This is a genomic window from Nitrosospira briensis C-128 (assembly GCF_000619905.2).
Lineage (GTDB): Bacteria > Pseudomonadota > Gammaproteobacteria > Burkholderiales > Nitrosomonadaceae > Nitrosospira > Nitrosospira briensis.
The window spans coordinates 1,440,334-1,498,004 of record NZ_CP012371.1 but is presented as its reverse complement, the minus strand read 5'-3'; the positions used below and the strand labels follow the sequence as shown (position 1 = coordinate 1,498,004).

General features: G+C 53.6%; 55 protein-coding genes and 1 riboswitch (2 of these 56 only partly in view). Of the genes, 25 read left to right on the top strand and 30 right to left on the bottom strand.

From position 1 onward, the window contains the following. A protein-coding gene (gene dksA, locus F822_RS06765) for an RNA polymerase-binding protein DksA (RefSeq protein ID WP_025041331.1) crosses the window boundary here: on the bottom strand, window positions 1-110 show its 5' portion. Its footprint begins 313 nt before the window's first position; only the first 110 of its 423 coding nucleotides appear in the window; it begins with the start codon at window positions 108-110; its stop codon lies beyond the left edge, outside the window. Between the two features lie 760 nt (window positions 111-870). Between dksA and F822_RS06760 the strand changes: the two genes are divergently transcribed. The 6 genes from F822_RS06760 (at window position 871) to F822_RS06735 (ending at window position 5,560) form a co-directional block, all read left to right on the top strand. Further along, the gene (locus tag F822_RS06760; RefSeq protein WP_231623589.1) at window positions 871-1,254 is read left to right on the top strand and encodes a hypothetical protein; all 384 of its coding nucleotides are present in this window, start codon (window positions 871-873) and stop codon (window positions 1,252-1,254) included. A 181-nt stretch (window positions 1,255-1,435) separates the two neighbouring features. Then, on the top strand, window positions 1,436-1,825 hold the full coding sequence (locus F822_RS06755) for an EF-hand domain-containing protein (protein ID WP_025041329.1): 390 nt from the start codon (window positions 1,436-1,438) through the stop codon (window positions 1,823-1,825). A gap of 11 nt (window positions 1,826-1,836) precedes the next feature. Beyond that, on the top strand, window positions 1,837-2,688 hold the full coding sequence (locus tag F822_RS06750) for an HvfB family MNIO-type RiPP peptide maturase (protein ID WP_025041328.1): 852 nt from the start codon (window positions 1,837-1,839) through the stop codon (window positions 2,686-2,688). Beyond that, window positions 2,669-3,424 carry an HvfC family RiPP maturation protein gene (locus F822_RS06745; RefSeq protein WP_025041327.1) on the top strand — a complete coding sequence of 252 codons (756 nt, stop codon included), beginning with the start codon at window positions 2,669-2,671 and terminating at the stop codon, window positions 3,422-3,424. Before F822_RS06750 ends, F822_RS06745 begins: the two co-directional genes overlap by 20 nt. A gap of 276 nt (window positions 3,425-3,700) precedes the next feature. Continuing rightward, window positions 3,701-4,339 (top strand): class I SAM-dependent methyltransferase, encoded by a 639-nt coding sequence (locus F822_RS06740; protein WP_025041326.1) that lies wholly within the window; start codon window positions 3,701-3,703, stop codon window positions 4,337-4,339. A gap of 27 nt (window positions 4,340-4,366) precedes the next feature. Next, a complete protein-coding gene (locus tag F822_RS06735) occupies window positions 4,367-5,560 on the top strand; it encodes a BaiN/RdsA family NAD(P)/FAD-dependent oxidoreductase (RefSeq protein ID WP_025041325.1) in 1,194 nt (397 codons plus the stop codon). Between the two features lie 157 nt (window positions 5,561-5,717). Here F822_RS06735 and F822_RS06730 read toward each other — a convergent pair whose 3' ends face one another. From F822_RS06730 to dapF, 6 genes are all read right to left on the bottom strand, one after another. Beyond that, entirely contained in the window at window positions 5,718-7,049 is a 1,332-nt protein-coding gene (locus F822_RS06730) for a DEAD/DEAH box helicase (RefSeq protein WP_025041324.1), read from the bottom strand. A 307-nt stretch (window positions 7,050-7,356) separates the two neighbouring features. Continuing rightward, the gene (gene hslU, locus F822_RS06725) at window positions 7,357-8,688 is read right to left on the bottom strand and encodes an ATP-dependent protease ATPase subunit HslU (protein ID WP_025041323.1); all 1,332 of its coding nucleotides are present in this window, start codon (window positions 8,686-8,688) and stop codon (window positions 7,357-7,359) included. Window positions 8,689-8,867: 179 nt separating this feature from the next. Further along, the gene (hslV, locus tag F822_RS06720; protein WP_025041322.1) at window positions 8,868-9,404 is read right to left on the bottom strand and encodes an ATP-dependent protease subunit HslV; all 537 of its coding nucleotides are present in this window, start codon (window positions 9,402-9,404) and stop codon (window positions 8,868-8,870) included. An 80-nt stretch (window positions 9,405-9,484) separates the two neighbouring features. Further along, window positions 9,485-10,393 (bottom strand): tyrosine recombinase XerC, encoded by a 909-nt coding sequence (xerC, locus tag F822_RS06715; protein WP_025041321.1) that lies wholly within the window; start codon window positions 10,391-10,393, stop codon window positions 9,485-9,487. Between the two features lie 19 nt (window positions 10,394-10,412). Further along, complete coding sequence (locus F822_RS06710) at window positions 10,413-11,078, bottom strand: DUF484 family protein (RefSeq protein ID WP_025041320.1); 666 nt, start codon at window positions 11,076-11,078, stop codon at window positions 10,413-10,415. 19 nt (window positions 11,079-11,097) lie between these two features. After that, window positions 11,098-11,925, bottom strand: a complete 828-nt coding sequence (gene dapF / locus F822_RS06705; RefSeq protein ID WP_025041319.1) for a diaminopimelate epimerase — start codon at window positions 11,923-11,925, stop codon at window positions 11,098-11,100. A 368-nt stretch (window positions 11,926-12,293) separates the two neighbouring features. Between dapF and metK the strand changes: the two genes are divergently transcribed. From metK to metF, 3 genes are all read left to right on the top strand, one after another. After that, window positions 12,294-13,475 carry a methionine adenosyltransferase gene (gene metK, locus F822_RS06700; protein WP_025041318.1) on the top strand — a complete coding sequence of 394 codons (1,182 nt, stop codon included), beginning with the start codon at window positions 12,294-12,296 and terminating at the stop codon, window positions 13,473-13,475. A gap of 51 nt (window positions 13,476-13,526) precedes the next feature. Beyond that, window positions 13,527-13,605, top strand: a riboswitch (S-adenosyl-L-homocysteine riboswitch). A 17-nt stretch (window positions 13,606-13,622) separates the two neighbouring features. Next, entirely contained in the window at window positions 13,623-15,089 is a 1,467-nt protein-coding gene (gene ahcY / locus F822_RS06695; protein ID WP_025041317.1) for an adenosylhomocysteinase, read from the top strand. Window positions 15,090-15,381: 292 nt separating this feature from the next. Further along, entirely contained in the window at window positions 15,382-16,227 is an 846-nt protein-coding gene (gene metF / locus F822_RS06690) for a methylenetetrahydrofolate reductase [NAD(P)H] (RefSeq protein WP_025041316.1), read from the top strand. A 219-nt stretch (window positions 16,228-16,446) separates the two neighbouring features. Here the strand turns inward: metF and F822_RS06685 are convergent, their stop codons facing one another. The 9 genes from F822_RS06685 to F822_RS06645 all read right to left on the bottom strand — a co-directional run bounded on the left by F822_RS06685 (window position 16,447) and on the right by F822_RS06645 (window position 26,135). Further along, entirely contained in the window at window positions 16,447-17,685 is a 1,239-nt protein-coding gene (locus tag F822_RS06685) for a pyridoxal-phosphate-dependent aminotransferase family protein (protein ID WP_025041315.1), read from the bottom strand. Between the two features lie 317 nt (window positions 17,686-18,002). Further along, window positions 18,003-18,641, bottom strand: coding sequence for a GIY-YIG domain-containing protein (locus tag F822_RS06680; RefSeq protein WP_025041314.1), 639 nt, complete (start codon window positions 18,639-18,641; stop codon window positions 18,003-18,005). Beyond that, window positions 18,634-19,050, bottom strand: coding sequence for a DUF6884 domain-containing protein (locus F822_RS06675; RefSeq protein ID WP_025041313.1), 417 nt, complete (start codon window positions 19,048-19,050; stop codon window positions 18,634-18,636). The genes F822_RS06680 and F822_RS06675 overlap by 8 nt, the downstream gene beginning before the upstream one ends. 427 nt (window positions 19,051-19,477) lie before the next feature. Further along, window positions 19,478-20,593, bottom strand: coding sequence for a septal ring lytic transglycosylase RlpA family protein (locus tag F822_RS06670; RefSeq protein WP_025041312.1), 1,116 nt, complete (start codon window positions 20,591-20,593; stop codon window positions 19,478-19,480). Next, window positions 20,590-21,690 carry a rod shape-determining protein RodA gene (gene rodA, locus F822_RS06665; protein WP_025041311.1) on the bottom strand — a complete coding sequence of 367 codons (1,101 nt, stop codon included), beginning with the start codon at window positions 21,688-21,690 and terminating at the stop codon, window positions 20,590-20,592. The genes F822_RS06670 and rodA overlap by 4 nt, the downstream gene beginning before the upstream one ends. Next, a complete protein-coding gene (gene mrdA / locus F822_RS06660) occupies window positions 21,683-23,593 on the bottom strand; it encodes a penicillin-binding protein 2 (protein WP_025041310.1) in 1,911 nt (636 codons plus the stop codon). Before mrdA ends, rodA begins: the two co-directional genes overlap by 8 nt. Then, on the bottom strand, window positions 23,590-24,111 hold the full coding sequence (gene mreD, locus F822_RS06655; RefSeq protein WP_025041309.1) for a rod shape-determining protein MreD: 522 nt from the start codon (window positions 24,109-24,111) through the stop codon (window positions 23,590-23,592). Before mreD ends, mrdA begins: the two co-directional genes overlap by 4 nt. After that, window positions 24,098-25,003 carry a rod shape-determining protein MreC gene (gene mreC, locus F822_RS06650; RefSeq protein WP_025041308.1) on the bottom strand — a complete coding sequence of 302 codons (906 nt, stop codon included), beginning with the start codon at window positions 25,001-25,003 and terminating at the stop codon, window positions 24,098-24,100. The genes mreD and mreC overlap by 14 nt, the downstream gene beginning before the upstream one ends. Before the next feature lie 73 nt (window positions 25,004-25,076). Next, window positions 25,077-26,135, bottom strand: a complete 1,059-nt coding sequence (locus F822_RS06645; protein WP_025041307.1) for a rod shape-determining protein — start codon at window positions 26,133-26,135, stop codon at window positions 25,077-25,079. A 111-nt stretch (window positions 26,136-26,246) separates the two neighbouring features. On the opposite strand from F822_RS06645, the gene gatC reads away from it, so the two are divergent. The 3 genes from gatC (at window position 26,247) to gatB (ending at window position 29,789) form a co-directional block, all read left to right on the top strand. After that, complete coding sequence (gene gatC, locus F822_RS06640) at window positions 26,247-26,534, top strand: Asp-tRNA(Asn)/Glu-tRNA(Gln) amidotransferase subunit GatC (RefSeq protein WP_025041306.1); 288 nt, start codon at window positions 26,247-26,249, stop codon at window positions 26,532-26,534. 73 nt (window positions 26,535-26,607) lie between these two features. After that, on the top strand, window positions 26,608-28,068 hold the full coding sequence (gatA, locus tag F822_RS06635; protein WP_025041305.1) for an Asp-tRNA(Asn)/Glu-tRNA(Gln) amidotransferase subunit GatA: 1,461 nt from the start codon (window positions 26,608-26,610) through the stop codon (window positions 28,066-28,068). Between the two features lie 230 nt (window positions 28,069-28,298). Continuing rightward, window positions 28,299-29,789 carry an Asp-tRNA(Asn)/Glu-tRNA(Gln) amidotransferase subunit GatB gene (gatB, locus tag F822_RS06630; RefSeq protein ID WP_025041304.1) on the top strand — a complete coding sequence of 497 codons (1,491 nt, stop codon included), beginning with the start codon at window positions 28,299-28,301 and terminating at the stop codon, window positions 29,787-29,789. Window positions 29,790-29,887: 98 nt separating this feature from the next. On the opposite strand, the gene F822_RS06625 is transcribed toward gatB, so the two are convergent. Beyond that, on the bottom strand, window positions 29,888-30,628 hold the full coding sequence (locus tag F822_RS06625) for a pteridine reductase (RefSeq protein WP_025041303.1): 741 nt from the start codon (window positions 30,626-30,628) through the stop codon (window positions 29,888-29,890). A 155-nt stretch (window positions 30,629-30,783) separates the two neighbouring features. On the opposite strand from F822_RS06625, the gene F822_RS06620 reads away from it, so the two are divergent. Together F822_RS06620 and F822_RS06615 are read left to right on the top strand one after the other, a co-directional pair. After that, entirely contained in the window at window positions 30,784-31,998 is a 1,215-nt protein-coding gene (locus F822_RS06620; protein WP_025041302.1) for a class I SAM-dependent methyltransferase, read from the top strand. A gap of 578 nt (window positions 31,999-32,576) precedes the next feature. Then, the gene (locus tag F822_RS06615; protein WP_331458284.1) at window positions 32,577-33,011 is read left to right on the top strand and encodes a CBS domain-containing protein; all 435 of its coding nucleotides are present in this window, start codon (window positions 32,577-32,579) and stop codon (window positions 33,009-33,011) included. A gap of 15 nt (window positions 33,012-33,026) precedes the next feature. Here the strand turns inward: F822_RS06615 and F822_RS06610 are convergent, their stop codons facing one another. Beyond that, complete coding sequence (locus F822_RS06610) at window positions 33,027-33,593, bottom strand: TMEM165/GDT1 family protein (RefSeq protein ID WP_025041300.1); 567 nt, start codon at window positions 33,591-33,593, stop codon at window positions 33,027-33,029. A gap of 443 nt (window positions 33,594-34,036) precedes the next feature. On the opposite strand from F822_RS06610, the gene F822_RS06605 reads away from it, so the two are divergent. Together F822_RS06605 and coq7 are read left to right on the top strand one after the other, a co-directional pair. Further along, complete coding sequence (locus F822_RS06605) at window positions 34,037-35,422, top strand: (Fe-S)-binding protein (RefSeq protein ID WP_025041299.1); 1,386 nt, start codon at window positions 34,037-34,039, stop codon at window positions 35,420-35,422. 26 nt (window positions 35,423-35,448) lie between these two features. Further along, window positions 35,449-36,075: a 2-polyprenyl-3-methyl-6-methoxy-1,4-benzoquinone monooxygenase gene (gene coq7 / locus F822_RS06600; RefSeq protein WP_025041298.1), complete on the top strand. Its 627-nt coding sequence runs from the start codon at window positions 35,449-35,451 to the stop codon at window positions 36,073-36,075. Window positions 36,076-36,253: 178 nt separating this feature from the next. Here the strand turns inward: coq7 and F822_RS06595 are convergent, their stop codons facing one another. From F822_RS06595 to ilvD, 5 genes are all read right to left on the bottom strand, one after another. Further along, window positions 36,254-36,670, bottom strand: a complete 417-nt coding sequence (locus F822_RS06595; RefSeq protein WP_025041297.1) for an OsmC family protein — start codon at window positions 36,668-36,670, stop codon at window positions 36,254-36,256. A 162-nt stretch (window positions 36,671-36,832) separates the two neighbouring features. After that, window positions 36,833-37,588: a YdcF family protein gene (locus tag F822_RS06590; RefSeq protein ID WP_025041296.1), complete on the bottom strand. Its 756-nt coding sequence runs from the start codon at window positions 37,586-37,588 to the stop codon at window positions 36,833-36,835. A gap of 149 nt (window positions 37,589-37,737) precedes the next feature. Beyond that, window positions 37,738-38,049 carry a c-type cytochrome gene (locus F822_RS06585; protein ID WP_025041295.1) on the bottom strand — a complete coding sequence of 104 codons (312 nt, stop codon included), beginning with the start codon at window positions 38,047-38,049 and terminating at the stop codon, window positions 37,738-37,740. Between the two features lie 48 nt (window positions 38,050-38,097). After that, window positions 38,098-40,149: a thioredoxin domain-containing protein gene (locus tag F822_RS06580; protein ID WP_025041294.1), complete on the bottom strand. Its 2,052-nt coding sequence runs from the start codon at window positions 40,147-40,149 to the stop codon at window positions 38,098-38,100. Window positions 40,150-40,176: 27 nt separating this feature from the next. Next, window positions 40,177-41,850, bottom strand: a complete 1,674-nt coding sequence (ilvD, locus tag F822_RS06575; RefSeq protein ID WP_025041293.1) for a dihydroxy-acid dehydratase — start codon at window positions 41,848-41,850, stop codon at window positions 40,177-40,179. Window positions 41,851-42,345: 495 nt separating this feature from the next. Here ilvD and lgt point away from each other — a divergent pair, with 495 nt between their 5' ends. The 7 genes from lgt (at window position 42,346) to F822_RS06540 (ending at window position 47,484) form a co-directional block, all read left to right on the top strand. Beyond that, a complete protein-coding gene (gene lgt / locus F822_RS06570) occupies window positions 42,346-43,212 on the top strand; it encodes a prolipoprotein diacylglyceryl transferase (protein ID WP_025041292.1) in 867 nt (288 codons plus the stop codon). 12 nt (window positions 43,213-43,224) lie between these two features. Further along, on the top strand, window positions 43,225-43,845 hold the full coding sequence (locus tag F822_RS06565) for a class I SAM-dependent methyltransferase (protein ID WP_025041291.1): 621 nt from the start codon (window positions 43,225-43,227) through the stop codon (window positions 43,843-43,845). A 53-nt stretch (window positions 43,846-43,898) separates the two neighbouring features. Beyond that, window positions 43,899-44,543, top strand: coding sequence for an SRPBCC family protein (locus F822_RS06560; protein ID WP_025041290.1), 645 nt, complete (start codon window positions 43,899-43,901; stop codon window positions 44,541-44,543). Window positions 44,544-44,676: 133 nt separating this feature from the next. Then, window positions 44,677-45,009: a YnfA family protein gene (locus tag F822_RS06555; protein WP_025041289.1), complete on the top strand. Its 333-nt coding sequence runs from the start codon at window positions 44,677-44,679 to the stop codon at window positions 45,007-45,009. A gap of 245 nt (window positions 45,010-45,254) precedes the next feature. Then, on the top strand, window positions 45,255-45,596 hold the full coding sequence (locus tag F822_RS06550; RefSeq protein ID WP_036576093.1) for a DUF4156 domain-containing protein: 342 nt from the start codon (window positions 45,255-45,257) through the stop codon (window positions 45,594-45,596). A 66-nt stretch (window positions 45,597-45,662) separates the two neighbouring features. Next, on the top strand, window positions 45,663-46,031 hold the full coding sequence (locus tag F822_RS06545; protein WP_025041287.1) for a thiol-disulfide oxidoreductase DCC family protein: 369 nt from the start codon (window positions 45,663-45,665) through the stop codon (window positions 46,029-46,031). Between the two features lie 172 nt (window positions 46,032-46,203). Then, window positions 46,204-47,484, top strand: coding sequence for an NRAMP family divalent metal transporter (locus F822_RS06540; protein ID WP_025041286.1), 1,281 nt, complete (start codon window positions 46,204-46,206; stop codon window positions 47,482-47,484). Window positions 47,485-47,659: 175 nt separating this feature from the next. Here the strand turns inward: F822_RS06540 and F822_RS06535 are convergent, their stop codons facing one another. Then, window positions 47,660-49,549, bottom strand: a complete 1,890-nt coding sequence (locus F822_RS06535) for a potassium transporter Kup (RefSeq protein WP_331458283.1) — start codon at window positions 49,547-49,549, stop codon at window positions 47,660-47,662. Between the two features lie 997 nt (window positions 49,550-50,546). On the opposite strand from F822_RS06535, the gene F822_RS06530 reads away from it, so the two are divergent. Beyond that, window positions 50,547-50,963 carry a response regulator gene (locus tag F822_RS06530; protein ID WP_025041284.1) on the top strand — a complete coding sequence of 139 codons (417 nt, stop codon included), beginning with the start codon at window positions 50,547-50,549 and terminating at the stop codon, window positions 50,961-50,963. 133 nt (window positions 50,964-51,096) lie between these two features. Further along, window positions 51,097-51,177: a DUF4372 domain-containing protein gene (locus tag F822_RS16010; RefSeq protein WP_156304466.1), complete on the top strand. Its 81-nt coding sequence runs from the start codon at window positions 51,097-51,099 to the stop codon at window positions 51,175-51,177. Window positions 51,178-51,322: 145 nt separating this feature from the next. On the opposite strand, the gene F822_RS06525 is transcribed toward F822_RS16010, so the two are convergent. The 6 genes from F822_RS06525 to F822_RS06500 form a co-directional block, all read right to left on the bottom strand. Further along, window positions 51,323-52,360: a methyltransferase gene (locus F822_RS06525; RefSeq protein WP_025041283.1), complete on the bottom strand. Its 1,038-nt coding sequence runs from the start codon at window positions 52,358-52,360 to the stop codon at window positions 51,323-51,325. Between the two features lie 127 nt (window positions 52,361-52,487). Continuing rightward, window positions 52,488-52,997, bottom strand: coding sequence for an SRPBCC family protein (locus tag F822_RS06520; RefSeq protein WP_036576090.1), 510 nt, complete (start codon window positions 52,995-52,997; stop codon window positions 52,488-52,490). 234 nt (window positions 52,998-53,231) lie between these two features. After that, on the bottom strand, window positions 53,232-53,726 hold the full coding sequence (locus F822_RS06515; protein WP_025041281.1) for a conjugal transfer lipoprotein TrbH: 495 nt from the start codon (window positions 53,724-53,726) through the stop codon (window positions 53,232-53,234). 471 nt (window positions 53,727-54,197) lie between these two features. Continuing rightward, complete coding sequence (gene recQ / locus F822_RS06510) at window positions 54,198-56,006, bottom strand: DNA helicase RecQ (protein ID WP_025041280.1); 1,809 nt, start codon at window positions 56,004-56,006, stop codon at window positions 54,198-54,200. 144 nt (window positions 56,007-56,150) lie between these two features. After that, window positions 56,151-57,185, bottom strand: coding sequence for a dihydroorotase (pyrC, locus tag F822_RS06505; protein WP_025041279.1), 1,035 nt, complete (start codon window positions 57,183-57,185; stop codon window positions 56,151-56,153). A 263-nt stretch (window positions 57,186-57,448) separates the two neighbouring features. Then, a protein-coding gene (locus tag F822_RS06500; protein WP_025041278.1) for an NAD(P)/FAD-dependent oxidoreductase crosses the window boundary here: on the bottom strand, window positions 57,449-57,671 show its 3' end. Its footprint extends 956 nt past the window's final position; 223 of the gene's 1,179 nt are visible here — the last part of the coding sequence; its start codon lies beyond the right edge, outside the window; its stop codon occupies window positions 57,449-57,451.

Here is a 57,671-nt window from a genome sequence, read left to right as displayed (position 1 = left end):
TTGATGCCTTCCAGTATATTGCGGAAATGCATCAGCTGCCCGGAACTCATGTAGGTTTCTCCCTTCTTCGGTTTATAGGGACCAGCCTGTTTATGCAGTTCTTGCGGCATATTAATATTCCTTTTCCATTTCTGGTGATCTGTGGTAACACTTACAGAAAAAAACATTATACAGCAAGTAGCTTGACGGTTCGTCTGATGTGGTTTCCGAGAACTTGACCGAGCGTCAGCGTGATCGGTTAACGAGGTAAGTTGAGGCCGTATAATCTTCGCTCTTGAGCTTCAGACGGCTTCCGGCCAATCCGTTTGCATGAAGCCTACCTCACATCGGCAGCGGGAATTCTTGCAGAATTCCCATCGCTTGAATACCCCCAAAAGGAAATAAATAACCCATTAATTTAATGGTCGAGAAACGTTTGTTCTAACCCGGATGTTTCATAAATTGACGCGCGCCCTTGCTGGTCTTTTGTTTCGTATGAAAATTTCGTTCAGTCGGGCGTATGAATAACTACGCCACTCTTTCACAAAATCTCCTTACAAAACAAAATCCTGCGCAGTCATCACGCGAATTCATGAAACATCCGGGCTAGTATGGCAGGTCTTTGTCTTATTTCTCCGTGAAGCGTTGCCATGATCGGACAGGTGCGGCAATTTGTCGCACCTGTCCCAAAATTTGTGCTATGTTTCTTATGGTCATTCTTGTCTTCCGGCGATATTCGCATTATTCAAGAATGGCGGAGGTTGGTTTATATCGGGTATCTGCGTCCGCGTCGAAACCGGTCGCAAAAAAGGAACTGGTCGATAAAAGTCGACGCGACAATCTGTCTTTCGCTGAGTCGCGTTGTAACATCCCTAACATATATAGGAGAACATGATGTCCAACAAAAAATCCCTTATTTCTATCGCCATAGGCTCCGCTTTTGTCGCTACGCTCGGTACTGTACCGGGTGTTTCTGCCGCTGATAATCCATTCACTATACAGCCCCTCGATAAAGGTTACATGGTGGCCGATTCCCATAAATATGGCGAAAAGAAAAGTGGAGAAGGTAAGTGTGGTGGTGAAGGTGCATGCGGCGAAGGCAGGTGCGGCGCGGCTATGGCGGACGCAAACGGTGACGGGAAGATCACCAAGGAAGAATGGACCAAGCATCACGATGCCATGTTTGCACATATGGATACCGACAAGGATGGCGTTATCAGCAAAGATGAGATGAAGGGCAAAATGAAAGACGGCAAGTGCGGTAGCGGTAAATAACTAAAGATACTTTCTGAACTGTTCAGAGTTACTGTCGAATCCGTATCTTCTTTGTTTTGAATGGCCTGGCCCGCTTTCCTGTGCACCATCGCGCGCAGGAAAGCGGGGTTCCAGCTAAGCCAACCCCCAATTCATTCGAATTGTGACATAATATTCCATCCAAAATTCAGGAGAAAATACTGTGCGCAACAAGAAAACCATGATTTCCCTAGCCGTTGGTTCCGCTCTTGCCGCTACGCTTGGCGCCGTACCGCTTGTCTCCGCAGCAGATAGCCCCTTCACCGCTCAATCCCTGGATAAGGGCTATATGCTGGCGTATGCCGATAAGGTAGACCCCAACAAATATGGCGGTGCAGCAAAATCCGGCGAAGGTCGATGCGGCATGTCGATGGTGGATGCCAATAAGGATGGCAAGGTCACCAAGCAAGAATTTCTCAAGCATCATGAAAACATTTTCGACAGGATCGATGCCAACAAAGATGGGGCGGTGGATCAGCCTGAGGCCGATAGCTATGGGGGAACCAAGCCGAGTGCGCCGAATACAGCTCCGCATGCCGGAATGAAGAAGTAATTTTTCCCGTCGTGGAATTCCTGCCACCCGCCAGCGTTGGCCTCGGTTTTCGGCGGGAATTGATCCCGGCATTAAAAACCGGTGTTCCCGATGCCATCGACTTCTTCGAGATTGCTCCAGAAAACTGGATCGATCTTGGCGGCATCCTGGGGCGCGATCTGCACATTTTCACTGAACGCTATCCCTTCGTCTGCCATGGCCTTTCGCTCTCGATCGGCAGTCCGGCGCCGCTGGACGAGGTATTGTTGCAAAAGATCCGTCAGTTTCTGGATCGACACCAAATCCGACTCTACACCGAACATCTTTCCTATTGTTCCGACGATGGCCATCTATACGATCTGCTTCCAATACCCTTTACTGAAGAAGCGGTAAAGTATGTTGCGGCACGGGTTCGCCGCACCCAGAATATTCTGGAGCGACGCATCGCACTGGAAAATGCTTCGTTTTATGTGCAGGCACCCATCGCCGAGATGAGTGAAGCGGACTTTATTCGCGCTGTATTGGTCGAGGCGGATTGCAATCTGCATCTCGACGTCAATAATGTATACGTCAATAGCATCAATCACGCCTACGACCCGATTGAATTTATTCGTGCGATGCCTACCGAGCGCATCGTTTATATGCACATGGCCGGTCACTATAATGAAGCGGAGAATTTGATCATCGATACGCATGGCGCGGACGTGATCGATCCGGTATGGTCATTGCTCGAACAAACTTACCATATTCACGGCGTGGCGCCCACCCTGCTGGAGCGCGATTTCAATATCCCGCCCCTCCACGAACTGGTGCGCGAAGTCGAGCGCATCGGCTTGATCCAGACCCAGCATTACGGGCCGGGCCATGAGTATGCCGCTTCCTGAATTTCAGCGTTTCCAGTACGCTTTCACTGCGCATATACGCAACCCCAGGATAAACCCCTGCCCGCTCGGTATTGACAGGCGGCGCATGGAAATATACAGGAAGCTGGTTTACAACAATCTGGAGAGCTTTCTCCTTACCTGTTTTCCCGTGCTCAATAAAGTGCTGGGAAAACGGCGGTGGACTCGACTCATGCGCAGTTTTCTTGCCACGCATCGCAGCCGTTCGCCTTTTTTTCGCCAGATACCCGATGAGTTCATCCACTTCCTGCAGAGCGAAGAGGCGATACCGGCAAATTACCCGGAATTCGTGCTGGAGCTCGCGCACTACGAATGGGTAGAACTGGCGCTTTCCATTTCAACCCTGGCCCCGGCGTGGGCAGCAATCGACCGGGAAGGTAGCTTGCTGGAACAGCGTCCGGTTTTGAATCCCGTTTTCGCTAACCTTCGTTATAACTGGCCGGTACACCGTATTTGTCCCCGCACACAAGTCACGCCAATAGAAACCTATCTGCTCGTATTTCGCAATGCCGATGATCAGATTCAATTCACCGAGATAAACGCATTTACGTCACGCCTGATAAATCTCCTGGCTTCTGCCGAGCATACAGGCAAAGCGGCGCTTCAAATCGTGGCCATGGAAAGTCGACATCCCTCGCCCGAGGTTGTGATTCGGGGCGGGCTTGAAATCATGCGTGATTTGATGGCGCGTGGCGCGATACTGGGTGTTTCCAAATAATATAATGTCATTGTTTTCCGTACACTACTCAATTGGGTGAGCCATAGCCGCTTGTCCACGGAATAAATCGCGATAATATTTTTATCCCGGATGTTTCATAAATTCGCGTGATGATTGCGCAGGATTTTGTTTTGCAGGGAAATTTTGTGAAAGAGTGGCGTAGTTATTCATACGCCCGACTGAACGAAATTTTCATGCGAAACAAAAGACCAGCAAGGGCGCGCGTCAATTTATGAAACGTCCGGGTTATATCACATTCGATGAGAGTCGCCCGATATGAAGCCAAATTTGCTGGATCTCGGGGAAATCACCGACCTTACGCTGGCTCGCTACAACGAACGTGCCGAGGCTTTCTGGACGGGAACGAAAGACCATGACGTCGGGCAAAATATCGCCGCGCTGCTTCAATATATCAAGGCCGTTCCGCCCTTCAACATATTGGATTTCGGGTGTGGGCCAGGCCGTGACCTGAAGGTTTTTGCAGAACTAGGTCATATCGCAACAGGACTGGAGGGGGCGATGACTTTTGTCGAGATGGCCCGCAGTCATAGCGGTTGCGAGGTATGGCATCAGGATTTTCTCAGGCTCGATTTGCCGGATGGATACTTCGACGGCATATTTGCCAATGCTTCACTGTTTCATGTTCCCACTTCCGAGCTATCGCGTATATTGAAGGAACTTTGGGCAACGCTGAAACCGGACGGGGTGTTATTCAGCTCGAACCCCCGGGGAAATAACGAGGAGGGCTGGAACCAGGGGCGCTACGGCGTATATCACCATATCGAAAGCTGGCGGCACTACCTCACCAATGCCGGGTTCGTCGAAATTACCCATTACTATCGCCCTGCGGGCCTTCCTTTCGAACAGCAATCATGGCTCGCCAGCGTATGGCGTAAAGTGGCAGCATTACGCTGAACACTGAGCATGGCTGCGATACGCCACATGAAATCAAAAAAAGACGTAGTGGTGATAGGTGCCGGGGCGGCCGGCATGATGTGCGCAATCGAGGCGGGAAAGCGCGGGCGGTCCGTTCTGGTATTGGAACATGCAAGCAAGCTGGCGGAGAAAATCCGAATCTCCGGTGGCGGACGTTGTAATTTCACCAATCTCCACACCGGCCCGGAAGCTTTTCTCTCACAAAATCCGCATTTCTGCCGATCGGCATTGTCCCGCTTTACGCCCCAACACTTTATCGCACTGATGGAAAAGCATCGGATTCGCTATCACGAAAAGAAGCTGGGGCAATTATTCTGCGACGACCGTTCCCAGCAAATCATCGACCTCCTGCGGCACGAATGCGATAGTGCCGGCGTCGAGTGGGAAATGCCGTGCCAGGTGAGTAATGTAGGCCTACTCGGCGTCAACGGTTCCAGGTTCGTGCTGGAAACCGACCGTGGCACATTGGCAACGGATGCAGTGGTAATTGCTACCGGCGGCCTCTCCATTCCACAAATTGGCGCAAGTCCCTTCGGATATCGCATCGCGGAGCAATTCGATATCGCGGTTACCCCTCTGCGACCAGGATTGGTTCCGTTGATTTTCGCACCCCAGCAACTGGCCGGTTTTTCAGGAATTCCTGGCGTTGCGCTTGATGCAGTAGTGAGTTGCAATGGCGCCCGATTCCGCGAGAATCTGTTGATCACGCACCGCGGCTTGAGCGGTCCTGCGATATTGCAGATTTCTTCATACTGGCGGCCGGGATTACCGCTGCATGTCGACCTGCTGCCGGATCTCGACGCGGCGGGGTGGCTGCTCGATCATAAACATAGCACCACGCTGCTATCCAATCTGTTAGCGCAGCATCTGCCCCGGCGTTTTGCACGGGTCTGGTGCGAAACGGTCATGCATGGGCAACCAACCGCGCCGGTAAACCAGTACAGTGACAAGCGCCTGAAACAGATCGCCGCACAGTTGCACGACTGGCAGGTTATTCCGGATGGGACTGCGGGCTACAGAAAGGCGGAAGTCACGCTCGGCGGCGTGGATACCCGGGAATTATCGTCCAAAAGCATGGAAGCGAAAAAAGTGCCCGGGCTTTATTTTATAGGCGAAGTGGTGGACGTAACGGGACACCTGGGTGGGTTCAATTTCCAGTGGGCCTGGGCATCCGGGTATGCTGCCGGCCAGTTCGCATAGTTCCGCCTCCATTCGTCACTCCTTCACGAAGCGCATTCTCCGCCGTATCGATACCGATATTTCCCCGCCGTCCCAACGGTTGAAAATGGTACTGCGTCGCAAGTTTCCCCGGATCATCGAGCAACGCTTGGCATACCCCGGAATGGAATAAACCATATCAACGGCCACGCCCGCCCGAACGCTGCAGTGCGGGCATGCGACCGGCAGCGGGTCCCGTAGATAATCTGGCGGATGGCAGCTTGTTACCAGGCTGGCCTCCTCTTCGTTGACTACGTCCGGGGAGTCCAGGCGGCGAGCGGCGCTGTCCCCCGCCACCATTTACGATCGGCTCGGCCTTGATTCGCGGGTCTGGCTCGAAGCCAGCGATAATTTCGCTGGCTAAATCCCGTTTGATCAGCCTTTCGATATCCGTCAACAGCTTGAGCTCGTCCACGCATACCAGCGACACCGCATCTCCTTCCGCCCCCGCCCGCCCGGTGCGTCCGATACGGTGAACATAATCCTCCGCCACGTTGGGCAATTCAAAGTTGACTACATGCGGTAATTCGCTGATATCGATTCCGCGTGCGGCAATATCGGTGGCTACCAGTACCTGCAGGCTGCCGGTCTTGAATTCCGCCAGTGCCCGCGTGCGCGCGGACTGGCTTTTATTGCCGTGTATGGCAAGCGATGGAATGCCGCTCGCGACCAGATGCTCAGCCAGTTTGTTGGCGCCGTGCTTGGTACGGGTGAATACCAGCACCTGCGACCAGCGGTGCTGCTTGATAAGATGGGCAAGCAGGTCACGTTTTCGCTCACGATCCACCGGATGCACGATATGCGTCACATTGGCAGCGGTTGCGTTGCGTGCCGCAACATCGATCATGGCCGGTTGGTTGAGCAAGCCTGCTGCCAACGCACGAATGCCGTCGGAAAAAGTGGCGGAGAACAGCAGATTCTGCCGCTGTGCGGGCAGCAGCATGAGTATTTTTTTAATGTCGCGAATGAAGCCCATGTCGAGCATGCGGTCAGCCTCGTCCAGCACCAGGATTTCAACGTGCGACAGATCAAGCGTTTTTTGCTGCACGTGATCCAGCAGGCGGCCGGGGGTGGCAACCAGAATATCGACGCGGCTCTTCAGGCGGGTGATCTGCGGATTGATATTGACCCCGCCAATCATTATCATCGAACTCAGCTTCAGGTATTTGCCATAGATACGTATGCTTTCCTCCACCTGTGCTGCCAGTTCGCGCGTAGGGACGAGAACTAGCGCGCGTATCGGCGGTCTGCCGCTGGATGGTCCCTTGACGCTCCTGTCCGACAAGCGATGCAGGATGGGCAAGGTAAATGCAGCGGTTTTGCCAGTGCCGGTCTGAGCCCCGGCCATTAGATCGCCGCCCGCCAGCACTGCGGGGATGGCTTGCAGCTGAATGGGCGTTGGATCGGTATAGCCACGTTCAATCACGGCACGAAGGATTTCATCGGACAGGCCGAAGGTAGAGAAAGACATAAAACTCCAAGGTAACATCGGCCTGTCGCCTCGATTGCGAGACGCCAGTCTTAGGCAGACGGATAAGTTCGAAAAACAGAATGGACGGCGTGAAGACGTGGAGCGAACGCCGCAGATTGGGATTGTAACAGATCAGGTCTCGTTGCACCGTCTGGCAAGATGGTTTTCTTCTACATGAAGACGGAATGAAAACTGCTCGAGGACATCAGGATTTGCCAGCTAGCGGCCTGTCGGACCTGAAGAATTGCAGCGAAATATGAACCAGCCAGACGCTTTTGCAGCCGATTTACTTAAGTCCGACAAGCTGCTAGAGCACGTAGCGTGCCAAGTCTTCACTTTGCGATAAAGTGTTGAGCCGCGCATCCACATACGCCGCATCGACGACAACTTTAGTATCACGATGTTTTTCGGCATCGAAGGATACCTCTTCCAGAAGCTTTTCCATCGCGGTATAGAGACGTCTCGCGCCGATGTTCTCGGTTTTCTCGTTAACCGCAAACGCAATCTCCGCCAAGCGCTTCACCGCGTCGGGCGTGAATTCCAGCTTGATGCCTTCGGTTTCCAGCAGCGCCTCATATTGACGCGTCAGACAGGCGTCCGTATTGGTGAGGATCTGCACAAAATCGTCAGCGCTAAGGCTCGCGAGTTCGACACGAATCGGAAAGCGCCCCTGCAATTCAGGGATCAGGTCGGAAGGCTTGGCCAGATGAAATGCGCCGCTCGCAATGAACAGGATATGATCTGTTTTGATCATGCCGTACTTGGTTGAAACGGTGGTGCCCTCCACCAGCGGCAACAGGTCGCGCTGAACGCCCTGGCGCGAGACATCCGCGCCGGAACTTTCGGACCGGCTTGTGATTTTATCGATTTCGTCAAGGAATACGATACCGTTCTGCTCAACATTCTGCACCGCGTGAAGCTTCAATTCTTCATCATTGACCAGCTTGGACGCTTCCTCATCGATAATGATTTTCAATGCTTCCCGAATTCTCAGCTTGCGGGTTTTCTTCCGCTCTCCGCCGAGGTTCTGGAACATTCCTTGAATTTGGGTCGTCAATTCCTCCATTCCGGGGGGAGCGAAGATTTCCATATGGGTGTGCGCGGACGACACCTCTATCTCGATTTCCTTATCGTCGAGCTCACCTTCACGCAATCTTTTGCGGAATTTCTGCCGGGTGGTATTTTCCATCTCCCCCACCTCCGTCTGCACACCCATCTCTCTCGCGGCAGGCAGCAGAACATCAAGGATGCGCTCTTCCGCATGATCTTCCGCACGCGCGCGCATTTTATGCGTTTCCTGCTCACGGGATTGCTTGACGGCGGCTTCCACCAAATCGCGGATGATCGAATCGACATCCCGCCCGACATACCCCACCTCAGTGAATTTGGTCGCTTCCACCTTGATGAAGGGCGCCCCGGCCAGTTTAGCCAGACGTCGCGCAATTTCGGTCTTGCCAACACCGGTCGGGCCGATCATTAAGATATTTTTTGGCGTAATCTCCTGCCGAAGGGGATCCATTACCTGTTGCCTGCGCCAGCGATTTCTCAGGGCAATGGCCACGGAGCGTTTGGCGCTGTCCTGGCCGATGATGTGTTTATCCAGTTCGTGGACGATTTCCTGCGGGGTCAGTTGTGACATGATTTCAGGCCGGTGATAAATGCGAGAGGTACGAAGCTAAGGTGAACCAAGGTGGAGGCATGCGATATGCGCGACTATGCTGCCCCGCGCTCATTCGCCGAGAGGCATATATTTTTACCCCTGTCATTCAGGTCATCTTCCACGGTTATATTCCTCGATTACCGTACAAGTTTTTCAGTTTACTCGAGTACCTCGATAACATGGTTCTGATTGGTATAAATGCACAGATCGCCGGCGATGACCAGCGCCTTCTTGACGATTTCCACCGGCGTCATACTGGTGTTATCCAACAGGGCACGTGCAGCGGAGTGAGCGTAAGCGCCGCCACTACCAATCGCAGCAATACCGAACTCGGGCTCGATCACGTCGCCCGATCCCGTTATGATGAGCGTAGTAGTCAGGTCGGCGACGACGAGCATCGCCTCCAGTCGACGTAAAATTCGATCGGTGCGCCAGTCCTTCGCCAGCTCAACCGCCGAGCGCATCAGGTGCCCCTGATGCCTTTCAAGCTTACCTTCAAACCGCTCAAACAAGGTAAAAGCATCAGCGGTTCCGCCGGCAAACCCCGCAAGTATCTTTTCATGGTAAAGCCTGCGTACCTTGCGCGCGCTCGCCTTGGCGACAATGGCGCCTAAAGTTACCTGGCCATCTCCCCCAAGCGCGACTTGGGCGCCTCGTCGAGCGGAAAGTATGGTTGTACCGCGATGTTCTAGCATGGAAGTTGTCGCGTGATGATTGAGCGAAGATTATAACGCTGATCCGCAGAGAAAACGCAAGCTGTATGGTCCCTGAAGATCTAACTTTTTTCCTTCTTCCTGGCACGTGGGTGGGCCGCATCGTAGATCTTCGACAAATGCTGGAAATCCAGATGGGTATAAACCTGGGTAGTGCTGATGCTGGCGTGCCCTAGCATCTCCTGCACAGCCCGTAAATCGCCGCTGGATTGTAACAGGTGCGAGGCAAACGAATGCCGTAGCACGTGAGGGTGAATATTGGCGCTGATTCCTTGACGCATCGCCTGGATTTTCAGCCGCTGATCGATCGATCGGCGGCTGATATTCTTGCCATATCGTGACATGAATAGTGCAGTTTCGCCGGGTTTGGCCAGCGCCTGGCGTTGTTTCATCCATTCGCGCAAGGCTTGCGCCGCCTTGCTGCCGACGGGCACGATGCGCGTTTTTCCACCTTTGCCGATAACTCGTGCTGTGCCGTCGTCCAGACTCAGATCCTCGGGTTTCAGGCCAGCGAGCTCTCCCAGCCGTAGCCCGGATGAATAGCACAGCTCGAACATGGCTTTGTCGCGCAATGCCATCAAATCGTCGGAGGCTGGAAACTCCAGCAGCTTCGCGGCCTCGTCGGGAGAGAGGGTGTGCGGCAGGGTTTTTGGCGATTTAGGCGCGCGTATCCCGTCGCAGGGGTTGGACGCATAGCCGTGATCCCGCGTCAGGTACCTGTAAAAGCCCCGCCACGCCGACAACATCCTGGCTAAACTCCTGCCGGAAAGTCCTTCTCCATGTAGCTGAGCGGCAAACCGGCGGACGTGATGAATTTGCAATCGGTCGAGAGGTGTTTCTTGCGCAAGGTTCAACAAAGCACGAATATCGCGAGCGTAACTTTCACAGGTAAGCGGTGACAAACGTCGTTCTTTAGTAAGATGGAAGAGATAGGCCGAGGCAAGTTCGGCCTGATGATTACCCGATGTCATGTTTGGCAATACGCTTTTCTTATCCTTCAGCCTGTGTGAAACGTTTCAATGCGGCGCTTACCAGTTCGCCCAGTTGCGCCAGGTAAATCGTTCCCATCTCCGGGTAAAATCGCTGCGGATCCTCGCTGGCCATCACCAGCAGACCGATAGTTTGCTCTGCCGACAGGGACACCATCGCAAATGAGCGCAGGCGAACAGCATCTTCTCCGAACCAGTCTCTGATCTCGTCCAACACGTGAGAACCGCAGTAAGGGCGTGAAAGGTTTTCAGCCAGAGCATGGATATCGGTGCTGGTTGGCGCGAACTCGGGTAGCGCGGGGCCTTCGGCAGTCATGTTCCACAACCTCAAGGCCATATGAGGGATGGAAAAATCCTCGCGCAAATGAAAGTTCAACCCATGTAGAAAATCAGCCAGGTGAGCGAATGTGAGGAGCGCTACTGCCAGACGGTGCATTTTTTCCGTAATACCGCCGTTTTCCTCACCAAATCTGATCAACTCGCCCAATTTATCCTGCAAGATGCGATTCTTGTCCCGAAGCGCGACGATCTGGCGTTCGCTAATGGGAATGGCTCTGCCGCCATGAGGATGCGGAATCTGAATCTCCGCCAGCACATCGGCATATTCTTCAAAAAATTCAGGATGTGTGCGCAGGTATTGAGCGACTTCTTCCGGACTTGATTCCATGTTTCTCCCTGTCTGAATTCTATAAGTCGATCTCTCCATCGAACACGGTGACTGCGGGACCTGTCATCCAGACCGGTTGATTTTCGCCTTCCCATCGGATAAATAAATCGCCGCCGCGAAAACTGACCTCCACTGGTGACTCAAGCACGCCCCGTTGAATTCCCGCTACCACTGCGGCACAAGCGCCAGTGCCACAAGCTAGCGTTTCGCCAGCGCCGCGTTCATATACGCGCAGCCGGATATGATGTCGGTCGATAACCTGCATATAACCGGCATTCACCCGCTGAGGAAAACGTGGATGACCCTCGATCATCACACCTTCGGTCAATACTGGCGCATCATCTATATCCGGCACCAATTGCACGGCGTGGGGATTACCCATCGACACAACGCTGATTTCCAGTTGTTTGCTGTCGATATCGAGTAGATAAGTCGGTGCGCGTTTTTCGGCGACGAAGGGGATTTCCCGAGGTTCGAATTTGGGCGCGCCCATATTGACAGTGACTTCTCCATCGGCCTCCAGCCTTGGAATTATCACGCCTCCCAGCGTCTCCACGCGGATTTCGCGCTTGCTTGTCATTCCGCGATCATGCACATAGCGAACGAAACAGCGCGCGCCGTTGCCGCACTGCTCCACTTCGCCCCCATCCGCATTGAATATTCGATAGCGATAATCAGCATCGCCTTCCGCGGTTTCTACGAGAAGAACCTGATCACAGCCGACGCCAAAATGGCGGTCGGCAAGCCGCTGTAATTGTTCCGTACTGAGGGAAACCGACTGACTGACGCCATCAATCACAACGAAATCATTGCCGAGGCCATGCATTTTGGAAAACTTGATTCTCATCTGTGACGTGCCGAACTGAATGTGACGTCCGTGTATATGGAAAGTTGCACACGGTCAGGCGTAAAGCGTAGCAGTGTCGGGGAGAGCGTCAATAAGCGAAGCGTACTGCGCCGCATGAGAAAGCCCTCGGTACCATTACCATTCCCGATTCCCTCGCCATCCCTGGCGAACCACTCGCATCCGTGCCTGACGTGCCTGACGTGCCTGGCGTACCTTTGCGGTATCCAATCCCAAAACGCCATCGTTATGCAAGTGCGGATGTTCAAGGATTCCGCAGGAATAAACATGGTTTCACTATCATTGATCTTCTTAATACCCGAGTAATTTGGTATTCTACAGACCTTTTACCACTATGGCGGCTGGACAACATGAGTGAATATCTTTTTACTTCCGAATCCGTATCCGAAGGTCATCCAGACAAGGTAGCTGATCAGATTTCCGATTCAATCCTGGATGCTATCCTCACCCAGGATCCCAGTGCACGGGTAGCCTGCGAGACGCTGTGCAGTACAGGCCTGATCGTGATGTCGGGTGAAATTACCACCACAGCCAACGTCGACTATATGCAAGTTGCGCGTGCGGCGGTCAAGCGTATTGGTTACGACAGTTCCGATATCGGTTTCGATTATCGTACCTGTGCTGTGCTTACCGCGTTCAACAAACAGTCTCCTGACATTGCGCAAGGAGTCAACCGCACTAAAGAAGAGGAAATGGATCAGGGCGCGGGCGACCAGGGACTCATGTTCGGCTATGCCTGCGACGAGACGCCGCAATTGATGCCGATGCCGATTTACTATGCCCATCGCTTGATGGAGCGGCAAGCGGAACTGAGAAAAGATGGGCGCCTGCCGTGGTTGCGTCCCGATGCGAAGTCGCAAGTATCGGTGCGCTATGTGAACGGCATACCGCAGCGGATCGAAACCGTGGTGATATCTACCCAGCATCATCCGGATATTCCTCACGCGCAACTGAGTGAAGCGATAATCGAAGAAGTCATCAAGCCGGTGCTTCCGAAAAAAATGCTGAATGGCGAGAGTCGCTACCTCATCAATCCCACCGGACGTTTCGTGGTAGGGGGCCCGATGGGCGATTGCGGCTTGACGGGCCGCAAGATCATAGTGGACACCTATGGCGGTACGGCGCATCACGGTGGTGGCGCATTCTCGGGTAAGGATCCTTCCAAGGTCGACCGTTCTGCAGCCTATGCAGGGCGTTACGTGGCCAAGAACATCGTTGCCGCCGGTATCGCCAGCAGATGTGAAGTTCAGATAGCCTACGCCATTGGCGTCGCGCGTCCTGTCTCACTGATGGTGGAAACTTTCGGAACAGGAAAAATTCCCGACGCGAAAATCATCAAGCTGATCGAGCGTCATTTTGATTTGCGACCCCGTGCTATTATTCATACGCTTGACCTGCTGCGTCCGATATACGAGAAAACCGCCGCCTATGGCCATTTTGGTCGTGACGAGCCGGAATTCACCTGGGAAGCCATAGATAAAGCCGCATTGCTGCGCGACGAAGCAGGAATCAAAACCGCGGTAGAAGCTTAAGCAATGACGCGTGCTCAGGCTTGAATTTTCAGATTAGCTTCATCCCTTCGCCATGCCGAGGAGCGCTGCAACGGGCACAGTCCCGCGAGGCTCGGCAGGGAAGGATCGTAACAAACGGCGCTCGTTCATCTTTCAGGAGATAATTTCATGAACGCTGTGCTCAGTCCTGCATCCGCATCTGCCTCCACAAGCAAGGGCAGTGAATTTACGGATTATAAAGTTGCCGATATGTCCCTCGCGGAATGGGGGCGCAAGGAAATTGCCATCGCCGAAACCGAGATGCCGGGTCTGATGGCGCTACGCGAAGAATACGCTGATGCCAGGCCTCTGGAAGGTGCGCGTATTGCCGGGTCCCTGCACATGACCATCCAGACGGCGGTATTGATCGAAACGCTGATCAAGCTGGGTGCGCAGGTGCGCTGGGCGTCATGCAATATTTTTTCCACGCAGGACCATGCAGCCGCGGCCATCGCGGCGGAACGCATACCCGTATTCGCCTACAAGGGCGAGTCGCTGGACGATTACTGGGAATATACCCACCGCATTTTCGAGTGGTCCGGTGATCAGGCATCGGATGCGAGCAGCGCCCCCAATATGATTCTGGATGATGGAGGCGACGCGACGTTGCTCGTTATCCTCGGCAGCCGCGCGGAAAAAGACCCTTCAGTCATAGCCAACCCGACCAACGAGGAAGAACGTGCGTTGTTCGCAGCGATCCGGAAACGGTTGAGCGTCAGCCCCGGTTGGTACTCCAGCAAGCGCGACGTTATTCGCGGCGTGACCGAGGAAACCACCACCGGTGTCCATCGCTTGTACGAGATGCAAAAAAAAGGCGAGCTGCCGTTTCCCGCATTCAACGTCAACGATTCGGTGACCAAGTCCAAGTTCGATAATCTTTACGGTTGCCGCGAGTCGCTGGTTGACGGTATCAAACGCGCCACCGACGTCATGATTGCCGGCAAAATTGCGCTGGTATGTGGATATGGCGACGTAGGCAAGGGATGCGCCCAATCCTTGCGAGGCCTGGGCGCCACGGTCTGGATAACGGAGATAGATCCGATATGCGCGCTGCAAGCGGCAATGGAGGGCTATCGGGTCGTATCCATGGACGAAGTTTGCGATCAGGCCGACATTTTCGTCACCGCCACGGGCAATCTGCGCGTTATTACCCATGACCATATGCTGAGGATGAAAGACCAGGCTATCGTGTGCAATATCGGCCATTTCGATTCCGAAATCGATATTGCATCGGTCGAGAAATACCAATGGGAAAATATAAAACCACAGGTGGATCACGTCATTTTCCCCACAGGTCGCCGCATCATCGTGCTGGCGCAGGGGCGGTTGGTGAACCTCGGCTGTGCCACCGGCCATCCCTCGTTTGTCATGTCCAGTTCGTTTACCAATCAGGTGCTGGCGCAAATGGAGTTATGGCAAAATGGCGCCAGCTATGAGAAAAACGTCTATGTGCTGCCGAAGTACCTGGATGAAAAAGTGGCACGATTGCACATCAAGAAACTGGGCGTCAAGCTCACCGAATTGACCGAGGAGCAGGCAAGCTACCTGAACCTGGACAAGAACGGGCCGTACAAACCTGCAATGTACCGGTATTGATTTTCGGCTTTCAAGCGGGAGGAGGAGATAAAGGGAATAGCTATACCTTTATCTTCTTCGCCAGTCTGGCCAAATACGCCAAACAAAAATGTCATAAGCCGGTATGAGCATCATATCGGCCAAGGGCACCGGGATCCTGTTTCTATCCTCAGCGTGCTTGTATGCCACAGGCTATCCCGGATCCGTTTGCGCCCCGCTTCCTGAAAACACTATCCGATAGTCGACGATGTGCCGATAGGCTTGTAACCACCTTGCGTCACACTACCCCTGTGAATCATCCCGGCGAGTAAAAATGGAATCGCAAAAGAAATTTGCCCCCACCTTCAGTTTCGAGTTTTTCCCGCCGCAAACGCTGGAGGGAATCGAGAAGTTGCGTGCGACGCGCAAGCAACTGGCACAACTCAACCCGAAATTCTTTTCCGTAACCTTCGGTGCAGGGGGATCCACCCGCGACCGAACCCTTGAGACGGTTCTGGAAATTCAGGCAGAGGGTTATGTAGCGGCACCCCATCTTTCCTGTATTGGTGCGACCAGCGAAAACATCCGCGGCATGTTGCAAAAATACCGCGACGGCGGTATTCGCCATGTGGTTGCGCTACGAGGGGACCTTCCTTCGGGCATGGCACAAGGGGGAGAGTTTCGTTATGCAAATGAACTGGTGGCGTTTATACGTGAGGAATTTGATGACGCGTTCCACATTGATGTCGCGTCTTATCCGGAATACCATCCGCAGTCCAACTCGGCTCAGGAGGATTTGCTGAACTTCAAACGCAAGGTTGAAGCGGGGGCGGATTCCGTTATCACCCAGTACTTCTATAATGCGGATGCCTACTTCAGTTTCATTGATGCGTGCGAAGCAATGGATATCCGCATCCCTATCGTGCCCGGCATCATGCCGATCAATAAATTTTCACAACTGGCAAGGTTTTCGGATGCTTGCGGCGCTGAAATACCTCGCTGGATCAGAAAAAAACTGGAAGGCTACGGTGACGACAGCGCATCGATACGCGCGTTCGGACTCGATATCGTGACCGATTTATGCGATCGATTGTTGAATGCCGGCGCGCCGGGATTGCACTTTTATACGTTGAACTCGGCGGGGCCGACGACTACCATCTGGCAGCGGCTGGGGTTGTAATTCAGTTTTTACCTGTTTCAGATAGGCTCGGCGCGTTCAACGAGTGAAGCGCATTGCGCTGCAAGAAAATCCCCTTTTATGGATGTCGCTATCTGATAGAGTAGCTCTTGCAGGATGATTGAAGGCTGCTAAACCGCAACCCATCATAAAAAACAGATGGGTTGCGCTATGCTCCACCTATCCTGCCGCGGAGGATAGGATTCAGGTTCGAACGTTGAATCAAGCCGCCTGGGCAGCGTTTTTACTTTCCAGAGGTAATGGGTTAGCCGCATAAGCATAGTGTGCGGCGGATTCCGCCGCGCCATGTTCAATTTTCTTGCCCATATCGGATAACACCGTTTCCAGGGCACCCAGGCTCAGCATGACATTTTCCATTCTGCTGGAATAACCCATCAGGCCGAAGCGCCAGATCTTGCCGGCGAAGTCGCCAAGGCCGGCACCAATTTCGAGACTGTAGTCGGCGAGCAGCCTGCGGCGCACTTCTTTCTCATCAATACCCTCCGGCACCCGCACAGAATTCAGCTGTGGCAGGCGCGATTTCTCCTCCACAAGATATTCCATAGCCAGCGTTTCAAACCCTGCCTTGAGTGCGTTGTGGTTGCGTTGATGGCGCGCCCAGGAATGTTCCAGCCCTTCCTCGTGCAGCATTACCAGTGATTCGTGCAGCGCATAGAGCGCGTTTGTGGGGGCGGTATGGTGGTAAGTACGGGAACTCCCCCAATATCCGAGAAGCAAATTCAAATCCATAAACCAGCTTTGTACTTTTCCCTTGCGATTCTTGACCAGTTCCACCACGCGTTCGGAAAAACTGACAGGCGATAAGCCCGGCGGGCATGAAAGACATTTCTGGCTGCCGGAATAAATTGCGTCGATCTTCCATTCGTCAACTTTGAGCGGCGAGCCCCCTAGGGAGGTAACGGTGTCAACGATGGTCAAGCAGTTGTGGCGATGAGCGATTTCGCAAAGGGTTTTTGCATCTGACAGCGCACCGGTGGACGTTTCGGCGTGAACAAAGGCGACGATCTTCGCGTCGGGGTTCTGCTTCAATGCGTCTTCCAGTTTTTGTGGATCAACCGGCGCTCCCCATTTGTCTTCAACCACCACTGCCGTACCACCGCAGCGTTGCACGTTCTCGATCATGCGCCCGCCAAATACGCCGTTGCGGCATACAATCACCTTATCGCCGGGGCTGACCATGTTGACAAAGCACATCTCCATCCCGACCGAACCCGGACCCGAAACCGGAAAAGTCAACAGATTTGCGGTTTGAAAGGCATAGCGCAGCAGGCTTTTCAGCTCTTCCATCATGTCCGTGAACACTGGATCAAGATGCCCCAGAGTCGGGCGGGCCATGGCGGACAAGACGCGCGGGTGGGTATCGGATGGCCCCGGTCCCATCAAAGTGCGTTGCGGTGGATAAAATGTACCGATTTTTTTGGCTGGGCCGAAGTGTGTCATAGCTGATCCTGAGTTGGGGTGGGCGGAATGATTGAGGAGGAAGACCGATTTTATCAAGTAGGCGGAGAATTTGCTATCTGGATGCCAGAACCAGCCTGTTTTTCTTCCCAGGACATTGTTGTGATTCACTACAGACCCCATGTCGGCCAAGCCCCTCCGGGTCAATGATGAAGTAGGAATAATTCACACCACAATAGCAAAGTGATAGATTTTGCAATCGTGCATCTGCCCCATGCCCAGGAAAAAACGCTTTTGCTACCTGCTGTCACAGTCTCCGCCAACCGGGGGAGCTGCCAGCCCAGGGAATTGTTTGGGATTCATTTGGAGCAGGTATCCATCATCTTTGACTCTTCATAACCTTCCGACAGGGGCTCTCCATAAAGTTCGTTGACTTGCCAGAGACCACTCTTCAGAATTTTCGGCTTGGGGGAGCGAAGTCCAAGCCAATCGTTCGACGCTCCGCAGTCCTGGCACCAGGAAACCGTCGAGATGATCCTGGCCTCCAGCTCGAGCCGTAGCGATTTTTCATCCACCGGGAAAACTACGAAAGAGAAGTTTCGTTTAAGATAATCCGTAACTTGCCGCTCTATCTCTCGCTGCTTCCCTGGATTCACAGAATCCTGGTACTTCCGTTTGGCTTCGCGAGTGGTCAGATTGAGTTCCCATTGGTCCAGGTAGGGATCTTCGGCACGGTGCAGAAAGGCGCGGCCAATGTTCTTGCGGAAGATGCTGCGGTCTTTGTTCTCGTTAACGAAATGCTGCCTCAGCCTGGAACGTAGCTGGTTATTGCCCGTGTGCGTACCAATCCGCACGATCCGATCTGTTCCATGGGCGACCTCACCCGCCTCGAACAGGACATAGATTCCATTCCGAGGAATCTTGGTTTCATCGTAGGGAAAACTGTAGTGAGGCAGGAAATGGAATAAGCGATGCAAACTATCACACATCTTACTCATGGATTTGTCTGCCCAGATATTGTAGCTGTCTGCCGATGCCAAGCCCTTCCATGGGTGTTTCATGGGAAGCAAGGTGTGGTATCAGGAATTTACGGTATTTCTGGCCTGCCAGCAGCACAAAATGATCTTTGCCCGGGTCAGCCCGCTCATCGATCTGCACCAGTACCCGCTGCGCCCAGGCTTGCACCTCCAGAGAACGCATACCGTTTAGCGTGCGGTCGTAGGGCTCGATCTCGGTATCCAGGTCGAGCAAGCCGTGCTCGGCGGAGAGGATGTAAATACTGTCCGGCTTTAGTTTCCTGGCGTACTTTAAATTCAGGCGGAACAGTGGACTGATGTAGAGGTCTTGCACCTTGGCCCGATGGTGCAATTTCTTGCTCACGCACGAAATCAGAACGATTTTTTTCACTTTTCTCCTCACCTGTTGATAGGCTCGCAGATCAGGCCGGTCCGTACCCTAATTACTCTGCTAATCGAGACAGAAGCCCAACACTTGAATAATTGACAACCTCGCTTCAATTCGCCGCGTCATCTGCATATTTCTTCATGGATTAATCGACTTCAGGAGATATGACCACTTGAAAGAAGATACATATAAATAGATACGGCAGAGAATGAGGAAACTGAATAGGTAAATTAAAACCTTTCCAGCTGGTGAGATTCGGCAGAAGCCCAACAGGAATACTCAGTGAATCAAGAACTCAAAGGATGGGCAACCAATGACATGGAATTGAAATGCGAGACGCCAACTCAATAGTAAGGATTTTGCAAGCAGAAGGAATCGGGCTCAAACGACCGAGCTTTACCGAGCTATGTTATACGGATAGATCGGGAATCTATCGCACCAGCAACATTGGCCTGATGGAAAGGCTGCGGGCGATCTTGTCGGCTGCCTGCCTGGCCACCACCTGATCCGGATAAGGGCCCGCATGGACCTTGAACAAGCCATCTTGCGGGACGATACCGAGCGCATCGATTGAAGGAAGCTCGCTGCGCATGCGTGCAAGGAAATTATCGGCATTATCATAGGCACTGAACGCGCCCAGTTGCAGATAGATTCCCCTTGCATCCGCAGTGGCGGGAGCAGCAGTACTGCCGGGTACGGATGCGCCTGACTCCATGGGTGAGTATGCAACTTCGAACAAGCCCGGTGGTGCGGCCGCTCCCTCCTGTTGCCCTGCACCAGCAGGCGTATCTGTCTTTTCGCCGGCGACGGCGGATACCGGAACAGGTGCAGGGGGACTTGCGGCAAAGGTGCGGACCGTGTTCGGGGCAACGGCAGACGCCGACGCAACCCGCATGGCAGGATCGGAACCCGGCAGGACAGTTTCCACTTCGACCCAGGCGCTGCCGCCACCCAGTACATCGAGCTTATAGGCGGCGGTATAGGAAAGATCGATGAGGCGGTCGGAAAGGAAGGGTCCGCGATCGTTGACCCTTACTACTACGGATTTTCCGTTCCTGATGTTGGTGACGCGAACATAGCTGGGCAATGGCAAGGTGGTGTGCGCTGCCGTCATGCCATACATATCGTAGACTTCACCAGAGGCGGTTTTTTGCCCATGGTACCGCCGGCCGTACCACGAAGCGATTCCACGTTCCCTGTAGGATTCCAGGACAGTCATCGGCGCATAGGATTTCCCCAGCGCGACATAAGGGCGCATGTTTGCCTGACGCAAGGGTTCATCGCGGGGAACGGCATCTGGAATGGACGCGAGATCGGCGGGTGGATTATCGCCGGGGCCATCGTCCAGGTAATAACCACCTCCCTTTTTCAGGCCGATGCCGAATAGCGTCGATGTGCCGGTTTTGCCTCTCTTGTCCTGTTTCAGGATGGTGCCGCAGCCGCCAACGAAAGTAAGAATAAAGACCGCGATAATCCAGGCTGCCCATTGCCGAGGAGGGGGCAATGGATTCGACACGGATTCTGATCTCGAATCAATATTCCTCATGTCTTCACCAACTTGGGATGCGTCTGTATGCTCATCAAAATACCAAATCCCAGCAGCATTGTCACCATCGATGTGCCGCCGTAGCTGATCAGAGGCAGCGGTACTCCCACTACGGGCAGAATGCCGATGACCATGCCTATGTTGACAAAAATATAAGTGAAAAATGTCAGTGTGATCGAGCCGGCGATAAGGCGCGTAAACTGGGTTGAGGCATTGGCAGCGATAATCATGCCGCGGCCGATAACCACCAGGTACAGCAGCAACAGCAGCGAGTTGCCGATAAGCCCGAATTCTTCGGAAAATACCGCAAAGATGAAATCGGTGCTTCTCTCGGGGAGGAAATCGAGATGGGTCTGGGTACCATGCTGCCAGCCCTTGCCAAGAATGCCTCCAGAGCCAATGGCAATGGTGGATTGAATGGTGTGATAGCCTGCGCCGAGCGCATCCTGTGTCGGATCAAGCAACGTCATGACGCGCCTTCGCTGATAGTCATGCATCGTCGACCATAGTATCGGCAGGCTTCCTGCCCCGGCGACGAACAAGGCGCCCATGATGCGCCATGACAGTCCTGTGAGGAACAGTACGTAGAAGCCGCTCGATGCGATGAGCAGCGCTGTGCCCAGGTCCGGCTGGCGTACGATCATCAGTACGGGAAGTATCAGCAGCAGCGTTGCAACCGCATAATCCCTCAGCCGCAAGGTGGCTTCATGCTTATCGAAATACCACGCCATCATCAGCGGCACGGCTATCTTCATCAACTCGGATGGTTGAATACGGGTAAAGCCGATGTTCAACCAGCGCCGAGCGCCATTGTTTATCTCACCGAACAGTGCCACGCCAAGCAGCAAGAGAACGCCGGCTATATATATCGGCAGGGCAATGCGCATGATATGCTGCAATGGAATGTTGGCGACCAGCCACATGATGCCCAGTGCAACCAGCATATTGACTGCCTGATTGGTGACGCGGCCGAGGTTGGCATCGGTTGCGCTATACAGCGTGAACAAACCGGTCAGCATCAGCAGCAATATTCCGCTCAGCAGGAAGCTGTCCACATAACGCGTGAGGTAATGCCACAAGCGCATGGGTTCAGTCATGCTCGTCCTCTTCTTCATTCGGCTCGATAGCTTCTGCCGCCGCTTCTGTGGGCAACTTGCCAAGCAGGAAGTAGTCCATCACCATCCTGGCGATCGGCGCAGCGGTAGACCCGCCATGACCGCCGTTTTCCACCAGTACCGATAGCGCTATTTTTGGGTTCTCGGCGGGGGCGTAAGCAATGAACAGCGCGTGGTCGCGAAAACGTTCCCGGATCTTGCTTTCTACGTATTTCTCCCCTTGCTTCATGCCGATCACTTGTGACGTACCGGTCTTGCCCGCAAAAACATAGGCAGCGTCGGCGCCGGCGAGTGCCGCGGTGCCGCCAGGCCGGGTAACATCTATGAGCGCGTTTCGCACCGCCTGTAAATTATCGGGATTGAGATTGAGCGTGTATAAGGGCTCCTTGGCGATTTCCCGCACCACCTCCTTGTTGTTATTCAGGACCTGCTTCACCAGATGTGGACGAAATGCTGTGCCATTCCCCGCCAGTATCGCGGTAGCAAAGGCCAGTTGTAGCGGAGTGGTCAGATTGTAGCCTTGGCCTATGCCCACCGAAATCGTGTCGCCGGCATACCACTTCTGTTTGTGCCGTCGCATTTTCCATTCTTGTGAGGGCAACAGGCCGCTAGCTTCTCCCTCGATATCGAGGCCGGTTTTCTTCCCCAATCCAAACTGACTGACGAAATCGAAGATGTTGTCAATGCCGAGGTCGTTGGCAAGCCCGTAGTAGTACGTGTCACACGATACGACCAGAGATTTGTGCAGGTCGACAATTCCATGGCCCCCGGCTTTCCAATCGCGAAAGCGGTGCGTGCTGCCGGGCAGGCTGAAATATCCCGAGTCGTTGATTGCATGCCGTGGCCAGCGTTTTTTCAGCTCCAGGCCGGCCAGTGCCATAAATGGTTTGAACGTGGAGCCTGGCGGGTAAAGCCCGCGCAACGCGCGGTTGTTTAAAGGCCTGTCGATGGAATTATTCAGTAAATCCCAATTTTCAGAATCGATGCCATCGACAAACAGATTGGGATCGAATCCCGGTTTACTGACGAACGCGAGTACCTCGCCGGTAGCAGGTTCAATCGCGACCAGCGCGCCGCGCCGATCTCCAAAAGCTTTCTCGGCGACCTCTTGCAATCTGGCGTCGAGCGAAAGTGTCAGATCGTTGCCGGAGATCGCCGGCGTACGAGATATCACTCTTATCACCCGGCCGGCGGCATCCGTTTCCATTTCCTCGAAACCCGTGATACCGTGCAGTTCTTTTTCGTAACTTTGCTCGATACCGATTTTACCCATGTGGTGGGAGCCTCGATAATTGGCCAAGCCGTCGCTGGCTTCCAGTCGCTCAAGATCCTTGTCATTGATTCGGCCGATATAGCCGACGACATGAGATGCGCTTTCTCCCTTGGGGTACTGGCGGAATAAACGTGCCTTGATTTCCACTCCTGGAAAGCGATAGCGGTTGGCTGCAAAACGGGCGACTTCTACATCCGATAACCGGGTACGGATGGGCAAGCTTTCAAATCTCTTACTCTCCTCCATCAATTTTTTAAAACGCTTGCGGTCTCTCGCGGCTATTTCAACAACGGTAGCCAATTCGTTAATGAGAGCCTCAAGGTCTCCAACCTTGCTGGGCACGATTTCAAGCGTATAAGCAGAGTAGTTATGCGCTAGCACTTCACCATTACGGTCGAAAATCAAACCCCGATTGGGCACGATAGGTGAAATGGAGATGCGGTTGGCTTCCGCCAGCGTATGATAGTGCTCGCGCTGCGATACCTGGAGGTAAGAGAAACGCGCAAACAGCAAAAGGAATAGCAGCAGCACGAATCCCGCGCTGAAGGCAAGCCGCAACTGGAAGTTTTTCAGTTCACGCGGATGGTTACGAAGCTCTACTGTACGGCTCATCGGGCATCGGATTCAAACCTGGGCTTCTGTGGTATTCTCAGCAATGAAGAGAAAAACGGCCACAGCAATGTGCCGGTAACGCTCGCGAGAAAGAAATTCCAGCCGGGAAAATGGGACCCATCCAGCAGCCCTGTCAGAAGTATGATGAATTGTCCCAAAAGCAATATCAATCCTATCTGCGGAGCTTGCTTGAGCAATTCAAAGTTGCTCAGGCGCCGGTGAAACAGCAGTGCGACAAAAGCCATGATGCTGTATGCCAGGGCATGCTGGCCAAATGTGGTGGCATCGCCGAAATCCATTAGCAGGCCCATTACAAACGCGACGCTGATGCCGACACGCTGCGGTTGGCTGATACACCAGTAAAGTATCGCCAGGGCGATGAAATCCGGCCATAGCGCTAGCGCGATACCTTTTAACGGCATGAGATTCAGCAATAACGCCACCATCAGGCTGACGACGATGAACGAGCCCCTGACAGGTAGCAGAATTTCATGTTTGGGATGATTAGCGAACGCCACCTTTTTCTCGCTTTCTGCCCTCGGGCTTCAATTCGAACGCCTCCACCGGAATTTCCGTCACGGGCGCCAGCGTGGACAATATCAACAACTGGCGGTTATGACCTACTCCGGCAACAGGTGTACAGGTAACACGGGCAAAGACATACGTAGGATTGCGTTCGATCTTTGAAACCACCGCGACGGGAAGACCAGGGGGATAAACCCCATCTATTCCGGAAGTAACCAGGGAGTCTCCTTCCTGTATATCGGTGTTGACAGCCAGGTAACGCAATTCAAGCATCGCATCCTTTCCCGTGCCCGATATCACTGAGCGAAGGCCGTTACGCACTACCTGCACCGGCACGGAATGGTCCTTGTCAGTAATGAGCGTGACTTCGGATGCCCATGGATAGTCGCGTGTAATCTGTCCCACCACGCCAATATCATCCACCACCACCTGACCTGGCTGGACCCCGCTTTGGCTACCTTTATCAAGCATGACCTTACGGTTAAACGGATCGCGCGGTACATGCAGGATTTCAGCCATCACCGCTTTGCTTTCAACCCGCTGCGTGGCTTCCAGAAGCTTGCGCAACTGGGCATTTTCAGCTTCCAGGGCGCTCAACTGCTGGAGTTGGCCCCGGTCGACAAGGTGCTGCTGCTTTAGATGAATATTCTCGTCGGCCAGATGCCCGCTAAAGAGAAGCTCGCTTGCGCTGTCGTAGATCGTTCCCGGTACATTGGCTAGTTTCTGTAGTGGATAGACCACGGTAGAGAAGGCCTGGCGAATTTCGAGAAGATATTTAAACCGGGCGTCGACGGCCATCAGCACTAATGACAGCATTACAAAAAAAACAAGCCGCGCCAGCAGACTGGGACCATGCCTGAAAAACCGCGGGTTCGTTTCCGTCATGTCTCTCGGGTTTCACGATGGACGATTCAATATGCGCTCGGCCGGGACCCGACCGGACGTCCTCGAAAACCCGCTAGTCACTGGCAAAAACGCCGACCAACTGGTCCATATTTTCCAGAGCGACACCTGATCCCCGCACAACACAGGTGAGCGGGTCTTCAGCGATAATAACCGACAACCCTGTTTCTTCCATCAATAAGCGATCAATGTCTCTTAGCAGTGCCCCGCCACCGGTCAATACCATGCCTTTTTCAGCGATATCCGCACCCAGCTCAGGCAGTGTATGCTCAAGCGCCGATTTGACCGCGCTGACGATACTATTCAGCGGATCCGTCAGCGCTTCGAGGATTTCGTTGCTGGAAATAGTGAAGCTGCGTGGAATTCCTTCTGCCAGATTTCGTCCCTTGACTTCCATTTCCCGTACTTCCGAGCCGGGGAAGGCGGATCCTATTTCCTTCTTGATCAGTTCGGCGGTAACTTCACCGATCAGCATGCCGTAATTGCGGCGAATGTAATTGATGATTGCCTCGTCGAACTTATCGCCTCCGACGCGTACCGAATTTGAATAAACGATACCGCCGAGCGAAATTACGCCCACCTCGGTAGTGCCGCCACCGATATCGACCACCATCGAACCAGTCGCTTCCTCGACCGGCAAGTTGGCGCCGATCGCTGCCGCCATCGGTTCCTCGATCAGTTCGACCTTGCGTGCGCCGGCGCCGTAAGCGGCTTCGCGAATGGCGCGACGCTCCACCTGAGTGGATCCATAAGGTACGCAGATTACAATGCGGGGATTGGCGGAAAACAGCCGCGGTGGATTTACCTTCTTGATGAAGTGCTTCAGCATCTGTTCGGTTACGGTGAAATCGGCGATAACGCCGTCCTTCATAGGACGAATCGCGGTGATATTACCGGGGGTCCGTCCCAGCATCTGCTTGGCTGCCAGCCCTACCTGCTGAATTACTTTTTTGCCGTTGGGGCCGCCATCCTGGCGTATTGCGACTACGGAAGGTTCATTTAATACAATACCCTGGCCGCGTACGTAAATCAGCGTATTGGCGGTTCCCAGGTCTATCGCCATATCGGTCGAAAAATAACCCTTCAATACATTATTGTTTATAAAATTAAGCATGGTTTACGAAATCCGTTGCAGATGGCGATGATAAAGCGCGGAAAAGGATGCGTCACTCAGGCGGGCTATGATACTCTATTACCTATTTGAATATAAGGGATTTGGCGGTCAATGTCACTGTCTCTGGATGAGGTAAAGCGCATCGCCAACCTGGCGCGCATTGAAGTCAGCGAGGATGAGGCGAGTACCGCGCTGGCTCAGTTATCGGGCATCTTCAACCTGATTCAGCAGATGCAGGCGGTGGATACATCGACCATAAAACCTGTGTCCCATGCGCAGGATTTGATGCAACGGTTGCGCCCGGATATCGTGACGGAGGTCGATCAGCGCGAGTTGTTTCAATCCATAGCACCCCAGGTAGAGGCGGGTCTTTACCTCGTGCCAAAAGTTATCGAGTAAAACCCGGCGCGCCCCTGCGCTCTCCTTCCACGTTTGCAATTTCTTGCAAGATTTGCTTCACCCCGCGAATAACATGTTGAACTCCAGTCTCAAGCAACTTTCCACGCTCCTCGGCGCGAAAAAAATCTCCAGCGTTGAATTGACCGATGAATTCCTCAAGCGTTCCCGGGCGCTAAATCCAGGCTACAACGCCTTCATTACCATCAATGAAGAGACTAGCCTGACTCAGGCGCGTGCCGCGGACAGGATTATCGCATCCGGCCGGGCCCAGCCGCTTACCGGTATTCCGATCGCCCAGAAGGATATTTTTTGTACCAAGGGGTGGCTCACTACCTGCGGATCGAAAATGTTGTCCAATTTCATTTCCCCTTACGATGCTGCCGTGGTTGAACGTTTCAATGCGGCAGGGGCGGTGAATATCGGCAAAACCAACATGGATGAATTCGCCATGGGGTCCAGCAACGAAACCTCCTATTACGGGCCGGTAAAGAATCCATGGGATATCACAGCCGTGCCGGGCGGCAGTTCGGGGGGGTCCGCTTGTGCGGTTGCCGCACGCATGGCTCCTGCCGCGACAGGCACGGACACTGGCGGTTCGATTCGTCAGCCGGCCGCGTTATGCGGCATTTCCGGGATCAAACCCACCTATGGACTGGTTTCGCGCTACGGTATGATTGCTTTTGCTTCCAGCCTCGACCAGGGCGGACCGATGGCAAAATCAGCAGAAGATCTGGCGTTGATGCTGAATGTCATGGCAGGATTCGATACACGTGATTCGACCAGTTTGCAGCGCGAGGCGGAAGATTACACGCGCGATCTGGAAAAGCCGCTCGAAGGGTTGCGTATCGGCCTGCCGAAAGAATATTTCGTGAAGGAAATAAACGATGACGTAGCGCGCGCGGTGGAAGCCGCTATCGCGGAATATCGCAAACTTGGCGCAACAACGGTGGAAGTATCGCTACCCAATACGAAGCTGTCGGTACCCGTTTACTATGTGCTGGCCCCGGCGGAAGCGTCGAGCAATCTATCCCGGTTCGATGGCGTGCGTTACGGTTATCGTGCCCCGGAGTATATCGACCTCGATGATATGTACCGGAAAAGCCGCGCGCAGGGTTTTGGCGCAGAGGTGAAGCGCCGCATTTTAATCGGAACTTATGTGTTGTCGCATGGATATTACGACGCATACTACATTCAGGCACAGAAGCTCCGGCGTCTGATAGCACTGGATTTTGCCGAGGCTTTCAAGCAGTGCGACATCATCATGGGTCCGACTTCACCCACCGTAGCATTCGATCTCGGAGAGAAAAGCAACGATCCGGTGCAGATGTATTTATCCGATGCCTACACCATAGCCGTCAACCTGGCCGGTTTGCCCGGCATGTCTATCCCGGTTGGCTTTGGCAACAAAAACCGGCCGGTGGGACTGCACATCGTTGGCAATTATTTTACGGAAGCGCAAATGCTGAATGTGGCACATCAATACCAGCGGACAACCGACTGGCATTTCCAGATGCCCGGCACATCGAAAGGGTAAATTGAGCCTGTACCGACCTGTATCGGGCACGGCTTTCATCTTTCATCTCCGTGAGAGTACGATGAATTCAACCATTCCAGACTTGGCCCGGTATCCAGTTCAAAACCCGCCATGGCCTGCTTTCCACCCTCGGATAACGAGTTCGGCTGGTATATCGTGCCGATGATCGCCGGGATCAATTTTTTCGTAGCACACCCGGATGAGTACTATTCCAAAAAGGAATTCTCGCAATGCAATGGGAAACTGTTATCGGTCTTGAAGTTCATGCGCAGCTCTCGACCCACTCGAAAATATTTTCAGGTGCCTCGACTGCTTTCGGTGCGGCCCCCAACGCAGAAGCTTGCGCCGTTGACCTGGCGCTGCCAGGCGTGCTACCGGTATTGAATCGCGGCGCGGTCGAGCGGGCAATCAAGCTGGGTCTGTCGGTTGGGGGAAAAATCAATTCGCCGTCAATTTTTGCCCGAAAGAACTATTTCTATCCCGATCTCCCCAAAGGCTATCAGATCAGCCAATATGAATTGCCGGTGGTTGAAGGCGGCGTGATCCAGATTCGGTCTGCCCAAGATGGAAAAGAATGCGAGAAAACGATACGGCTTACTCGGGCACATCTGGAGGAAGACGCGGGCAAGTCCCTGCATGAGGATTTTCACGGCATGACGGGCATTGATCTCAATCGTGCCGGTACCCCCCTGCTCGAGATCGTTTCCGAACCGGATATGCGCAGCAGCGCTGAAGCGGTGGAATATGCCAAAACGTTGCATTCGCTAGTGCGGTGGATCGGTATCTGCGACGGCAATATGCAGGAGGGTTCCTTTCGCTGCGACGCCAACGTATCCGTACGTCCACAAGGGTCGGACAAGCTTGGCACTCGCTGCGAAATAAAGAACCTCAACTCGTTCCGTTTTCTCGAGAAGGCTATCGATTACGAGGCCCGACGCCAGATAGCGCTCCTGGAAGATGGCGGCACCATCCATCAGCAAACCCGCCTCTACGATCCTGCAAAGGATGAAACCCGTGCCATGCGAAGCAAGGAAGATGCGCAGGACTACCGTTATTTCCCCGATCCGGACTTGTTGCCGCTGGAAATCCCTGCAAGCTGGATCGCGGAAGTGAAGAGCGGGTTACCGGAACTGCCACAGCAAATGCGAGCCCGCCTCGAGCGCGACTATGGGCTTTCTGCTTATGACGCAGCGGCGCTGACAGCCGATCGGGAGATTGCGGAGTACTTCGACGCGGTTGCAGATAAACTTCCATCTGATCCAAAACTCTGCGCAAACTGGATAATGGGCGAAATATCCGCTTATCTCAATAATGAAGGAAAGCTCTTTGATAGCTGCCCGCTGTCTCCGGCACAACTCGTGCAACTTCTAAGGCGTATCAAAGATGGCACCATCTCGGGAAAGATCGGGAAGGAAGTATTGAGACAAATGTGGACCCAATCCGGTGAGCAAGCTGGAGGGTGGAAGCGCCATGATTCGGAACCGGCTGAGAACCTTGTTGACGAAATCATCAAGTCGCAGGGATTGAAGCAGATCTCGGATTCAGGCGAACTGGACAAACTCATCGCCGAGGTTATTGCCGCCAACTCGAAATCTGTTGAAGAATTCAGATCCGGCAAGGAAAAAGCCTTTAATGCACTCGTCGGCCAGGTGATGAAGGCCGCCAAAGGCAAGGCGAACCCTGCGCAAGTGAACGAAATATTGAGAAAAAAACTGGTCTGATAATACATGGTTGGGTTGCGCTACGCTTACCCCAACCATGTATTATCGAAAGTTCCGATTTAAGCGCTTTATACCCTCCTCTCAGCCTTCGTCTCTACTTACAGATTAACGCTACGTCCTCCATCCACGGCAATGATCTGGCCGGTAATATAAGGCGCGTCCGCAATCAGGAAAGCCACCGTTCTGGCGATGTCATCCGGTTCACCGGTTCGCTTGAGCAGTGTCCTGCCGATGATGTGCTGGCGAGATGCTTCATCTGCCCACTCACCCTCTTCAGGCCATAAAATAGGACCGGGAGAAACGCCATTTACCCGGACTTCGGGCGCAAGCTCCTGCGCAAGCGATCGGGTAAGCGAGGCGAGGCCGCCCTTTGCAGCGTTGTACACCACGTATCCTTTCAGCGGCCATTTCTCGTGAATATCGACAATATTGACAATGCAGCCATGATGTTTCCTGAGTTGCGGCGCCGCCGCCTGCGACAGAAACAGAGGGACCTTCAGATTGGTGCCGATCAGATCATTCCACATGTTCTCCGTGATTTCTCCCGGAGGAGTAGGGAAAAAGCTGGAAGCGTTGTTGACAAGCGCGTCGAGTTTTCCGAAATGCTTTATGGTCTCGTCGATCAAGTCGGGCAGCCGCCCGATATCCAGCAGGTCGGCCTGAGCCAGCGCCACCGAGCTGGGCCGTGCCTGATTAAGTTCGGTCTGCAAGGCCCGAGCGGCTGTCTCCGATGCGCGGTAATGCACCAGCAGATTTGCGCCCTGCGCATGCAATCTGCGACAGGTGGCCGCACCCACGCGTCTGGCGCCCCCCGTGACGAGTATCACTTTCCCTTGCATCGCTATCTCCTCTACACTTACGAATCGATTCTATTTTTTATCATTCATAGCGGCTCTCAAATAGAGCTTACAGAAGATCGCTGGATTCCCGCTAGCGAGAAAGACGATGCCTCCATTTGATAGACGATCTTATATTACAGAGTAGCATAGAGCCAATGCAGCCACTACCGGCACTCCCTATACCGAGCGAAGCGGCTCTCCGGCACAGCCGTGCCTTGAAAGAACTCATCCATGCCGAACTTGCTGCCGCTGGCGGCTGGATTTCATTCGAACATTACATGAGATTAGTCTTATACGCACCGGGCATGGGTTATTACAGCGGCGGTGCGGCAAAATTCGGCGAAGCGGGAGATTTTGTCACCGCCCCGGAAATTTCTGCGTTATTCGGTAGAACCCTGGCGCGGCAGGCTGCGCAGGTTCTTGAACTCGCGGATGATCATGCAGATATTCTCGAATTCGGGGCGGGTACGGGCAAACTCGCGCTCGATTTACTGCTTGAACTGGAAAAACTCGGCAGCTTGCCCCGCCGGTATTTTATTCTTGAAGTCAGTGCAGAACTACAACAGCGACAGCGGGAATTATTTGAGAGAGTCGCGCCGCATCTCGCGCCGCGAGTTGTCTGGCTGGAACATTTGCCTTCCGCATTCGATGGGCTGATACTTGCCAATGAGGTACTCGACGCCATGCCGGTACATCTGGTTGCCTGGCATGGAGCTGATCTGTTCGAGCGTGGTGTGATGATAAAAGGGGGCGATTTCGCATGGAGCGATCGTCCTCTTGTAGAGGGAGTCCTTTTTGAGATTGCTCGTGAATTGAATCCTCAGGCGGATGCTGCGAGCGGCGACGTCAGCCGTGGTGTTGGCGACGATATCAGCGAGTACGTCAGCGAGATCAATCTTTCCGCGCGCCATTTCATGCATAGCCTCGCCGCTGTTTTGCAGCGGGGCGCAATCATATTGATTGACTATGGTTTCGGACGTAATGAGTATTACCATCCCCAGCGAGCTTGCGGCACATTGATGTGTCATTATCGCCATCTAGCCCATGACGATCCTTTTTATCTGCCGGGTTTGCAGGACATCACCAGCCATGTTGATTTCAGTTCTGTCGCCAGCGCCGCTATCGGTTCGGGGCTGGAGTTGCGGGGTTATACAACCCAGGCATATTTTCTCATCAACTGCGGGGTAACCGAGATTCTGGCGCAAACCCGAGTGGAGAACACCAGGGACTATCTACCGCTGACGAACCAGTTGCAAAAGCTGGTGAGCCCGGCAGAAATGGGTGAGCTGTTCAAAGTTATCGCATTCGGCAAGCATATCCAACAGCCACTGATCGGATTCGGCAGCGGGGATAAAAGCCGTATGTTGTAGCGCATGCGCACTGAGGCTGGAACGCTGCGGTTGCGAACAACAGGGGCTATCTTGTCTGCAACCCAGTGGACTATTCGAAGTAGGGAAGCAGCCCCAGGTTTTCCCCTTGCATGCTATGATTAAACCTAAATTCGGTAGTTGACCGCTCATTTGATAGATCAGTGTCATGATTAATAACAATGTTTCATATTATTTGATGCTCACCTTCCGGGTGAGAACGCTACGAGGTGAATTGCACAGTTTTTGCGGCACATGGCTGCGTTGCAACTTCTTGGAATGGAGCGGCGCCCCGAAGCGTCGCCCGAGGGGCCCCGCGCAGCGGGGATCGGGCAGCGCAGGGGATGTCGCGATTGCGCTTCACACGCAAAGGGGGCGCCCGCATCCCGCTTCGGGGTCGCACCTTCCTGCGGAAGGCACTGCTCCGCCCTGCGCGGTCGCATTCCGCGTCGTTGCGCCTTGCCCTGCACCCCAAAAACCGTACACTTCACTCCGTTCAACTATCGGATTTAGGTTAACTCAACTGATAAAGAAATTTTGGTATATTCGAAACTCGAATAGGGGAATATGTAGTGGCGACCGTGAGGCAATTACTGCAGGAAAAGGGGTTTGAATGTGCAAGCATAGAGCCGGACAAATCCGTATACGACGCCATGCAATTGATGGCTGCACAAAACATCGGTGCATTGCTGGTGCTACAGGATGGAAAACTGGCCGGTATCTTTACTGAAAGAGATTATGCGCGTAAGGCATACCTGCTGGATAGATCCGCGAAAGATATCCCGGTTAAGGAAATCATGACTTCGCAAGTGGCATATGTAACCCCCGACTATTCGGCAGAAGACTGCATGGCATTGGTTACCGCGATACGGGTACGGCACCTGCCCGTACTTGAAAACAATGCAGTGGTCGGTATTGTTTCCATCGGCGATCTGGTCAAGGACGCCATTTCCGGGCGCGAGTTCGTCATTCATCAGCTCGAACGTTACATATACGGAATTACCGGACCGGATTAATATGTTAATGGTACGTCAATGAGGCGCCGCCCCGCCCGCCAGTGACCATATTCCCAGCAGCAAAAACGACGCAGCCGCGAACCATCGCATCATTGTCATATTGATGCGATCCGCAAGTATCTTGCCCATCCAGACGGCCGGTGCGTTAGCAAGCATCATGCCAAGCGTGGTTCCCAACACAACCGCTATCAGCGCATCATAGCGGGCGGCCAATGCCACTGTTGCCAGTTGCGTCTTGTCTCCCATCTCCGCCAGAAAGAAAGCAATTAGCGTGGTGACAAATGCCCCGGTGCTGAAAAAGCGCGGATTCCCTTCCAGGGCATCTGGTTTGAGCGCCCAAAGCCCGCATCCGATGAACGATAGCCCGACGACCCAGCCGAGAAATTGGGGAGAGATCAGGCTCGCCAGCCATGCGCCGACCGACGCCGCGAGCGCATGGTTGAATAGCGTGGCCACGAAGATACCGGCCATTATCGGGTAGGGCTGCCGTAGCTTGGCTGCAAGTACAAATGAAAGAAGCTGAGTCTTGTCGCCGATCTCAGCCAGCGCTACCAGCACGGTGGAGGTAAAAAATGCTTCCAAGATAGGGGCAGTGTATCAAAAATGGAGGTCCGGAAATTGTAGCGTGGTTTTGTTGTCCTAAACCACGTGCTCTCTCCAGTAATTGATGCCTGATAAGCGTCGGCCCTTCCCGAAACTGAACAATTTCCGGCAGGATACTCTTCCGGCGGATGCTTCCAGCCATGAAAGAATCCGGTATCGCTATCCTTCACCTGTCTTATTAACTAAGGGGCTAGCAGCCTGTCGGACTTGAAGAATCGCAGCGAAAAAGTGACTGGGTGAGGACAGATTTTGAGGGCCAATAGTTATTCTATTGGCTGAGAAAGCGGCAAAATATGAAACAGCCAGACGCTTTTGCAACCGATTTCCTTTAAGTCCGACAGGCTGCTAGACTCTCCGAATGTCAGCAGCGCCAGCAAAAACATGAAAAATGTGTCTACGGCCTTTTTTGGGTCGATGCGATCATGAAACCCACTGATCTTCCGTCCGATTTTTCTCTGGATTCGCTGATCGCCGAAGCCAACCGTTGTGTTGCATGCGGTCTATGCCTGCCGCATTGCCCCACCTATCGCGTAACACAATCGGAAGCCGATTCGCCTCGAGGGCGCATCGCTCTGATGAGTGGGGTTGCCGGTGGGCGTATTCCAATGAACGAGCGCTTTGCGCTGCACATTGACCGGTGCCTCACCTGCCGCGCCTGCGAGTCCGTATGCCCCAACCATGTGCGTTTTGGACAGCTGATAGACGGGACCCGTGCGATGATGGCATCCCCATCCAAACCGCTGGGAGGAAGTACACAGACCCCAAAATCCTGGTTTCGCCGGAGGGTAGAGCATGAAGTAATCGGCAAACCCACGCGTATCGATATGTTGCGCCCCCTCTTACGTTTTTATCAGCGAAGCGGTATGCAGAAGCTGTTGCGTAAGTCCGGTTTATTGGGAAAAACGAAGCTGATTTTGCTGGAAGCGCAGTTGCCACGCATCGACAAGCCTTTGCCCGGTGGATCAAATTTCTCGGGATCATGGCAAGCAGTTTATCCCGCTACCGGACAGCCACGCGGAGAAGTCGGCCTGTTCCTCGGTTGCGTGGCACGACTGACGGATATTGCAACGCTCAACGCGACAATAGTCGTCCTCAATCGTTTGGGTTACACGGTGCATGTGCCGCCCACGCAGACCTGCTGTGGTGCTTTGCACCAGCATAGCGGTGACAGGCAAACGGCGGCGCAACTTGCGCATCGAAACATCAGTGCTTTCGATGGGCTGAATCTGGAGGCGATTATCAGCACGGCGTCGGGTTGCGGCGTGCAGTTGGCGGAGTATCCCATTTTGTCCCCATCGCCTGGCTCAAAAGAGCCTGCGGCAGAATGGGAAGCCGGGAACGGGTGCGCCGGGGACATGCTGCCGAGCAAGCAGTTTTCGGCCAAAGTCATGGACATCAGTGCGTTTCTGGCAATAGCTGAGGGATGGGATGGCATAACGTTAGCGCCATTGGCGCATAAAATCTCAGTGCACGAACCCTGTAGTTTACGCAATGTGTTGCGCGGTTCCGCCTCTTCCTATGCGCTGCTCGCGCGCATTCCCGGCGCGCAGATCGCTCCGCTGGCTGGAAACGATCAATGCTGCGGTGCCGCTGGGACCTATTTTCTCGACCAGCCGGAGGTGGCAAAAGTGCTGCTGCATGATAAAATCGCCGCAGTAAACGCAAGTGGGGCTCGTTATCTCGCCACATCAAATGTGGGTTGTGCCATGCATGTTGCAAGCGCGCTGCGCGAAGCCGGATCAGTAATTGAAGTGTTGCATCCGATTACGCTCATAGCGCGGCAGATGAATGTAACCTCTCGAATTTAATTTAGTATCGTTTGCTTAGGACTGCCATGCCGAATCTGGATAAATTCATTATCGGTTTCGATCACGCACTGCGCACGCTGTTGACGCCGGCACAAACACTGCGGCCTGTTCCGGGAGCTGGGCTGCCCGAAGTCGAATTGAGCGATTCGGAGAAAAGTGAATCCAACGCACTGATGCGCATCAATCATACCGGCGAAATTTGCGCGCAAGCGCTATATCAGGGACAAGCGCTGACTGCGCGTAACGTAGAGGTGCAACATACCCTGGCGCAGGCGGCGCGCGAGGAAACCGAACATCTTGCCTGGACCGAGCGACGTATTGCGGAATTGAGCGGGCGGAAGAGCCTGTTGAATCCGTTATGGTATGGTGGATCACTCGCCATGGGCGCGTTGGCGGGCACACTCGGCGATAAGTGGAACCTCGGTTTTCTTGCGGAAACCGAACGCCAGGTGACATCCCACCTGGCGGGACATTTAAAACGCTTGCCGCATAACGACGGGAAAAGCCGCGCCATCGTCGCACAAATGCAAATCGACGAAGCGGGTCACGCTACCGCCGCCATGTCGCAGGGTGGCGTGGATTTGCCCATGCCCGTGAAGCTGATGATGAAGCTGGGTTCTAAAGTAATGACGAAAACGGCATATTGGGTTTGAACCAAAGGCTTGAACCTGCATCCCGCAGTTGACCGCTCATTTTTCAGCGCATTTATCAATTCAACGCCATCACCCGGAAGAGTTTTTGTGCTCATGGAGCTCACCTTTTTGGTGAGGCCCACTCTACGCCTTCCGACTGCTCTTCCAATCTGCGGCATTCAGGTTTAACGAAGACTCTTCAGCTCTCCACGATTTCAAAGTCGTGTGTCAGTTTCGCCGTTTTTCCCAGCATTATCGAAGCTGAGCAGTATTTTTCTGCGGAAAGAGTGATCGCCCGCTCTACTTGCTGGGGATTCAGCTTCTTTCCGGTCAGGATAAAATGGAAATGAATATGGGTGAATACCTTGGGTTCTTGCGGAGCCCGTTCCGCCTCGATTTCCACCACGCAATCGCTGATATCCTGGCGGCTCTTTTTCAGAATCAGCACTACGTCGAAAGCTGCGCAACCGCCGGTCCCCATCAGCAACATTTCCATCGGACGCGGCCCGAGATTTTTGCCGCCGGCTTCCGGTGGCCCATCCATCAGCACGACATGGCCGCTGCCGGATTCAGCCAGAAAGCTCATGCCATCGTTCCATTTAATACGTGTTTTCATGCTGGTTTTTCCAAAAAGTATCCGGGTGTTATTTTAATCCTGGTTCCAGGCAACAGCGAATAACATAAGTTGCTGATCAGCGACGCAATCGCTTGGCTTATTGCACTGCGGCGCGCTGCGAACATGCACGAGTAAATCGCAGCTTCGTTCGAAGAACGACGTTTACCCGGAAGCCGACGTCAGCCGATACCATGCTATGCCGATGACTTCATGGAAGAACAGGCTGCTTTTTTGCAGCGCGACCGCCGTGGGAATGAACGCGAATATATCCGTTTTATAGCGGGTAGTGTATGCAGTCGCAGCAGGGACAATCTTGAAGCCGGCCTGTTCGAATTCCCTGGCCGCTCTCGGCATGTGCCAGGCATGAGTAACGAGTGCGATCCGCCTGATCTCGTCCCTGTTGAGTATCGCGAAGCTCTTGTAGGCATTTTCACGGGTGTTTCGCGAAGCGCCTTCTGTCCACTTGACCGGAACCTGAAACTCATTTTCCAGTACCGCTTTCATTTGCGCCGCTTCGGATGATTTGCTTCCCAGCGGAGTGCCGCCCGTCGCCAGGATGGGTTTGCCTGTGCGGCGGTGCAGTTCCGCCGCGTAGCGTATGCGCTGCAGGCTATAGCGGCCGACAGTATCGCTGCCATATTCCGGCGCATGGTAGTATGTGCCGCCACCCAGTACCACGATTGCCTGCACATCGTTATCAAACGGATTGCGTCCGGGCGGCGTCTCCAGTCTTTGCAGAAGGGCCTCGGCGACGAACGGAATGGACAGTAAATAAAGCAAGATCAGCGCTGAAAATACCATAAGCTTACCTAACTCCGGCCTACGTTTCAGAAGCAAAATCCCTGCAGCGCCTAAAAGAATAACGCTGAACGGCGGCATCAGGAATGCGCTCAGCAGGTTGGACGCGAACCAGTTCATGTGTTACCCATGAACAAGCACACAAAAGCGTTTTTTATAATTCGGAATAAATTGCAGGAAAGCATCTTTACTCCACGCCACAGCTTTGCGCAATGGCAAACAAAAAAGCCGGCACATCAAGCGCCGGCTTTTTTTAACTCAACCCGGGTTTATTTGAGCGACAGAATAAACTGTGCCAGAGTTTTGGCATCGGCATCATTGACCTTTGCATTCGGTGGCATCGGAATCGGACCCCAGACTCCCTGGCTTCCCTTCTGTATTTTCACTGCCAGCTTGTCTGCGGCAGCCGGGTCAGCTTTATACTTGGCGGCGATATCCTTTAACGCAGGTCCGACCAGTTTTTTGTCCACCGTGTGGCAATTCAGGCAGCCACTACTTTTTGCCAGGTCCGCGTTTGCTTGCGCGGTACCTACCATTAACAGGGCTGATGCCGCAACCATTCCTATCCAGACAGCTTTCATACTCTCGCTCCTTTATCCGTTGATTAATTTTAGAAAGGCGGACCTATCTTACCTCATTTCGCAGATGCTCAGCAATTGCTGCAAGTCAGAGATCTCCGGTAAACACTTAACGCCGTGGCAGACCCAGGCGTTGACAGCACTACTTGTTGCTACCGGTTTATTCAGACTCGGCGGTAGCCCGACTAGTTCCAAAGGCAATGCAAATACAAGGGTGCAGGGGGAAATGCACTGCAACGTATTTTTCCATTCTGCCAGCGCGTGCCGCTGACCGCGCAGGATGACGATTTGCGGTGGCGTCAGCGATAGCTCCAATGCCGTCAGCAGGCTGCAACAGGAACTCGCGTAGCGGGAAATGGCAGGATAGAACAAGCCCAGCGTGCGCTCTGCTGCCTGCAAATAGCGGAATTCTCCGAGCAGATGCCCTAACCGCTGCAGAGCATGCGCTGCCACGCCGTTGCCTGAAGGCGTAGCGTTGTCGTGAGCAGGTTTGGGACGATATATCAGTTTTTCGTGATCATGGCTGGTAAAGAAAAAACCACCCGCCTGCTTGTCCTCGAATTGCTCCAGCAACACCTCTGCCAGCGCAACGGCAAATTCCAGGTCAGCTTGACGAAACTCAGCCTGCATCAGTTCCAGCAGCCCATCCAAAAGAAACGCATAATCGTCGAGATATGCGTTGAGATGTGCCTTGCCATCCTTGTAGGTGGCAAGCAGGCGGCTGTCTTTCCATAGCGTGGAGCGAATGAAATCAACCGCACAGGCGGCTGATTGCACCCAATCGTCCCGCTCGAATACACGGCCGCAGCGCGCCATTCCCTTAATCATCAGCCCGTTCCAGCTGGTGAGAATTTTTTCGTCACGGCCAGGATGCACGCGCAATTCCCGTTTGCGGAAAAGTTTGCTCCGCGCCGATGCGAGCCTTTGTTGCGCTTCCTCCCGGCTGATGCCGGCATTCACGGCCAAGACCGCAAGCGGCTGTGCGATTTCCAGATTCCAGTGCTTGTGCTCGAAATTAGGGTTATCCAAAAGGCCGTAATAGGGCGCAACCACGGCATATTCTTCCGGTGACACGGTTTGCGCCACCTCATCGCGGTCCCACACGTAGAACTTGCCTTCCTCGTTTTCGGAATCGGCATCCAAGGTCGAGTAATAACCACCGCCGATGGTTCCTCCACCCTGCATCTCCCGCATTACCCATGCGGCCGTTTCCTCCACCACTTGTTCAAACAGGGGATTACGGGTGGCGAGCCACGCATCGGCGTAGAGCCGCAGTAATGGTCCGTTGTCATAAAGCATCTTCTCGAAATGCGGAATATGCCAGTACTTATCGGTGCTGTAGCGGCAGAAGCCGCCGCCCAATTGATCATGGATGCCGCCCTCCGCCATCTTTTGCAGGGTATAGGATGCCATGTGCAGGGTTTGGGCATTCCCTGCGGCAAAGTAGCGGCGCAAACAAAACTCCAGTTCCGTGGGGTGGAGGAATTTTGGGGGATCCCCAAAGCCGCCATTGACTGAATCGAAGCGGTTTTCCAGCTCCGCCAGCGCCTGGTCGAGCGATTGCCCCGAAAATGCCGGTGCATCCAGGTTTTTTGACGGAAGCGTGTTGGCAAGCGACTTCAGCAGCGATTCGCCTTGACGCTCGATCTCCTCACCTCGGACATGATATGTCTCTGCCACGCGCGGCAATAAATCGAGAAAACCCGGCAGGCCGTGCCGAGGTGCTTTAGGAAAATACGTGCCGCCGAAGAATGGCTTTTGATCCGGCGTCAGAAATAGCGTCAGTGGCCATCCGCCGTTACGCCGGGTCAACATATAAAGGGCCGTCTGATAAATCTGGTCGATATCGGGACGTTCTTCGCGGTCTACCTTGATATTCACGAAATGCTGGTTCATCACCGCGGCAACTTGCGCGTCTTCGAAACATTCATGCGCCATGACGTGGCACCAGTGACAGGCCGAGTAGCCGATCGAGAGCAGTATCGGCCTATTCTGCGCACGAGCGAGTGCCAGCGCTTCCTCTCCCCAGGGATACCAGTCCACCGGGTTGTTCACATGTTGAAGCAGATAAGGACTGGTTTCACCGGAGAGATGGTTGAGCATGATTGGACCACGCGGAGAAGCTTGCGATTAATCTGTTATTGCTCCCCGGCTGGCGCTCGAAACCAGTTTCGCATATTTAGCAAGGACGCCGCGCGTATAACGCGGATGCGGCGGCTTCCATTCAGCGCGGCGCCGTGACAGTTCTTCTCCGGAGACGTTGAGTTGCAGCAGCCGCTGTTCGGCGTCGATGGTAATGGAATCACCTTCATGCACCAGCGCGATAGTGCCGCCCACGAAAGCTTCAGGTGCCACGTGGCCGACCACCATCCCGTAAGTGCCGCCGGAGAAGCGGCCATCGGTGATGAGCCCGACCGAATCTCCCAGACCTTCTCCAATAAGGGCGGAGGTGGGGGAAAGCATTTCGCGCATTCCAGGGCCTCCCTTGGGGCCTTCGTAGCGTATCACGACGACGTCGCCGGGCTGGATCTGCCGTGCAAGAATGGCCGCCATACAGGTTTCTTCGGATTCGAATACCCGTGCCGGGCCGGTAATCTTTGGTGTTTTCACCCCGGTGATTTTGGCTACGCAGCCCTCGGTGGCAAGATTACCTTTGAGTATGGCGAGGTGACCCTGCGCATACATGGGATTTTCCCATTGCCGGATGACATTCTGATCCTTGCGCGGCGTCGACGGGATATCCTTTAATACTTCCTCCACGGTCTGGCCACTTATGGTTACGCAATCGCCATGCAACAGGCCGTGTTCAAGCAACATTTTCATTACTTGGGGAACGCCTCCCGCTTTATGCAGATCGGTGGCGACATACCGCCCCGAGGGCTTCAAATCGCACAGCACCGGCACTTTGCCACGCATGCGTTCAAAATCGTCGATGGTCAGCGTCACTTCCGCCGCGTGGGCAATGGCCAGAAAATGCAGGACGGCATTGGTCGAGCCACCCACCGCCATGATCACGGCGATGGCATTTTCGATCGATTTTCTCGTGATGATATCGCGCGGGCGGATCTGCTTCCTGATGGCATCCACCAGGACTTCCGCAGAGCGGGCGGCACTCACGTACTTTTCGTCATCCTCTGCCGCCATGGTGGAAGAGTAAGGCAGGCTCATTCCCATCGCTTCGAAGGCCGACGACATGGTATTGGCGGTAAACATGCCGCCACAAGAACCGGCGCCGGGGCAGGCGCGGCGCTCTACTTCGAACAATTCCTTCTCGTCTATCTTGTGCGCCGTATACTGTCCGACAGCTTCGAAAGCGCTCACAATGGTGAGATCCCTGCCGTTGTAATGGCCGGGCTTGATGGTCCCGCCATACACAAAAATGGCGGGAACGTTCATGCGCGCCATTGCAATCATTGCGCCCGGCATGTTCTTGTCGCAACCCCCGATTGCAATGACTCCGTCCATGCTTTCCGCCTGCACCGCTGTCTCGATCGAGTCCGCAATCACTTCGCGCGACACCAGCGAGTACTTCATTCCTTCCGTGCCCATGGAGATGCCATCGGATACGGTGATCGTGCCGAACATTTGCGGCATTGCCCCCGCTTCTTTCAATGCACGCTCGGCATTAAGGGCTAACTCGTTCAGTCCCTTGTTGCAGGGGGTAATGGTGGAAAAACCGTTAGCCACGCCGACGATAGGTTTGTCGAAATCTTTATCGCCGAAGCCGACCGCCCGCAGCATGGCGCGGTTGGGGGAACGCTGTGCCCCCTGGGTTATCGCGCGGCTGCGTTGATTGTCTGACATGAATACTCCTTGAGAATATTGATAAACTTTGAGAAGCCCCTGAGTTGCGGGGGAGCATAAGGAAGTGATTTAACCTTGATCGGTGATATAACCCGGATGTTTCATAAATTGATGCGCGCCCTTGCTGGTCTTTTGTTTCGTATGAAAATTTCGTTCAGTCGGGCGTATGAATAACTACGCCACTCTTTCACAAAATCTCCCTGCAAAACAAAATCCTGCGCAATCATCACGCGAATTTATGAAACATCCGGGATAAAAAGAAGCGCGTTCTTTTTATGTGTCCTCTGCGGTTAATAGCGATTGGCCGTATGTATAATTATTGCCCGGAGAGAAACCACGCGTTTCGTGATCCTGGCTAGCCGAATCCATACAGCCGGCAAATAAATTTTATATGGTACGCTTTGGATACCGGCCTTCGCCGCTATCGCTGCTGAAGCGGCTATATTGTCCGCTCGCCGAATCAACAGTTATTTTACCTCAAAAAAGCGGAAGCCCATGCTCGTTCACCCGCAGTTCGACCCCATCGCCATCCATCTCGGGCCGCTCGCCATTCGATGGTATGGACTTATGTATCTCATCGGATTCGCGTCGTTCATCCTGCTGGGGCGCCATCGCATCAAGCATAACCCTCAAGGCGTATTCACACACGCCATGCTCGACGACATGCTGTTTTACGGTGTGTTGGGCGTGATATTGGGCGGCCGCCTGGGTCATGTATTATTTTACCAGTTCGGCTATTATCTACAGCATCCGCTGGAGATCCTTGCGGTTTGGCAGGGCGGAATGTCCTTTCACGGCGGCTTTCTCGGCGTGATATCCGCAATGGCGCTGCTGGCCCGAAAATATAAATTGCCGTGGCTGGCCGTAACGGATTTCATTGCGCCGCTGGTGCCGCTGGGCCTGGGCGCCGGCCGGATCGGTAATTTCATAAACGCCGAGTTGTGGGGACGCCCAACCGATGTCGCCTGGGGCATGATCTTCCCTAACGTGGACAGCCTCCCGCGTCATCCTTCGCAACTCTACGAGTTTGCATTGGAGGGGCTGGCTTTTTTTGCGCTGGTATGGATTTATTCGGCGAAACCGAGGCCGGTCGCAGCCGTGTCCGGCATGTTTCTTATCGGTTACGGCGTATTTCGTTCGGCCGCCGAATTTTTCCGCGAACCGGAGGATGGCTTCATGGGGGTAATGACGCTCGGTATCAGCATGGGTCAATGGCTATCGTTGCCGATGGTTGTCGCAGGAATAATCATGATTATTTGGGCCTATCGCACCCAGCCTATCCTGCCGCAGAGCCCCGCGCGGTCCGATAAGCCGGCCAAGGCTACCAAGCCCGCTGCGGCCGGGAAGCGGAATCGAAGCTAGGAAAAATCCCTCATGTCCTTGCGCCATTCCTACACGATTATCGCCCCGCTTTACGACGCTTTTCTAGCGGCGGCAGGTACGGGCCTGCGTGCAGCGAGTCTTGCACAACTACCGCAACAGCCCCGGCAAGATGGCCTCAACATCCTGATCAGCGGTATTGGGACGGGCCTCGACTTGCCCTATCTCCCCCCGGGCCATACTTATACCGGTCTGGATCTTACCGCCGCCATGCTGGGGCGCGCGAAACCCCGGATCGGAAATCTGCATTTGAATCTCGTTCGTGGCGACAGCATGGCGCTTCCGTTTGCCGGCGCTTCCTTCGACTATGTGGTGTTGCATCTCATTCTGGCGATCGTTCCCGATGCGCGTTCATGTTTGAGAGAGACGGCGCGCGTGCTGAAGCCGGGCGGCCACGTGCTGATACTCGACAAGTTCCTCAAGCCGGGTGAGACCGCGTGGCTGAGAAGAGCGCTGAATCTGCTGTCGCAGCATATTGTTACACGGCTCGATGTTATATTTGAAGAGGTACTGGAAGGCGTTCCTGAATTGAAAATGGAAACGGATGTGCCGGTACTGGCGGGCGGCTGGTTCCGTAGTATTCGCCTGACCAAAGACCGGCCGGATGCCGAATAGAAGCACTCTTTACATATGACGAAGCCGTCAACCCAATATTTATCGGGAGTTCCATGCGCTGCATTGCTGTTTTTGCCGCCGCTGCTGTATTCGCTGCCATACCTGCGCAGGCGCTCGACGTGAAGAGCCCTGGGCCGGACTGGACGGAGGCTTATCACACCAGCGAACTTACCATTTTCATAAAAGACGTCAATGAGGGTCGTAGAATCGTGGCAACTGGCGAGGTGGAGGTCCGGCCAGAGATTGTTTTTGATGTTCTCAGCGACTTCGAGCATTACCCGGATTTCATGCCTTATGTAGAGGAGTCACGCATACTCAGCCGCAAGGGAAATAGCCAGGTTGTCACTTACGCGCGTATAGCGCCGCCATTCGTAAGTGATCGCGACTATCTGCTCAGGGTCAGGATGACACGCGGCACGGCCTCAAACAGTGGTGTATTCAAGATTGAGTGGGAGGCAGTCCCCGAGGTGCAACCCGAGGTCGAGGGGGTCGTGCGTATCAAGCTTAATGAAGGCTCCTGGCTTGTGGCGCCGCTTGATGGCGGCACGCGCACACAGCTGACCTACACGTTGCTGACGAATCCCGGCGGTCTGATTCCGGACTTTGTTGCAAACATGTCGAATACGATCGCCATACCTGAACTCTTCAAGGCGGTAGGGAAGCGCTCCGTTCAAGAAGCGAATGCAAAAGGGGAGTAAAAGAAAAATAGCAAACTGCGCCAGTCAGTGTTATGCATTATTCATCACTTCGAATGTGCGCACTGCACCGCGATCAGCTTATACGTTCTGTTTGCAAGAGGTATCGTTCGGATGTAATTGTTGAGGTGCCGATATGTTTGAGCTAAAAGTCCTTTTTCTTTTCCTGGCTACGGCTGTTGCCGAGATTATAGGCTGCTATCTGCCTTATCTCTGGCTCAATCAGGGCCAGAGTGCCTGGTTGCTTATACCCGCTGCCGTAAGCCTCGCGTTATTCGCATGGCTGCTCACTCTCCACCCCACAGCTGCAGGCCGTACCTACGCCGCGTATGGAGGTGTCTATATTTTTGTTGCGATCCTCTGGCTCTGGGCTGTCGACGGTATCAGGCCAACGGCATGGGACGTGGCAGGGTCTCTGGTGGCGCTTGCGGGCATGGGCATTATCATGTTTGGGCCAAAACATGCATAATCACATGCATAGTCCAAAAGTGTGAATTACATCTCTTTCCATCGGGAGCTTTTGGTGGCCATTACTCGGTTGAATTTGTACTACGCTTGAAACCTGCAATCTTCTTTTCAAAATTGTTTATGAGCCGGTTCCAAACAGGGCGCAAACGGGAATCCTGAAATCTTCTCTACAACTGCCTGATAACCGACTCTATGTATCAGCGAACGATGATCAAAAGACCAAAAATATCGTATAGGGGAGAGAAAATGATCATGAAAACAGGTGTCGCGGTATCGGTTCTTCTTCTTGTCGGTTGTTCAGCGATTTCGCCGACGCCGGAAGGAAGGTCCGTTGAGCTTCTGACTGAAAAACCAACCGGCAATTGCAAAGCGCTTGGCGACGTTGTCGGCTCTCAGGGTAATTGGTTTACCGGTGACTATACATCAAACGAAAATCTGCTCATCGGCGCCCGAAACGACCTGCGTAACAAGGCATCTAAAATGGGCGGAAACTACGTTTGGGTGCAAGACTCCAGTAATACCAACGCATGGGGCAGCAAAGGCACATCAAACACCACGGTCCTGGGTGTTGTCTATCGCTGTGAGTGAGCCGGGACGCGTGCGTTCAAGGTGGCTCTGTTTCTATTTCGTTTGAAATAGATGGGGTCGAGGAAAATGTCCAGCAAGGTCTATTACAACAGCGCATGCCCCGTTTGTAATGCGGGAATCAAGGATCAGCGCAAGCGTATGGAAGCGTGCGGTATCAAGGACATCCAGTGGATCGATGTACATGCTCATCCGGAAGCGGTAGAGGAGATAGGCGCGCCGCTGGAGCAGGTGCGGGAGCGGCTCCACGTCAGGAGTGCGGATGGCAAGCTTAGCGTAGGCGCCGATGCGTTCGCTCGTCTGTGGTCACAGACGCCGGGTCAGCGCTGGTTGGCCGCGTTATTGCGTTTACCGGTGTTCAGGCAACTTACGCAATTGGCGTACAATTTGTTTGCCCGTCTGCTGTATCGCTGGAACCGTGCAAAGAGACACTGGTAATATCCACGCCTGATCAGGCGGTTCAGGGCGGGAACGTGCCGAAAAGGCGAGCTTTATCTTTTTCAAATAAAGATCCATTCTTCGAAGTTCAAGCTTGGCGCAATGGCACAGCCATTCATTCGTTGTCAGGCATACGGGAGCGATAGAGGCCGGCGACTTCGAGAGAACCTGCATGAAGGAGGAAGAGACTTCCGATTTACATAACGGTCCGGTCTGGAAAAAACTGGGCCCCGGGCTTATCACCGGCGCAGCGGATGACGATCCGAGCGGAATTGCTACCTACTCGCAAGTGGGAGCCGGATTCGGCTATTCGATGCTGTGGACGACATTCTTGACTTTTCCCCTTATGGTGGGCATCCAGATTGTCAGCGCCCGCATTGGACGAGTTACCGGTAATGGGCTTGCAGCCAATATTCGCGAGCATTATTCGCCATGGGTCCTGCACGGCCTCGTCTGCTTGCTTGTGATCGCAAACACAATCAACATTGCTGCCGATATCGGCGCAATGGCTGCAGCGCTCAAGCTCTTGATCGGTGGGCCGGCGCATCTGTATGGGGTGGCGTTCGCCGTGGTGTCCCTTGTGCTTCAGGTTTTCATACCGTTTCCACGATATGCGCCGATATTAAAATTATTGACGCTGTCGCTTTTTGCTTATGTCGCCACGGTTTTCGCCGTCGAGGTTCCTTGGGGTGACGTCTTTCGCAGCATAATCATCCCGTCCGTCTCTTTCGAAACTGATTATGTGGTGGCGGTTGTTGCTGTGTTCGGCACTACCATCAGTCCCTATCTATTTTTCTGGCAAGCTTCGCAGGAAGTTGAGGAACAACGGGCGTCAAAGGGCGAGAAGCCGCTTAAAGACGCACCGGAGCAGGCGCGCGATCACCTTCAGCGTATCAAGATGGATACTTACATCGGGATGGGATTTTCCAACCTCATCGCATTTTTCATTATGCTGACGGCAGCGGTCACCTTGCATCAACATGGTGTCAAGGATATCCAGACGTCTGCACAGGCGGCGGAAGCGCTGCGTCCCATAGCAGGTGAATATGCGTTTTTGTTATTTTCGGCAGGCATAGTAGGCACCGGATTGCTTGCCGTGCCGGTTCTCGCAGGTTCGGCCGCCTATGCCGTGGCGGAATCCTTCAGATGGCGTATTGGTTTGGGCCACAAGCTCCTGGAGGCCACGGGTTTTTATATGATTCTGATTGCCGCAACGCTTTTAGGCGTGATGCTCAACTTCACTTCCATCGACCCAATCAAAGCACTGTTCTGGAGTGCCGTCATCAATGGCGTTATTGCTGTGCCCATCATGGCGATAATGATGTCAATGGCGGCGAAACCGGAAATAATGGGAAGGTTTATAGTCACGTCTCGGCTTCAGATACTAGGTTGGCTTGCGACAGCTGTGATGGCGCTCGCGGTGCTTATGATGGCAGTAGCCTCATTTGCATAAAAATCCTTATCTTGGGCCTACTTGTTGGTGATTAGAGAGTTGGCCTGTATCGATTCTCAAGTTTATCAGTCCAGTGGCAGCTGACGCTTCTATCCCCAAGTCATGCGCGTAGCGTATCATGAGGAGCTACGCGAAGCGCGTATTCTTAAATAAAAGGTAATACCTCTGCCTACGCTTAAATCTCAACTTGAGTTCCCAGCTCAATTACGCGGTTAGGCGGAATTTGATAGTAATCCGCTGCGCCACGAGCAATGCGCGACATACCGATAAAGAGATGTTCTTGCCATCGGGCCATTCCCGCCCCTGGACTCGAGAGAATGGTTTGGCGTGCGATGAAGAACGACGTGGCCAGTATCTCGAACTCCAGGCCATATTGCTTGCATAGCTCCAATGCTTGTGGAACGTGTGGCTCATCTTTAAAGCCGTATTGAATAATGATCTGGTAACACTGATTCCCAAGCTCTTCTATTTGTACCCGATCGGATATAGGCACCCAGGGGACTTCAACCATACGCACCGTCAGAAACACGACGCGCTCATGCAATACCTTGTTATGTGTCAAATTATGCAGCAGTGCGTGGGGGACGCCATCGATATCACCATGCAGGAAGATCGCGGTGCCAGGCACGCGCATTGGCGGTGTTTTGAAGAGTGACCGCAAAAAATCCTTGAGTGGGATGGCATGTTTGTTCAGATTCTCGAAAACCAGTTGGCGTCCCTGCTTCCAGGTCAGCATGATGGTGAACAGGAAAATTCCCAACAGTAGCGGGAACCATCCGCCATGCAATATTTTGAGCGTGTTGGCGGAGAAGAATACAAGATCGATCACCAGAAAGAAACCCGTGCCAAGCATGGTTAAAGCAAGGTTATATTTCCAGCGGTAGCGCAGGACAAAGAAGGTCAATATCGTCGTTACGAGCATGGTTGCGGTAACAGCGATTCCATACGCTGCGGCCAGGTTGGAAGATGAGCCGAACCCTGTCACAGCGATCAATACGGCAGTCAGTTGCAGCCAGTTAACCGTCGGGATGTAGATTTGGCCGATCTGCATGGCCGAGGTGTGTACGATCTTCATCCGAGGCAGGAAGCCAAGTGCTATGGCTTGCTTGGTCATCGAGAAGGTGCCTGAAATCGTTGCTTGCGAAGCAATGACGGTTGCGATTGTCGATAGGATAACCAAGGGATAGGTACTCCAGGCACCCAGTTGGTGAAAAAAAGGGTTGCTCACGGCACCTGGATTGGACAGCAATAATCCACCCTGCCCCAGATAATTGAGTGCCAGCGCCGGAAACACGATGGAAAACCATGCCAAGCGTATAGGCTTGGCACCGAAGTGACCCATATCGGCATACAAGGCCTCCGCGCCGGTAAAGGCCAGAACCACCGCACCCAGGGCAATAAAGGCGATCAAGCGATTGTCATTCAAAAAAATGATTGCGTGCCACGGATTGAGCGCAACCAGAACTTCCGGCGCTTGAACGATATTGACAATACCCATGGCAGCCAACGTAAAAAACCAGACGAGCATGATCGGACCGAACCAACTGCCTATGCCGGCAGTACCTCTGGATTGCAGCGCATACAGCCCTACCAGAATGGCTACAGTGAGCGGCACGACATAGGGTTTTAACACTGGCGTAGCGACTTCCAGACCTTCAATTGCGGAGAGTACCGAAATCGCCGGCGTAATGACGCTGTCGCCATAGAACAGCGTTGCGCCAAACAAGCCTATCACTGTTACCGGGAAATACCAGCGCGACGCCTTGCCTACTGAAGATAGCGCCAGTGCCATCAGAGCCATGATGCCGCCCTCTTCCCGATTGTCTGCGCGCAGAATGAGGGTAACGTACTTGAGGGATACGATCAGGATGAGACCCCAGACAATCAGCGAGACGACGCCTAATAAATTGGGGGTATTGAGAACAAGGCCATGTTTTTCCGAGAATACCTCTTTCATGGTGTAGAGGGGGCTTGTACCTATATCGCCATAAACAATCCCCACTGCCGCCATGGTCAATGCAGCGAGACCGCTTTTCTTATGTTGCGATATTAAAGAAACACTCACTGATTCCGTCGCGTCAATATTCAATAGAAATGTGTGGGGTTAGCTCGATCAACGCCGCATGCCCTGCAGCGTCCAATAACATCGATGGCATATGAGTGGCGTCCTTGTTGTCGTCAACTTTCATGATGCGCAATGTTTTGAGAAGTGGCGAGACCGCCACTTCTCTGCCTGGAGATGCAGCAGCCTCCCGACCATGACTCTATCTATGGCCCGATTATGGGCCATATTTTGCGCCAGCATTCACGTCCGGGTTGACCCAGTGCGCTGGGTGGCGTTTGGGCTCCAAGATTTTTCAGTAGGCGTTGTTATAGAACTGGATTAAATCGGGTCCTCACAGATGAACATGAAGTGGTTTGAGGTCAGCATGATACCGAGCGTGGCCCTGAGCAATTTGGGCCATACCACAAATGGCCCAAGCGACGTAGCTGTCCAGTCGAAGAACCTCGTAAGGGCGGTCATTTCTCCTTGATCGGGTGGCAAATGAGTAGGTTGGTGCAAACTTTTCCTTTCAAGAAAGGCAGTGCCGGAGCGAATTTACTTCGACCCGCAGACGCCGAAGCAATCAGGCAATCAAGCTGATGCACTGCGGGTTGAACCTGGGAATTAAAGATATTTGGATCAAAACCGTACTATCCTGGTTAATGAACCAGCCTTTGAGCATATGGCAAACCCGTGTAATGCAAGTTCTAACATCGGCACTCAGGAACTCACTATGCCAGACATTCACTTCCAAATTGAAGCGAAATTAATATCTTATCAGTTTGGGTACGTGACCAAAGGTTGGAAGCGCGTCAGGACCGCTTGCAGAAAAAGCTGGAAAATGCTTCCGTTCTGGCCGATTGTTCATGAAGAGCACTCGCTATGTGGCTAAACGCACGGTGCCATCCAGAATTAAATGCAAATATACAAACGGGTTTAATAGCCCATGGTGTGCATATACTTGGCACGTGTCGACAGGAATGGAATCATCTGCATCGCCTCACAAAAAAGGTTATGAATGGATAGCAAAGGTCCTACACTTTTCGGAGTGAAAATACTGATCGTGGATGACGAGCCGGATGCGCTGGAGTTGACCAGGCTCATGCTGACTCTCAACCACGCTTGTGTGATTGCGGCTGGCAACGCTGCCGACGGATTGGAACAGATACAGATACACAGGCCGGATGTCATCGTCAGTGACATCGGCATGCCCCGGGTGGATGGCTATCAATTCATTCGCGAAGTAAGGAATCTGCCTGCGCATACCGGCGGGCAAACCCCTGCCGTTGCGCTTACCGCATTCAATCGTGCGGAAGATAAAATAAGAGCGATTAACGCCGGTTTTCAGAAGCATCTCTCCAAGCCCTTCGAATTACGTGCCTTAATAGACGTAATTGCAAGCATGACAGGGAAAAATAAGCCATTAAACGGATGATCTTGTATTCATGCTTCTCAACCCTATCAAGATCCTGGTATCTATATTTTTATCGCTAGCAGCCTGTCGGGCTTGAAGAATTGCAGCGAAAAAGTGACTGGGTGGGGGCAGATTTTGAGGATTTTGAAGGCCAATGAGTTGCACCGAACAGTTCCGTGCCATGACGTTTGCGCAACTGACTTATCGCGAGAGTCTGCAGGTTCATTGCCAGTGATGCCGATTTGCCGGGGCAGATAGATTCAGTTAATCCTTGCTCAAAACCTTGCTGATGCTGGTCGGCATTGTTTTCAAATACAGATTGCTACAAATACCTGCATGTGGTTCGCGAGGGACGAGTGATTATTTTGGAAAGCTATAGTTTAAGGTTTGAGGCCAGTAACTACACTATAATAACCAAAAGCTGGACGCACTTCGACATCACGAAATCCTGCATCGCTCAGCATGGCGGACAGTTCCGTGGAGGAGTAGGATTTTCCCTCGGTCCACCCCATCATGAGCATGCTGAATGCAGCCGCAGCGAAAGGACCGGATTTGTCCTCGTTATAGAGCATTCCATGGATGATGATGCGTCCCCCAGGCGGGAGAGCATTGAAACTCTTCGCGGTAAGAAAGCTGCACTTCTCAGGGGGCCAGTCATTATAAACGGTGGAATAAAAGTGAAGATCGGCTGCCGGCAGTTCATCACGCCACATGTCTCCTTCGCATGTCTTGATTCGATTTTGCATGCCATGCTGGGCAATGAATTCATTTGCAACCTCGCACACCATGGGAAAATCGAAAACGATAGCTTGTAAATTACTCCACTTTGATACGGCCCCAATCGAATGGGCGCCCGAACTTCCACCAATGTCGAGCATGGTATGGTGAGCGGAGAGATCGAGCACCTCCGGCCAGTGGAAAGCCGATTTGATGCTCATACTGTACATGCTGCGCGTGAATCTTCGTACGAGTTTGGCCTGCACCTCTTCGGGACGGTAAATACCCGTCCCGCCATAAACCTGGGGCTCATCTGTGCGAATTGCCTTTTCAAGGCTTTTAAATGAATGTACCTGATCGTTTTCGATCATCAGATCCCACATAAAGCCAAAATAGCTCGGGTTTTTCTTTAGCAGATAGTGTTCAGCGACTGCCGTCAACGAATAATGTCCCTCTTTTACCGACAGGAACCCCAGCGCTGTTGCTGTGGTCAGAATCGCTTCGGCAGGGCGCGCTTTGATGTCCAGCCTCTCGCAGATGACGGGTAGCGAAAGTTCGCCGTCTTCCAGTAGAGAAAAGACGCCGAGCTTATGCGCAAGAAGCAGCGCTGGATAGCCATAAATTCCGAGGACAACATCCCATAGTTTTCTATCATCCGGTGCCTGCGGTTGCTGTGCTTCTGTAGAAACTTCATCTGTCATAAGTAAATCCTCGCGCCGATTGATCGGAATGCTGAAACTATTATCCACCCACGACAATGGCGAGCGTAAAAGATTTTTCTGCTCCGACCGCAAGTCGCATTCTCTAAAAGTTGCAAGCAGGTGTCTGTCAGAGTCGAGCGGCTTTGGCGGGTTTGCCGCTTTCAACCAGACGTTTTATATTTTCTACCGTTTGGACTGCACCCTCCTGAATCGCGCTCCGGACCAGTTGCTCAAAAGGTCGCATGAATACTTTGAGTTCAAGTAGTTCAAAAGTAAAACTCAATTCCGTTACATCTTCCCCGCTTTTGGGTTGTAGTTCGTAAAGGCAGCGATAAGGTTCAACAACGCCCGCAAAGGCCAGTCGCCTCGAAGGTTCATAAATCGTAATCCGAAATTTCGATTCCGAGCGTTGGCCGTGATCCACGCGTACCTGCCTTGCTATGGTTCCCGACTTTACGGGCCCATCAGTGAGACATTCAAGTTCCTGTACTTCCGGCGACCATCTGGGATAGTTATGAAATAAATCGTCGCCAATAAATTTGAAGACTTCAGCAGCGGATAACTTGACCAGAATGCTCTTCTTGCCGACTACTGGATCAGCGGGGCCCAGATTGAACATGGAGCCTAAATTAAACATTTATATAACTCCTGCTCAGACTGAAGATCCGCACCGAGCAATAGAAATTGGTCGCTACTGATAATTCTCGACGGTAGAATCTTCCTGAAGAGATTCCAGGTCGATTGTTGCCTTTAGAGGGCCAATTGTCGCTCTTAGTCTTCCCATAAGCAACGGGATTGTGGTTTGAAGTGGTAAACAGTCGGCCTAAAAGGCGAAGGGATGCTCTCTCAACACATGGTCTGGCTCATGGCGCTACTCCTTGAACGTCCAGGCCCCGGCAGGGACAATGGTGCCGTTTTCGATCAGGTAGGCGCGCGCCAGCACGGCGCGGCCGATTACCATTGTGATACGGGAAAAGTCTCTGCCCGAATGGTTGAGTACGTAGCGCAGCTCGATACCTGGTTCGGTCGCGAGTGATTGTGCGGGCATGTTGCTGTCGTCCGCCGGTTTTGGTGAAAATACCGCGCCAAAGGTATCCGGCGGCATGATCCGGGGTCTTTCGGCCTTTTCAGAGAGCGCATACCCTTTGGCGCGCAGCCGGTTCGCCAGCAGCGCCCCAAAACTCTCGGGGTCGGAGACGACCAGGCTGAATTGCGTCTTTGCCGGCGGATAGAGTCGCGCAAGCTGGTTGACGGTATCGGTAGCAATTTTTTCATCGAGGGCGGCGAAGGGATTGCCCCTGGTCAAGGGCTGGAATGCGCAGGCACCAAGGCATGCGCACAACAACGCGATAAGCAGGATGCGCATTTTTATTTCCCTTTTTGAATGGTGACGCGATCCTGGCTGAAGCCGACGCGCGACAAGGATGGTTTTGTCAAAATACTGTCAACGATATAGCGATTGCCTTGCAGCCGATGGTTCACCTGGACCGATTCCTGTCGATGAACGGTCCCCCATCCTTTCATCCCACCAGCGGAATCGGGGCTTCAGACTGGTTCATGCTGGCGGGCATCTGGATAATCATCTTGACGCCATCGTTGTAGACACGTGGATGCAGTAACGACGATGATCACGCCCTGATCGACGCCTTTTGCCCGGTTCATCGGCGACACTGCGATGGCTGTCCAAGCTTGCCCACTTTCACGACTTAAGGAATGAATTTCGACTGGCTACCGATATAGATCATGTCGCCGACCCCAGCCAGCGATCAGAACTGCACAAACTTGCCTTGCTTTTTGTCGCACAAGGGTGCCGGTCCGATGCTCTTATCGTTTTTTTTCAACTTCGAAGAATCATAAGCAGATCGTCGCCGTAACTCTCCAGTTTTCTTGCGCCGATACCGGGCACTTCGCGCAGTTCATTTTCCGTCTTTGGATGCAGGCGTACCAATTCTGCCAGTGTTGCATCGTGAAACACCACATAAGCGGGAACGCCGTGCGTCTTTGCAGCTTCGGTGCGCCATGCGCGCAGGCGCGCCCATAGCGCACGCGCCGCGAGGTCAAGCGTGGCGGTTTTATCTTCACGTGCCACCTTGGTCTTGGCCGCAGCCTTCTTTCGCTCTGGCTGCAGGCGCAGACGCACCGTTTGATTCCCAGTCAGCACTGCGCGGCTGGCTGCGGCAAGACGCAGCGAACCATGACCTTCACTGTCTGCGGTGAGCAAGCCGAGCGCCGCCAGTTGGCGGAATACTGCTCGCCAGGCTTTTTCATCCAATTCCTTGCCGATACCGAAGGTGCTGACCTTGTCGTGAGCCCATTGCCTCACGCGCGTGGTATCGTTGCCGCGCAGCACGTCAATCAGATGCCCGGCACCAAAGCGCTGGCCGGTGCGAAATGCACACGACAGCGCCTTCTGTGCGGCCACCGTCCCGTCCCACACCTGTGGCGGATCGAGGCAGACATCGCAATTGCCGCAAGCGGCACTGGCTGGCGCTTCGCCAAAATACTCGAGCAGGCGCGCACGACGGCAGGTGGTGGCTTCGCACAGTGCCAGCAGCGCATCGAGCTTGGCCGAAGCGCTTCGTTTGAATTGTGCTTCCGCCGGGGAATCCTCTATCATCCGCCGCTGCTGTACCACATCGCCCAAGCCGTAAGCCATCCATGCGCTGGCGGCTTGACCGTCGCGCCCGGCACGGCCGGTTTCCTGATAATAGGCTTCCACGCTCTTGGGCAGATCGAGGTGAGCCACGAAGCGCACGTCCGGCTTGTCTATGCCCATCCCGAATGCGATGGTAGCGACCATTACAATGCCTTCTTCGCGCAGAAATTCTTCCTGGTTGCGGCTGCGGTCCGGTGCACTCATACCGGCATGGTATGGAAGGGCACGTATACCCTTTTCGACCAGCCAAGCCGCTGTTTCCTCGACTTTCCTGCGCGACAGACAATAGACGATACCGGCGTCGCCATCATGCTCAGCGCGGATAAAAGCGATTAACTGGGCCTTGCCGTTTATTTTATCGACGATCTGATAACGAATGTTGGGGCGGTCAAAACTTGAAATAAATATTTCGGCGCCATCGAGGCCAAGACGCCGGATGATTTCCTCTCGCGTCACGCTATCCGCGGTGGCTGTCAGGGCAATGCGTGGTATGTTGGGAAATCGCTCATGCAGGATTGAAAGCTGGATGTATTCGGGGCGGAAATCATGGCCCCATTGAGACACGCAGTGCGCCTCATCGATGGCAAACAGGGAAAGCGGCGTGCGCGCCAGAAGATCGAGAAAGCGCGGTGTCAACAACCTCTCCGGCGCCACATACACCAGATCATATGTGCCGGCGAGCATGCCTCGCTCGACTGTGGCCGCTTCTGTCTGTGACAGGGAGGAATTGAGAAACGCCGCACGCACCCCGGCTTCGTGCAGGGCCGCTACCTGATTCTGCATAAGCGCAATCAGCGGCGAAACCACTACCGCGACACCGTTGCGCAATAACGCCGGAATCTGATAGCACAACGATTTTCCGCCTCCGGTCGGCATCAATACGAGGCAATCCCCGCCTCCGGCAATATGCGCGATCACTTCGGCCTGCCGACCACGAAAAGCGGGATAGCCGAAGATATCCTTCAGAAGGGCGAGAGCGCGGGGCGCCATGCTTATGGAAGTTTCAAAATTAAGGGAGCTTCGATTTAAGGGAGGTTCAAAATTAGAGAAGCTTCAAGAATTACCACGCTTCCGAAGACGATTTGTGAAAAATGCGGGTTGATACAACTCGGGCGTAATTCGCACCCTTGCACTTTAGCCGATCAATTTCCATGCCAGGCTTTCCCCTGCACGCAGGGGGACCAATGCTTCGTTTCCAAAACCCAGTTGCGACGGCACGCTCCAGTTTTCTTTCTTCAGCATAATACTGTCCTTGTTGCGCGGCAGTTTGTAGAAATCCGCGCCATGGAAGCTGGCGAAGGCTTCCAGCTTGTCCAGCGCCCCCGCTAGTTCGAAAGCTTCCGCATAGAGTTCAATCGCCGCATGAGCGGTGTAGACGCCTGCGCAGCCGCAGGTGCTTTCCTTGGCAGACCGGGGATGAGGCGCGCTATCGGTGCCCAGAAAAAACTTCGGGTTTCCGCTGGTGGCGGCTTCGACCAGTTTCTGGCGATGGGTTTCACGTTTCAGCACCGGGAGACAATAGTGGTGCGGCCGGATGCCGCCCTGGAACAGGGCGTTTCGGTTAAGCAGCATATGATGGGCGGTAATCGTGGCTGCAATATGGGCCCGTGCGCCGGTAACGAACGCCACCGCTTCCTGGGTAGTGATGTGCTCGAACACGATCCGCAATTGCGGGAACCGTTGCGTAAGAGGCATTAATACCCTGTCGAGAAAGGATTTTTCCCTGTCGAACACATCCACCGCCGGATCAGTCACCTCTCCATGCACGAGCAGCGGCATCCCCGCCTCTTCCATTGCCGCCAGCGTCCCGTAGCACTTGGCGATGTCAGTAACACCAGCAGCGGAGTTTGTCGTGGCGCCGGCCGGATAAAATTTCACGCCATGTATTGTACCGTTTCTCCTGCCTTCGAAAATTTCGGAAGGCGCAGTGTTGTCGGTAAGGTAGAGTGTCATCAATGGCTCAAAGCGCATGCCCGGCGGCAGGGCGGCAAGAATATGCTCGCGGTATGCCAGCGCCATTTCGACTGTGATTATCGGCGGTTTGAGGTTGGGCATGACAATGGCACGGGCGAAGCGCCGTGCCGTATCCGGCAGAACTGCGCGCATTTGCTCGCCGTCACGCAAATGAAGGTGACAGTCGTCCGGCCGGGTGAGGGTGAGGGTTTTCAAGATGACGCGTGCCAGTTATTTCTCTGATTTACCCGGTGAGAATATAGATGAATTTCGCCATTCCCGGGGATCGATCCGGATTCCAACCCAAATCAACAATAAACGGCATGCTGTGACCGCCTTGGATACCGTCCGCATACGTTGCACTGCTCGCGTGGATCAATAGCAAGATTTCCTGGCACGACCGAACCGAGTCTTGAATTCCAGCTCGCCTTTTATATCCGCAAGAAGGGATAGCAAGAAAATCGCGCCTGACTATCTGCCTAGCCGGTGATGCGGCCCATCAGGGTTTCGCTGGAGTGTATCGTTTTTTTGGCAATTAGCTGCGTAGCGGCATCGACCTGTCCCCAGGTGTTCCAAAGCAGCACGCCGCGCACGAGCCCATCGCGTAAATAATAAATTACGCCTTTACGGAAAGGCTCTTCCCAATCTTCGACGATATCCATGCGGGAATCCAGTTCTCCCACTGCTTCATAACCCAGGTCA

Coding starts and splice junctions, on each gene's coding strand:
- F822_RS06760 (WP_231623589.1), top strand. CDS start 871: ATGATGTCCAACAAAAAATCCCTTATTTCTATCGCCATAGGCTCCGCT.
- F822_RS06745 (WP_025041327.1), top strand. CDS start 2,669: ATGAGTATGCCGCTTCCTGAATTTCAGCGTTTCCAGTACGCTTTCACT.
- F822_RS06740 (WP_025041326.1), top strand. CDS start 3,701: ATGAAGCCAAATTTGCTGGATCTCGGGGAAATCACCGACCTTACGCTG.
- F822_RS06735 (WP_025041325.1), top strand. CDS start 4,367: ATGAAATCAAAAAAAGACGTAGTGGTGATAGGTGCCGGGGCGGCCGGC.
- F822_RS06730 (WP_025041324.1), bottom strand. CDS start 7,049: ATGTCTTTCTCTACCTTCGGCCTGTCCGATGAAATCCTTCGTGCCGTG.
- hslU (WP_025041323.1), bottom strand. CDS start 8,688: ATGTCACAACTGACCCCGCAGGAAATCGTCCACGAACTGGATAAACAC.
- hslV (WP_025041322.1), bottom strand. CDS start 9,404: ATGCTAGAACATCGCGGTACAACCATACTTTCCGCTCGACGAGGCGCC.
- xerC (WP_025041321.1), bottom strand. CDS start 10,393: ATGACATCGGGTAATCATCAGGCCGAACTTGCCTCGGCCTATCTCTTC.
- F822_RS06710 (WP_025041320.1), bottom strand. CDS start 11,078: ATGGAATCAAGTCCGGAAGAAGTCGCTCAATACCTGCGCACACATCCT.
- dapF (WP_025041319.1), bottom strand. CDS start 11,925: ATGAGAATCAAGTTTTCCAAAATGCATGGCCTCGGCAATGATTTCGTT.
- metK (WP_025041318.1), top strand. CDS start 12,294: ATGAGTGAATATCTTTTTACTTCCGAATCCGTATCCGAAGGTCATCCA.
- ahcY (WP_025041317.1), top strand. CDS start 13,623: ATGAACGCTGTGCTCAGTCCTGCATCCGCATCTGCCTCCACAAGCAAG.
- metF (WP_025041316.1), top strand. CDS start 15,382: ATGGAATCGCAAAAGAAATTTGCCCCCACCTTCAGTTTCGAGTTTTTC.
- F822_RS06685 (WP_025041315.1), bottom strand. CDS start 17,685: ATGACACACTTCGGCCCAGCCAAAAAAATCGGTACATTTTATCCACCG.
- F822_RS06680 (WP_025041314.1), bottom strand. CDS start 18,641: ATGAGTAAGATGTGTGATAGTTTGCATCGCTTATTCCATTTCCTGCCT.
- F822_RS06670 (WP_025041312.1), bottom strand. CDS start 20,593: ATGAGGAATATTGATTCGAGATCAGAATCCGTGTCGAATCCATTGCCC.
- rodA (WP_025041311.1), bottom strand. CDS start 21,690: ATGACTGAACCCATGCGCTTGTGGCATTACCTCACGCGTTATGTGGAC.
- mrdA (WP_025041310.1), bottom strand. CDS start 23,593: ATGAGCCGTACAGTAGAGCTTCGTAACCATCCGCGTGAACTGAAAAAC.
- mreC (WP_025041308.1), bottom strand. CDS start 25,003: ATGACGGAAACGAACCCGCGGTTTTTCAGGCATGGTCCCAGTCTGCTG.
- F822_RS06645 (WP_025041307.1), bottom strand. CDS start 26,135: ATGCTTAATTTTATAAACAATAATGTATTGAAGGGTTATTTTTCGACC.
- gatC (WP_025041306.1), top strand. CDS start 26,247: ATGTCACTGTCTCTGGATGAGGTAAAGCGCATCGCCAACCTGGCGCGC.
- gatA (WP_025041305.1), top strand. CDS start 26,608: ATGTTGAACTCCAGTCTCAAGCAACTTTCCACGCTCCTCGGCGCGAAA.
- gatB (WP_025041304.1), top strand. CDS start 28,299: ATGCAATGGGAAACTGTTATCGGTCTTGAAGTTCATGCGCAGCTCTCG.
- F822_RS06625 (WP_025041303.1), bottom strand. CDS start 30,628: ATGCAAGGGAAAGTGATACTCGTCACGGGGGGCGCCAGACGCGTGGGT.
- F822_RS06620 (WP_025041302.1), top strand. CDS start 30,784: ATGCAGCCACTACCGGCACTCCCTATACCGAGCGAAGCGGCTCTCCGG.
- F822_RS06605 (WP_025041299.1), top strand. CDS start 34,037: ATGAAACCCACTGATCTTCCGTCCGATTTTTCTCTGGATTCGCTGATC.
- coq7 (WP_025041298.1), top strand. CDS start 35,449: ATGCCGAATCTGGATAAATTCATTATCGGTTTCGATCACGCACTGCGC.
- F822_RS06595 (WP_025041297.1), bottom strand. CDS start 36,670: ATGAAAACACGTATTAAATGGAACGATGGCATGAGCTTTCTGGCTGAA.
- F822_RS06590 (WP_025041296.1), bottom strand. CDS start 37,588: ATGAACTGGTTCGCGTCCAACCTGCTGAGCGCATTCCTGATGCCGCCG.
- F822_RS06585 (WP_025041295.1), bottom strand. CDS start 38,049: ATGAAAGCTGTCTGGATAGGAATGGTTGCGGCATCAGCCCTGTTAATG.
- F822_RS06580 (WP_025041294.1), bottom strand. CDS start 40,149: ATGCTCAACCATCTCTCCGGTGAAACCAGTCCTTATCTGCTTCAACAT.
- ilvD (WP_025041293.1), bottom strand. CDS start 41,850: ATGTCAGACAATCAACGCAGCCGCGCGATAACCCAGGGGGCACAGCGT.
- lgt (WP_025041292.1), top strand. CDS start 42,346: ATGCTCGTTCACCCGCAGTTCGACCCCATCGCCATCCATCTCGGGCCG.
- F822_RS06565 (WP_025041291.1), top strand. CDS start 43,225: ATGTCCTTGCGCCATTCCTACACGATTATCGCCCCGCTTTACGACGCT.
- F822_RS06560 (WP_025041290.1), top strand. CDS start 43,899: ATGCGCTGCATTGCTGTTTTTGCCGCCGCTGCTGTATTCGCTGCCATA.
- F822_RS06555 (WP_025041289.1), top strand. CDS start 44,677: ATGTTTGAGCTAAAAGTCCTTTTTCTTTTCCTGGCTACGGCTGTTGCC.
- F822_RS06550 (WP_036576093.1), top strand. CDS start 45,255: ATGATCATGAAAACAGGTGTCGCGGTATCGGTTCTTCTTCTTGTCGGT.
- F822_RS06545 (WP_025041287.1), top strand. CDS start 45,663: ATGTCCAGCAAGGTCTATTACAACAGCGCATGCCCCGTTTGTAATGCG.
- F822_RS06540 (WP_025041286.1), top strand. CDS start 46,204: ATGAAGGAGGAAGAGACTTCCGATTTACATAACGGTCCGGTCTGGAAA.
- F822_RS06530 (WP_025041284.1), top strand. CDS start 50,547: ATGGATAGCAAAGGTCCTACACTTTTCGGAGTGAAAATACTGATCGTG.
- F822_RS16010 (WP_156304466.1), top strand. CDS start 51,097: ATGAGTTGCACCGAACAGTTCCGTGCCATGACGTTTGCGCAACTGACT.
- F822_RS06525 (WP_025041283.1), bottom strand. CDS start 52,360: ATGACAGATGAAGTTTCTACAGAAGCACAGCAACCGCAGGCACCGGAT.
- F822_RS06520 (WP_036576090.1), bottom strand. CDS start 52,997: ATGTTTAATTTAGGCTCCATGTTCAATCTGGGCCCCGCTGATCCAGTA.
- F822_RS06515 (WP_025041281.1), bottom strand. CDS start 53,726: ATGCGCATCCTGCTTATCGCGTTGTTGTGCGCATGCCTTGGTGCCTGC.
- recQ (WP_025041280.1), bottom strand. CDS start 56,006: ATGGCGCCCCGCGCTCTCGCCCTTCTGAAGGATATCTTCGGCTATCCC.